Annotated in this window: 62 protein-coding genes and 5 pseudogenes (1 of these 67 running past the window's edge); 56 read left to right on the top strand and 11 right to left on the bottom strand. The window is 29.0% G+C overall.

Annotated elements, in window-relative coordinates:
- Positions 1-678 precede the first annotated feature (678 nt).
- Positions 679-909 carry a hypothetical protein gene (locus CLSA_RS16685; RefSeq protein WP_022747637.1) on the bottom strand — a complete coding sequence of 77 codons (231 nt, stop codon included), beginning with the start codon at positions 907-909 and terminating at the stop codon, positions 679-681.
- Between the two features lie 253 nt (positions 910-1162).
- On the opposite strand from CLSA_RS16685, the gene CLSA_RS16680 reads away from it, so the two are divergent.
- Both CLSA_RS16680 and CLSA_RS16675 read left to right on the top strand, forming a co-directional pair.
- Positions 1163-1717, top strand: a complete 555-nt coding sequence (locus tag CLSA_RS16680; RefSeq protein ID WP_022747634.1) for a TetR/AcrR family transcriptional regulator — start codon at positions 1163-1165, stop codon at positions 1715-1717.
- 666 nt (positions 1718-2383) lie between these two features.
- Positions 2384-3079, top strand: a complete 696-nt coding sequence (locus CLSA_RS16675; RefSeq protein WP_022747631.1) for an MBL fold metallo-hydrolase — start codon at positions 2384-2386, stop codon at positions 3077-3079.
- Positions 3080-3824: 745 nt separating this feature from the next.
- Here the strand turns inward: CLSA_RS16675 and CLSA_RS16670 are convergent.
- Complete coding sequence (locus tag CLSA_RS16670; protein ID WP_022747628.1) at positions 3825-4775, bottom strand: transglutaminase domain-containing protein; 951 nt, start codon at positions 4773-4775, stop codon at positions 3825-3827.
- Positions 4776-5154: 379 nt separating this feature from the next.
- On the opposite strand from CLSA_RS16670, the gene CLSA_RS16665 reads away from it, so the two are divergent.
- The gene (locus CLSA_RS16665; RefSeq protein ID WP_022747625.1) at positions 5155-6201 is read left to right on the top strand and encodes a galactose ABC transporter substrate-binding protein; all 1047 of its coding nucleotides are present in this window, start codon (positions 5155-5157) and stop codon (positions 6199-6201) included.
- 710 nt (positions 6202-6911) lie between these two features.
- Here the strand turns inward: CLSA_RS16665 and CLSA_RS16660 are convergent.
- Positions 6912-7871 carry a transglutaminase domain-containing protein gene (locus CLSA_RS16660; RefSeq protein WP_022747620.1) on the bottom strand — a complete coding sequence of 320 codons (960 nt, stop codon included), beginning with the start codon at positions 7869-7871 and terminating at the stop codon, positions 6912-6914.
- 542 nt (positions 7872-8413) lie between these two features.
- Here CLSA_RS16660 and CLSA_RS16655 point away from each other — a divergent pair.
- From CLSA_RS16655 to CLSA_RS16645, 3 genes are all read left to right on the top strand, one after another.
- Positions 8414-9112: an L-2-amino-thiazoline-4-carboxylic acid hydrolase gene (locus CLSA_RS16655; RefSeq protein WP_077393810.1), complete on the top strand. Its 699-nt coding sequence runs from the start codon at positions 8414-8416 to the stop codon at positions 9110-9112.
- 43 nt (positions 9113-9155) lie between these two features.
- Positions 9156-9491, top strand: a complete 336-nt coding sequence (locus CLSA_RS16650; RefSeq protein WP_022747610.1) for a hypothetical protein — start codon at positions 9156-9158, stop codon at positions 9489-9491.
- Between the two features lie 470 nt (positions 9492-9961).
- Positions 9962-10159: a hypothetical protein gene (locus tag CLSA_RS16645; RefSeq protein WP_041716311.1), complete on the top strand. Its 198-nt coding sequence runs from the start codon at positions 9962-9964 to the stop codon at positions 10157-10159.
- Positions 10160-10340: 181 nt separating this feature from the next.
- On the opposite strand, the gene CLSA_RS16640 is transcribed toward CLSA_RS16645, so the two are convergent.
- The gene (locus CLSA_RS16640) at positions 10341-11075 is read right to left on the bottom strand and encodes a polysaccharide deacetylase family protein (RefSeq protein ID WP_022747606.1); all 735 of its coding nucleotides are present in this window, start codon (positions 11073-11075) and stop codon (positions 10341-10343) included.
- A 303-nt stretch (positions 11076-11378) separates the two neighbouring features.
- On the opposite strand from CLSA_RS16640, the gene CLSA_RS16635 reads away from it, so the two are divergent.
- Together CLSA_RS16635 and CLSA_RS16630 are read left to right on the top strand one after the other, a co-directional pair.
- A complete protein-coding gene (locus CLSA_RS16635; RefSeq protein ID WP_022747602.1) occupies positions 11379-11645 on the top strand; it encodes a DUF3795 domain-containing protein in 267 nt (88 codons plus the stop codon).
- Between the two features lie 341 nt (positions 11646-11986).
- Entirely contained in the window at positions 11987-12487 is a 501-nt protein-coding gene (locus CLSA_RS16630; RefSeq protein WP_022747597.1) for a GNAT family N-acetyltransferase, read from the top strand.
- Positions 12488-12643: 156 nt separating this feature from the next.
- Here the strand turns inward: CLSA_RS16630 and CLSA_RS16625 are convergent, their stop codons facing one another.
- Entirely contained in the window at positions 12644-12967 is a 324-nt protein-coding gene (locus tag CLSA_RS16625) for a hypothetical protein (protein ID WP_022747593.1), read from the bottom strand.
- Positions 12968-14278: 1311 nt separating this feature from the next.
- Here CLSA_RS16625 and CLSA_RS22940 point away from each other — a divergent pair.
- The 40 genes and pseudogenes from CLSA_RS22940 to CLSA_RS16445 all read left to right on the top strand — a co-directional run bounded on the left by CLSA_RS22940 (position 14279) and on the right by CLSA_RS16445 (position 47269).
- Positions 14279-20866 carry a lectin-like domain-containing protein gene (locus tag CLSA_RS22940; RefSeq protein WP_041716310.1) on the top strand — a complete coding sequence of 2196 codons (6588 nt, stop codon included), beginning with the start codon at positions 14279-14281 and terminating at the stop codon, positions 20864-20866.
- 627 nt (positions 20867-21493) lie between these two features.
- Positions 21494-22063 (top strand): RBBP9/YdeN family alpha/beta hydrolase, encoded by a 570-nt coding sequence (locus tag CLSA_RS16615; RefSeq protein WP_022747579.1) that lies wholly within the window; start codon positions 21494-21496, stop codon positions 22061-22063.
- Between the two features lie 215 nt (positions 22064-22278).
- Complete coding sequence (locus CLSA_RS16610; RefSeq protein ID WP_022747575.1) at positions 22279-22767, top strand: hypothetical protein; 489 nt, start codon at positions 22279-22281, stop codon at positions 22765-22767.
- Positions 22768-22860: 93 nt separating this feature from the next.
- Positions 22861-23571, top strand: a complete 711-nt coding sequence (locus tag CLSA_RS16605) for an MBL fold metallo-hydrolase (protein WP_022747570.1) — start codon at positions 22861-22863, stop codon at positions 23569-23571.
- A gap of 185 nt (positions 23572-23756) precedes the next feature.
- Positions 23757-24215, top strand: a complete 459-nt coding sequence (locus CLSA_RS16600) for a hypothetical protein (RefSeq protein ID WP_022747565.1) — start codon at positions 23757-23759, stop codon at positions 24213-24215.
- Positions 24216-24276: 61 nt separating this feature from the next.
- Positions 24277-24468 (top strand): annotated as a pseudogene (locus CLSA_RS24490) (TfoX/Sxy family DNA transformation protein); the annotation flags it as partial.
- A gap of 49 nt (positions 24469-24517) precedes the next feature.
- Complete coding sequence (locus tag CLSA_RS16595) at positions 24518-24901, top strand: VOC family protein (RefSeq protein WP_022747561.1); 384 nt, start codon at positions 24518-24520, stop codon at positions 24899-24901.
- A gap of 254 nt (positions 24902-25155) precedes the next feature.
- Positions 25156-25875 (top strand): hypothetical protein, encoded by a 720-nt coding sequence (locus tag CLSA_RS16590; RefSeq protein WP_022747559.1) that lies wholly within the window; start codon positions 25156-25158, stop codon positions 25873-25875.
- Between the two features lie 188 nt (positions 25876-26063).
- Entirely contained in the window at positions 26064-27341 is a 1278-nt protein-coding gene (locus tag CLSA_RS22210; RefSeq protein WP_022747558.1) for a DUF5050 domain-containing protein, read from the top strand.
- Positions 27342-27399: 58 nt separating this feature from the next.
- Positions 27400-27765 (top strand): hypothetical protein, encoded by a 366-nt coding sequence (locus CLSA_RS16580; protein WP_196774160.1) that lies wholly within the window; start codon positions 27400-27402, stop codon positions 27763-27765.
- Positions 27766-27958: 193 nt separating this feature from the next.
- A complete protein-coding gene (locus CLSA_RS16575; RefSeq protein ID WP_418235956.1) occupies positions 27959-28183 on the top strand; it encodes a VOC family protein in 225 nt (74 codons plus the stop codon).
- A gap of 140 nt (positions 28184-28323) precedes the next feature.
- A pseudogene (locus tag CLSA_RS16570) lies at positions 28324-28509 on the top strand (VOC family protein); the annotation flags it as partial.
- A gap of 96 nt (positions 28510-28605) precedes the next feature.
- A complete protein-coding gene (locus CLSA_RS16565; protein ID WP_022747556.1) occupies positions 28606-28926 on the top strand; it encodes a TfoX/Sxy family protein in 321 nt (106 codons plus the stop codon).
- Between the two features lie 139 nt (positions 28927-29065).
- Positions 29066-29251 carry a DUF6440 family protein gene (locus tag CLSA_RS16560; RefSeq protein WP_022747555.1) on the top strand — a complete coding sequence of 62 codons (186 nt, stop codon included), beginning with the start codon at positions 29066-29068 and terminating at the stop codon, positions 29249-29251.
- Between the two features lie 236 nt (positions 29252-29487).
- Positions 29488-30123, top strand: a complete 636-nt coding sequence (locus tag CLSA_RS16555; RefSeq protein WP_022747554.1) for a class I SAM-dependent methyltransferase — start codon at positions 29488-29490, stop codon at positions 30121-30123.
- 1 nt (position 30124) lies between these two features.
- The gene (locus tag CLSA_RS16550) at positions 30125-30613 is read left to right on the top strand and encodes a GNAT family N-acetyltransferase (protein WP_022747553.1); all 489 of its coding nucleotides are present in this window, start codon (positions 30125-30127) and stop codon (positions 30611-30613) included.
- A gap of 53 nt (positions 30614-30666) precedes the next feature.
- On the top strand, positions 30667-31194 hold the full coding sequence (locus CLSA_RS16545; RefSeq protein WP_022747552.1) for a hypothetical protein: 528 nt from the start codon (positions 30667-30669) through the stop codon (positions 31192-31194).
- Positions 31195-31509: 315 nt separating this feature from the next.
- On the top strand, positions 31510-32169 hold the full coding sequence (locus tag CLSA_RS16540) for an AAA family ATPase (RefSeq protein WP_022747550.1): 660 nt from the start codon (positions 31510-31512) through the stop codon (positions 32167-32169).
- 64 nt (positions 32170-32233) lie between these two features.
- Positions 32234-32803 (top strand): histidine phosphatase family protein, encoded by a 570-nt coding sequence (locus CLSA_RS16535; RefSeq protein ID WP_022747549.1) that lies wholly within the window; start codon positions 32234-32236, stop codon positions 32801-32803.
- Positions 32804-32819: 16 nt separating this feature from the next.
- On the top strand, positions 32820-33227 hold the full coding sequence (locus CLSA_RS16530; RefSeq protein WP_335618180.1) for a PhzF family phenazine biosynthesis protein: 408 nt from the start codon (positions 32820-32822) through the stop codon (positions 33225-33227).
- 176 nt (positions 33228-33403) lie between these two features.
- Complete coding sequence (locus CLSA_RS16525; protein ID WP_022747547.1) at positions 33404-33844, top strand: helix-turn-helix domain-containing protein; 441 nt, start codon at positions 33404-33406, stop codon at positions 33842-33844.
- A 35-nt stretch (positions 33845-33879) separates the two neighbouring features.
- Positions 33880-34494, top strand: coding sequence for a DUF3267 domain-containing protein (locus CLSA_RS16520; protein ID WP_022747546.1), 615 nt, complete (start codon positions 33880-33882; stop codon positions 34492-34494).
- 196 nt (positions 34495-34690) lie between these two features.
- A complete protein-coding gene (locus CLSA_RS16515; protein ID WP_041716307.1) occupies positions 34691-35218 on the top strand; it encodes a PadR family transcriptional regulator in 528 nt (175 codons plus the stop codon).
- 121 nt (positions 35219-35339) lie between these two features.
- Positions 35340-37013 (top strand): MFS transporter, encoded by a 1674-nt coding sequence (locus CLSA_RS16510; protein ID WP_022747544.1) that lies wholly within the window; start codon positions 35340-35342, stop codon positions 37011-37013.
- A gap of 543 nt (positions 37014-37556) precedes the next feature.
- Positions 37557-38363, top strand: coding sequence for an Rpn family recombination-promoting nuclease/putative transposase (locus tag CLSA_RS16505; RefSeq protein ID WP_022747543.1), 807 nt, complete (start codon positions 37557-37559; stop codon positions 38361-38363).
- A gap of 268 nt (positions 38364-38631) precedes the next feature.
- Positions 38632-39141 carry a hypothetical protein gene (locus CLSA_RS16500; RefSeq protein ID WP_022747542.1) on the top strand — a complete coding sequence of 170 codons (510 nt, stop codon included), beginning with the start codon at positions 38632-38634 and terminating at the stop codon, positions 39139-39141.
- Between the two features lie 125 nt (positions 39142-39266).
- Entirely contained in the window at positions 39267-39758 is a 492-nt protein-coding gene (locus CLSA_RS16495; protein WP_472298015.1) for a GNAT family N-acetyltransferase, read from the top strand.
- A 43-nt stretch (positions 39759-39801) separates the two neighbouring features.
- Positions 39802-40158 (top strand): RidA family protein, encoded by a 357-nt coding sequence (locus CLSA_RS16490; protein ID WP_022747540.1) that lies wholly within the window; start codon positions 39802-39804, stop codon positions 40156-40158.
- 17 nt (positions 40159-40175) lie between these two features.
- Complete coding sequence (locus CLSA_RS23190) at positions 40176-40313, top strand: hypothetical protein (protein WP_022747539.1); 138 nt, start codon at positions 40176-40178, stop codon at positions 40311-40313.
- A gap of 23 nt (positions 40314-40336) precedes the next feature.
- Positions 40337-40801, top strand: a complete 465-nt coding sequence (locus CLSA_RS16485) for a hypothetical protein (protein WP_022747538.1) — start codon at positions 40337-40339, stop codon at positions 40799-40801.
- Between the two features lie 29 nt (positions 40802-40830).
- Positions 40831-41373 carry a GNAT family N-acetyltransferase gene (locus CLSA_RS16480; RefSeq protein WP_022747537.1) on the top strand — a complete coding sequence of 181 codons (543 nt, stop codon included), beginning with the start codon at positions 40831-40833 and terminating at the stop codon, positions 41371-41373.
- Positions 41374-41511: 138 nt separating this feature from the next.
- Positions 41512-41694 (top strand): hypothetical protein, encoded by a 183-nt coding sequence (locus CLSA_RS16475; RefSeq protein ID WP_022747536.1) that lies wholly within the window; start codon positions 41512-41514, stop codon positions 41692-41694.
- 72 nt (positions 41695-41766) lie between these two features.
- Positions 41767-41838 (top strand): annotated as a pseudogene (locus CLSA_RS24105) (flavodoxin family protein); the annotation flags it as partial.
- A 104-nt stretch (positions 41839-41942) separates the two neighbouring features.
- Complete coding sequence (locus tag CLSA_RS16470) at positions 41943-42689, top strand: EFR1 family ferrodoxin (protein WP_022747535.1); 747 nt, start codon at positions 41943-41945, stop codon at positions 42687-42689.
- Positions 42690-42814: 125 nt separating this feature from the next.
- Positions 42815-43444: an HD domain-containing protein gene (locus CLSA_RS16465; RefSeq protein WP_022747534.1), complete on the top strand. Its 630-nt coding sequence runs from the start codon at positions 42815-42817 to the stop codon at positions 43442-43444.
- 87 nt (positions 43445-43531) lie between these two features.
- Positions 43532-43738 (top strand): hypothetical protein, encoded by a 207-nt coding sequence (locus tag CLSA_RS16460; RefSeq protein WP_052334813.1) that lies wholly within the window; start codon positions 43532-43534, stop codon positions 43736-43738.
- A 9-nt stretch (positions 43739-43747) separates the two neighbouring features.
- Positions 43748-43853 (top strand): annotated as a pseudogene (locus CLSA_RS24100) (helix-turn-helix transcriptional regulator); the annotation flags it as partial.
- Between the two features lie 264 nt (positions 43854-44117).
- Entirely contained in the window at positions 44118-45149 is a 1032-nt protein-coding gene (locus CLSA_RS16455) for a helix-turn-helix domain-containing protein (protein ID WP_022747531.1), read from the top strand.
- A gap of 277 nt (positions 45150-45426) precedes the next feature.
- Positions 45427-46221: an Rpn family recombination-promoting nuclease/putative transposase gene (locus CLSA_RS16450; protein WP_022747530.1), complete on the top strand. Its 795-nt coding sequence runs from the start codon at positions 45427-45429 to the stop codon at positions 46219-46221.
- A 388-nt stretch (positions 46222-46609) separates the two neighbouring features.
- Complete coding sequence (locus CLSA_RS16445) at positions 46610-47269, top strand: HAD family hydrolase (RefSeq protein ID WP_022747529.1); 660 nt, start codon at positions 46610-46612, stop codon at positions 47267-47269.
- A gap of 30 nt (positions 47270-47299) precedes the next feature.
- Here the strand turns inward: CLSA_RS16445 and CLSA_RS16440 are convergent, their stop codons facing one another.
- On the bottom strand, positions 47300-47755 hold the full coding sequence (locus CLSA_RS16440) for a MarR family winged helix-turn-helix transcriptional regulator (protein WP_236903262.1): 456 nt from the start codon (positions 47753-47755) through the stop codon (positions 47300-47302).
- Positions 47745-48158, bottom strand: a complete 414-nt coding sequence (locus CLSA_RS16435) for an SRPBCC family protein (protein ID WP_022747527.1) — start codon at positions 48156-48158, stop codon at positions 47745-47747. Before CLSA_RS16435 ends, CLSA_RS16440 begins: the two co-directional genes overlap by 11 nt.
- A 448-nt stretch (positions 48159-48606) precedes the next feature.
- On the opposite strand from CLSA_RS16435, the gene CLSA_RS16430 reads away from it, so the two are divergent.
- The 7 genes and pseudogenes from CLSA_RS16430 to CLSA_RS16410 all read left to right on the top strand — a co-directional run bounded on the left by CLSA_RS16430 (position 48607) and on the right by CLSA_RS16410 (position 53474).
- Positions 48607-49308, top strand: coding sequence for an SDR family NAD(P)-dependent oxidoreductase (locus CLSA_RS16430; RefSeq protein ID WP_022747526.1), 702 nt, complete (start codon positions 48607-48609; stop codon positions 49306-49308).
- 279 nt (positions 49309-49587) lie between these two features.
- Complete coding sequence (locus tag CLSA_RS23515) at positions 49588-49764, top strand: hypothetical protein (RefSeq protein WP_169729030.1); 177 nt, start codon at positions 49588-49590, stop codon at positions 49762-49764.
- Between the two features lie 109 nt (positions 49765-49873).
- A pseudogene (locus tag CLSA_RS24485) lies at positions 49874-49972 on the top strand (DUF1847 domain-containing protein); the annotation flags it as partial.
- A gap of 139 nt (positions 49973-50111) precedes the next feature.
- On the top strand, positions 50112-50549 hold the full coding sequence (locus CLSA_RS16425; RefSeq protein WP_022747525.1) for a hypothetical protein: 438 nt from the start codon (positions 50112-50114) through the stop codon (positions 50547-50549).
- Between the two features lie 160 nt (positions 50550-50709).
- On the top strand, positions 50710-51660 hold the full coding sequence (locus tag CLSA_RS24095) for a putative cell wall binding repeat protein (protein WP_022747524.1): 951 nt from the start codon (positions 50710-50712) through the stop codon (positions 51658-51660).
- A gap of 165 nt (positions 51661-51825) precedes the next feature.
- Positions 51826-52467, top strand: a complete 642-nt coding sequence (locus tag CLSA_RS16415) for a DUF2238 domain-containing protein (RefSeq protein WP_022747523.1) — start codon at positions 51826-51828, stop codon at positions 52465-52467.
- 137 nt (positions 52468-52604) lie between these two features.
- Entirely contained in the window at positions 52605-53474 is an 870-nt protein-coding gene (locus CLSA_RS16410) for an alpha/beta hydrolase (RefSeq protein WP_022747522.1), read from the top strand.
- A gap of 673 nt (positions 53475-54147) precedes the next feature.
- Here CLSA_RS16410 and CLSA_RS16405 read toward each other — a convergent pair.
- From CLSA_RS16405 to CLSA_RS16390, 4 genes are all read right to left on the bottom strand, one after another.
- Entirely contained in the window at positions 54148-55116 is a 969-nt protein-coding gene (locus CLSA_RS16405; RefSeq protein WP_022747520.1) for a beta-ketoacyl-ACP synthase III, read from the bottom strand.
- Positions 55117-55277: 161 nt separating this feature from the next.
- Positions 55278-56096: a nitroreductase family protein gene (locus CLSA_RS16400; RefSeq protein ID WP_022747519.1), complete on the bottom strand. Its 819-nt coding sequence runs from the start codon at positions 56094-56096 to the stop codon at positions 55278-55280.
- Between the two features lie 35 nt (positions 56097-56131).
- A complete protein-coding gene (locus CLSA_RS16395; RefSeq protein WP_022747518.1) occupies positions 56132-56755 on the bottom strand; it encodes a TetR/AcrR family transcriptional regulator in 624 nt (207 codons plus the stop codon).
- A gap of 113 nt (positions 56756-56868) precedes the next feature.
- Positions 56869-57087 (bottom strand): hypothetical protein, encoded by a 219-nt coding sequence (locus CLSA_RS16390; RefSeq protein ID WP_140395260.1) that lies wholly within the window; start codon positions 57085-57087, stop codon positions 56869-56871.
- 262 nt (positions 57088-57349) lie between these two features.
- Between CLSA_RS16390 and CLSA_RS16385 the strand changes: the two genes are divergently transcribed.
- A protein-coding gene (locus tag CLSA_RS16385; protein ID WP_022747516.1) for a leucine-rich repeat domain-containing protein crosses the window boundary here: on the top strand, positions 57350-57671 show its beginning. It continues 710 nt past the right edge of the window; only the first 322 of its 1032 coding nucleotides appear in the window; it begins with the start codon at positions 57350-57352; the stop codon falls past the right edge of the window.

Raw genomic sequence — 57671 nt, 5'->3', positions numbered from 1 at the left:
ATCATAGATTTGGGTTCTCTGCTCATCAGCAGATTCCTCTAATAGCCCGCTATGAGACAAATCTACTTCCTTGCCTGATACAAAATAATCATGGCATTTTGGACTCGTTATTTTCTTTCATGTGCCTTAGAATATAGTCATAAAATAAATTATGAGGTTTTATCAAAACAATAAAACCAGTTATTGTAGATTTAAAAATTGCGTATCTGTAAGTTAATAGAGGATAGCTTACTGCGATGGCCTAAAAGTATCGTGGAAGGCTATTTCTTTGTTGTTTAGGAACTGCCCATGAAGGAAAAGCCTTCACAAAGTATAATGGAAAAGTGCTTGTTTTTTTCGTAGGAAAGTATAAAATAATCAGATTTTGAAAGATAATTATATCAAGGGTTAAGAAGAAGTTGACTTGTGAAAATGTGATTAAAAGAGAGCATACACAGCCACTTTTGTTTATGTCTCTGAAAGCATAGAATTTTGGGATTTTTAAAGCAAGTTGTATCAATGACTAAGATGGAGATGGTATGTGAAAATATAATTAAGAGAGAGTGTGGCGAAGCCACTTTGCTCATGTCTAGGAAAGTATAAAATTTTTGAATCTTGAGAGCCAGTCATATCAATGGCTAAGAGAAATTTAGCGTGCAAAAACGTTATTAAGAGAGAGCGTGGCACAGCCACTTTATTCTATGACTTTAATATTTGAATCACTTCATCCTTAGTGTAAGTAGTTTTATTTTTTCTACTTTGAAGATTTTTAATTTTTTTATTTATATCATCATGAAAAGTTTCTATAGACTTAGAATTATTTAATTCGTTAACGGTGCATACTGATTCATTGCAACATGCACAAAATCCAAAACCTGCGCATTTTGTATAACTTGTATTAACTTTACTTTCATTATTTTTATAACTCATAATATAAATTCCTCCTTGATTTCTATTCTAATTTTTAATTTACAATACTCAATAGTTTAAATTAAGTTTATACATTGTTAGGTTAATAATACTTTATCAACCAGATTGTGAATGTACTGTGATTATAATAATAAACTATAAAATATAATTTGTAAACTATAATTTATAGTTTGTTTCTACTTTTTGTTGTTTAATAAATACAATTTATCATGATAAACTAGTTTTATTAACTAGTATTATAAGGAGTATTCAAATGGTTCAAAAGCGAAATTTAACAAAGGAAAAGATTATTCAAACTGCTTTTTTGCTGGCTGATGAAATTGGGCTTAGTCAGATTAATTTTCAAAAAATTGCAGAAAAACTTAATATAAAATATCCATCATTATACAATTATTACGAAAATATAGATGATCTTAAAATAAAAATGACAATATACTTTTTAAATAACTTAAATTCAGAGTTAATGGAAAGATTAATTGGAAAAAGTGGTGAGAATGCTATTAGAGAGTTTTCAGATGTGTATAGGGAGTTTGCCTATAAAAATAAGAGCGGCTATAGGCTTTTTATGAACATTCCAAGTACTGAAAATGAAGATGTAAAGCGTTTATCAAAAGAAATTAATACTATAATACATAGGATTTTAGAATTTTATAATAAGGACAATACATTTATAACTCATAAAAGCAGAGCGTTGAGGAGTCTTCTACATGGCTTTGTATCCTTAAGTTCTCATGGATATTTTCAAACTCCAGTAAATATAGAAGAAAGTTTTCAATTAATGATTGATGATTTTATATTTAATATATGATTATCTATACAATATAATTCCAGTACCTGAAGTTAAATTTCCACTTTCGAAATTTAATGATTTTTCTAATAAACTACCAATATGAAACTCTCCTTTGTTAATATTTTTTTGTAATGAAACTATAGATAGACGTGAATCTTTCTTCTGTATTTTTGCTCATTTTTTAAGTGAATAGTCTATATTTGTAAAATGTAGTGTTTTAGCAATACCTTTCATATACTGTTATATTTTACAATTAATAAATAATCCAGGTTAAAAGAAGTAGAAAGCAATTTAAATTGATTTCTACTTCTTTTAATATTCCTTAAAAATTAGATATTTTTAAATTATTTTTCTAATTTTTAAAGAGAAGAAATAAAATTAATAATTATGTAATTGCCTGTATAAATACTGGAGGAATAAATGAGATATTCTTAGAGAAAATTTTGAAATTCATTTAAAAATGAAATTATTAAAAGTTAAAATTGCGTTATGAAATATAAAATCTTAAAAAACAGTTAAAAATCAAGACTAAATGAAAGAATAATAAAATAAAATTGCAAAAAACTCTTGAGTAAGGTCATGGCAGTGTGATATTATGAATATATGATGACGAGGTAGAAGGTAATTAATCGCAATTGTTTAGCACTTAGAAGTAATTGAAATATTGTAGAAAGGATGATGAAAATGAAGATCACTTATATTGAACATAGTTGTTTTTCAGTGGAATTTGAGAATGTGATTTTACTGTTTGATTATTATAAAGGACAACTTCCTAAGTTTGATAAAGAGAAAACAATTTATGTGTTTTCAAGTCATAATCACCATGATCATTTTAATATGTCAATTTTTGAGTTATTAAAAGAATATCCAAATGTTAAATATATTTTTTCAAGAGACATTAAGACGGCATTTGGGCGAAATTTATTTAATAAGCATGGTATTACTGATGATATTTATGAAAAGATTGAATTTATTAAGAGTAACGATGTTCTTGAAACATTAGATTTAAAAATAGAAACTTTAAATTCAACAGATGAAGGGGTTGCGTTTATTGTTACAGTAGATGGTAAGACAATTTATCATGCAGGTGATCTTAATTTATGGGTATGGAATTACAAGGATAAAATTTTTAACGAAAATATGATGCAAGAGTTTGAGAAAGAAATAGCAAAAATAAAGAATAGACATTTTGATGCTGCTTTTGTGGTTTTAGATCCTAGACAAGGAGAATGGTTTTACTTAGGATTTGATTATTTTATGAAAAATACTAATACAGATAAAGTGTATCCAATGCATTTTTGGAATGATAATTCAGTAATAAAGATGTTAAAAATAATGAATTGTTCGGAAATATATCGTGAAAGGATAATTTCGTACTGATATTTAAAAGAGTGAGTATTAATTGATATTTTAATATAGATATCCCAATCAAGACTTAAACTTATGTAGTAGCTAACCGAAATAGAGGTAATGCATGTGTTTCGGTTACTGAAAATTTTGATAGATGCTTCTAAGACTGCAAGTTGTACCCACAATGCTTGCTTCACAGACATGCTGTGAACAAGCACATGTGGAACAACTTACAATCTAAGAAGCATAGCTATCAAAATTTTTGAGGTAACACTACACAAATGCATCACCTCTATTTCTACTTTTCGATATATATCTAAATTAATAATATTTATTAGTTTTTCAGAGGTCTAAATTTTAGGTTGCTTATCTATAAGAGAATGTGATTAAATAAAATTATACAGTCGTCAAATCGTTATAAAACAACATATCAAGTGATTAGTTTTTCTATAATTTATTGTATCAAATAGACTTTATCACATCCTCATATAGATAAAAAACTATCGATTAAACTTAAACTTTTAAATATATTCGAAACCAGAAAGAAAGGGTGCTCTTTTGTGCAGTGTTACATTGAGAAAACGAATGTAGGATTTCTTCAGGAGAAGTTGTACTATTCTTGCTTGTCCTTAACTTGCTTAAGGAGCATGCTGGAATGGAACAACTTCTGCTTTTAGAAATCCACAATCATTTTCTCTAGTAACCGGAACAACAGAGTACCCTTTCTTTCGGTAAGCTATCACTTGACCTTAAATCCAAACTTATTTATCTATAATTAATTAGCACTTGGATACTTTGAAGTATTCCATGAATGGTCTGCACTAATTTGCTTGTCCGTTAAGTTATAATAATCATATCGTAGAATATCAACAGATGATATTGGGTCGTCCCATGTACAATCTACGTGACGCCATTTACTGTTTATATAAACTAAATTCCATGCATGAGCTTGTCCATCTGATGTTCCTTCTACAACAATTGATTTAATTCCTGCAACCGTAAACATTTTTTGAGCTAGTAGAGCATATCCCTCACAAACTCCAGTATGTTTAATCAAAGTATTATATGGATCGTATATTGAATAAGATTGATCATATCGTGTATTGTTGACAATCCAGTTATGTATAGCGAGTTCTTTTTGTGAATCACTCATGGTATTAGGAGCAATACTTGCAATTATTGATTTTACTTTTAAATCTAAATCAGCTTCCATTTTTGCAGTCATTTTGTAATTACAAGTAACTTTTATATTAATAATACCTGAGCCATTAGTTGACATATTTAATTTATAATCAGATACATTGTACATTTCATATGAATTTGAAAGTTTTAATTGTTCTATTTGACTTTTGATAACGTTTCCTAAATTTTTAATACTTATATCACTGCTTGAACACTGCATGTAGAATGTTGGATTTTGAACCCTAATGTTTTTCAATATTTCTCTTCCTATTACAGCACTTGCTGAATCAGTCCATGCTCCACTACTATTTAAATAATATCCATCGATTGATGTATCATGTGCCATATAACCATCAGAATAGAAATAATACCAATTCCTATCTATTAATCTCCAACCAGTAGCATATGAGGAATGTCCTTCTGTAAACCACCAGCCTGTGCTGTCTTTCTTCCATTCAGCATTTGCCGCAATTGGACTTAATGCTAGAAGTGAAGTTGCTAATAATGAACTAACTATTAATTTTGATAATTTTGGTCTTCTCATATCATGCACCCCATTATATCATCTTTTTACATTATTATATCATGCTGACCATATTTTTTGATGATATATTTACATAGTAATTTAATCATTTTAAGTAGTATATTTCCAAGTGAATAGTAAGGCTATGAATTAGTTAATTATGCAGTAGAATTATCTTATTAAAATAATAAAATAAAAGTTCAGATTTAGTAAATCTTTGAAAACCAACTACTGAATATTCCCAATAGGTAATGGTAATATTTTTACTTGTCACATTAAACAATAGGTGATATTAAAATTCAATAGTAAATAGTTTGTTATTTAAATTACATAATATAAATATTTCTGCTTTTTAATGATAATAATATTATTATGTAATGAATGAAAGCAGGGATTTTAAATGAAGGCATCAAGTAGAATAATAGCAATATTAGAAACTTTAATTATTATGTTTTCAATAGTATTATCATATAACAATATACAAGTTAATGCTGAGGTGATTCCATTTAGACAAAAGCCTGTAAAAATAGGAGCATTTTTATATGACTTTAAAGATAAATATATTTCCTTAGTTCATGAAAGTTTTGAAGAAATTCAAAAGAACAATCAAGATAAAGTTGAATTCGCTTTTTATGATGGTCAAAATGACCAATCAATACAAAATAGCAGCATTGATTCAGTACTTGAAAATGAAGATGCTAATCTTATATTTTTAAATTTAGTAGATACAAAAGTTACAGGCGAAGTTATTAATAAAATTAAAGCTAAGAATATTCCAGTGATTTTGTTTAATAGAGAGCCAGTTGATATAAATGCTGTTAAATCTTATAATAAAGCTTTTTTTGTAGGAACAGATTCAAAAGAAGCTGGCATATTACAAGGGAAAATTTTAATAAATGCGTGGAATTCAAATAAAAGTATAGATAGAAATAAAGATGATATTATGCAATATGTCATGTTGATGGGAGAAAAGGATAACACAGAAGCAATTGATAGAACTAAATATTCTGTTTCAGAAATTAACTCTGCAGGAATAAAAACACAAGAAATTGCCCTTAAAATATGTGGATGGAATAGGGACGTCGCTGAAAATATTATGGAATCAGTATTTGCTACTAATGGTAATAGAATTGAAGCGGTAATTTCTAATAATGATGAAATGGCAATAGGGGCTATTGAAGCATTGCAGAAATATGGGTATAACAAAGATGATAAGACAATGAATATTCCAGTTGTTGGAATTGATGCTATACCAGAAGCTAGGAAATTAGTAGATGAAGGTATTATGGCAGGTACTGTAATTCAAGATCCTAAAGTTATGTCTAAAGTAATTTATGATATGGGAATGAATTTAGTGTATGAAAGGAAACCACTTGATGGAATACAATATGATTTTGATCAAACAGGAGTGGCAGTTAGATTACCATATGGAGAATACACTGGTTAATATAATTGTAGTGTTTTAGTTATTTGTCAGCTTACTCATGCTTTAAATCATATTCTATACTGCTAGTTTTTTCAGTTATCTACCATCTAGGTGTAAATCCTAAGTTATATAGATATTAAATTTATAATATTGACTTATCTATAAGAAAATTGTACAGCTTACAAATGGCTATAAAACAATATAGGAAGAGACTGGTTTTTTATAACTTATCCTACAAAGTACATTTTATAGCTATACATAATCACCAAAAACATGGATTTATAAGATGGTGTCAAGTGTGAAACATCAGTTGAATATATACGTCTATATAGGAGGTGGTGATTAAATAAAATTATACAGTATGCAAATCGTTATAAAACAACATATCAAGTGATTAGTTTTCCCATAATTTATTCTATGAAATAGACTTTATCACATCCTCATATAGATAAAAAATTATTAATTAGACTTAAACTCTGAAATATATTCAAAACCAGAAAGAAAGGGTGCTCTTTTGTGTAGTGTTACATTGAGAAAAGGAATGTAGGATTTCTTCAGTAGAAGTTGTTCCATTCTTGCTTGTCCTTAACTTGCTTAAGGAGCATGCTGGAATGGAACAACTTCTACTGCTAGAAATCCACAATCATTTTCTCTAGTAACCGGAACAACAGAGTACCCTTTCTTTCGGTAATTTATCACTTAACTTTAAATCCAAACTTATTTATCTATAATTAATTAGCACTTGGATAATTTGAAGTAGTCCATGAATGGTCTGCACTTATTTGTTTGTCTGTTAAATTGTAATAATTATGCCTTAGAACAGGTACTGAAGACACTGGATCATCCCATGTACAATCAACATGACGCCATTTTCCATCTATATAAACAAGATTCCATGCATGAGCTGTACCATCTGCTGTTCCTTCAACAATTGTCGATTTAATTCCAGCAGTGGTAAACATTTTTTGGGCTAGTAGACTATATCCTTCACAAACTCCAGTATGTTTCATTAAAGTATTGTATGGATCAAATATTTTATAAGATTCATCATATTTTGTGTTGTTAACTATCCAGTCATGTATAGCAAGTTCTTTTTTTGACTCACTCATACTATCTGGAGCAATACGTGCAACTAATTCTTTTACTTTTGTATCTAATTCAGCTTCCATTTTAGCTGTCATCTTATAATTACAATTAACTTTTATATTAATAGTGCCAAAGCCATTGCTTGTTGCATTTAAGTCATAATTAGATACATTGTATATATCATATGGATCTGTAATTTTTAATTTTTCTACTTCACTGTTAAAAATATTTCCTAAGTTATTTATGTCCACATCTTTGCTTGAACATTTTATAGTGAACGTTTGATTTTGTGCACTAATATTTTTTAATATTTCTCTGCCAAGTAAAGTTTCAGCTGAATCAGCCCATATACCACTACTATTTAAAGTATATCCATCAATTGTTGTGTCATGTGCCATATACCCATCAGAATAAAAATAATACCAATTTTTATCTATTAATTTCCATCCAGTAGCATATGAATTTCCTTCCGAATACCACCAACCCTTACTATCTTGTCTCCATTCTGAATTTGCAACTGCTGGTTTTGATAGTAATGTGGAAGCTTTCACTAATGAAATAGCTATTACTGATAAAATAACTATTGTTTTTATTAATCTTCTCATTTTGTATCACCCCATTACATGATATTTACATTATTATATCATACTATAGATGTCCAAACTATAAATCATATTTATGTGGTGAATAACCGAAATTGCATACATTTTTGTTCCACAGGACCATGAAATTTTCACTGAAAGGTTCTAAGTACAAGGTTGTGCCCATTTTTGCATGCTCCTAATGTAAAATCAGGACAAGCAGAAAATGGTACAACATTGTACTAAGAACCTTCACAGTTCAATTTCAATGCCTGTTTCACAAAAATGTATGCAATTTCTAGTGGAAATATTAACTACAAATAAGTGCAATTCTTAAATTGGATATCTATATAGATATGCAAACTATAAATCATATTTATGCTATAGATAACCTATTACACAAATATGTATCTAATTTCTTTGTTTGTGATATATTAAATTCTTAATGATGAACCCTATATAGATAAATAACTTATAACTTAAACTTATGTTATAGTTAGCAGAAAATTTAATTGTATGGCATTTATGCATATGCTATAATTAACACAAAATTGGAATTAATGTAAATGATAAGCTATATAACAAGGAAAACAACTATGGTGGAACTTATAATATTAAGTTTGATAGGATTAATTTTCCTTATATATAGTGTAGTATATTCTAGAAAAAAAATTATATATTTAGAAGGTGAAAATGTGAAGAACTTTTTGATTGATGAGTTTGGACAAGAAGAAGGAGAAAAAATATATCAGAAACAGCAAGAAAAGTTCAATGCATTTATGAAACAAATTAGTACAGGAAAAAGTAATGGGCAGTTAGAAACTTTAAAAAATAGCATTATCCCGAGAATAGCACTTTATAGAGTGTTACAAGAGATTCCAACATATAAGGAACTAGCTTTACAAATTGTAGAAAAAGGATTTTTGCAAGATTTGCAAAGGGTTGTACTAAGTATTCAGAAGATGGAAGAAAGTGAACATTTTTTTGAAATATTTCGCATGAATTTTAGTGAATCATTAAAATGTGACAATTGGGAAAGTAAAATCATACAAAATGATAATAATTCAATGGTATTTATTATGAAAAAATGCTTATGGTATGATACTTGTATAGAGATGAACTGTCCAGAAATGTGTCAAATGTTTTGTAAAGGTGACATTGTATGTTATGGTTCTATAAATAAGATAACTTTTGAAAGAACACAAACCTTAGGATGCGGTGGAGAATGCTGTGATTTTAAATTTATAAATAATGAAGCAAAATAAATATTATATATGTAAAATTTTATTTTAGAAAGAAGTTATTGTAGTGAAACTAAAATATTATGGAATTGGTATTAGCTTGGCGATTGTTGCTATTTACGGTACTTTAACATTTATAGATTCAAATTATAGAAATAGTAAAATCAAAAATAACTCAGAAGAAATTGCTAAATCAGTTGAACAGATTAATACATTAGATAATAAGGAAGATATAGACAATAAGGAAGATGTAGTTAATGATAAGAGTCAAAACCAAACCTCAAAAGATAACTCGATATCATTACAACCATTGCCTATACCAAATACCAACGATTCAATAAAGGCAGAAGAATTACCTATACCTAATTCTAATTTAAATGTAACAATAGATTATTTAAGCTAACAGGGATGACAAAACAGAATTTTAAAATAGCAATTTAATTGGACAAGAAATATAGATAACAAAATGCAAACTTGGACATATGAGATAATTTACCGAAAGGACAGGTACGCTGTTGTTCCGGTTACTGAGAATAAGTTGAGGCTTCCTAACATCAGAAGTTGCACTATTTCAGCATGCTCCCGAGACAAGTCGCGGAAAAAGGAAACTCGACTCACATAACCTCTATTCTCATTAAGGAACACTATATACAAGTTAGCATAAATTTTTTGAGTAAATACCATAACACTCAATTATTAAGTGTTATGGTATTTTGTTTTTACAATATAACTAAATGACTAAAAGTGATAACTTGGTTCTGAAATTAAATAATACTTTAATTTTGATATATTTACATAATATGTTACAATTGATATGAAATTATAATAAAATGTAAAATACTTATAGAAATAAATGTTTAAGGGAGAATTAATATGCTTGATATTATTACTTTGATTGGAATTATAATAGGGATTGTTCTTATTATATTTTCTTCTAAAAAGCAGAATAGAGTACTTAGAAATATTGGAATATTTATAATTTTAATATGCTTAATTTATGTAGTTCCAAATTTTTTAAAAGGTTTTGCACAAGGTTTTGTAGAAGGAGCGTCTAGTGTAGAGTTTCATTAGTTATTAGTTAAAGATTATAAAATACCGCATTATTTAATATGTGGTGTTTTATTAAATGAAAAATTGAAAGGAAAAGCCTCAGAAAATTATTTCTGAGGCTTTTCCTTTTGATATTACTTTAATGATTCTAACAAAATAATCTTACACTTAAAATAATTAGTTAAGTTATTTTTCAGGTATATTAATATCCTGTTGTAAGCTTTCTTGCGAAAACTGAGACTGAGTCACCATTAGCCATTATAATACGTGGTAATTCATATTTGTTGCTATTTGATGAACTTAAACCTCCGCTTACTGTGAAACCGCCTTGACAGCCCAAGTTCTTAAGAACTGACATTGTAGTGGAATTATAATTTCCATAAGGATATGCAACGGAATTAGCAGCATTGTTGGTTATTGATTTAAGTTTTATATTTGCATTATTTATAGCTGAGTATTGAGTATTCCAGTCTGAAGTAAGAGGTTGATGTTTGATAGTATGATTTGCTATATCAATTCCATTAGCTGATAACATCTGTAATTGAGCTCTTGTAAGATGTCCATTAGTATCTAGCCAGTCAGTAACAGCAAATTGAGTTGCCTTAAAGTTATATTGTTTCAAAACAGGATATACATTTGTATAGAAATCGCTTGTACTATCATCAAATGTGAGTAATACAGGTCTGCTTGGAGCTGTTACAGTTCCATTTAGTATGTTGTAATATTGATTAAGTGATAAAGGTGTATAACCGTTTTTCTTTAGATAAGCCATATCGTTCTTAAAGTCTGTAAGACTAAATTGATATGTTCCACTTGGATTTTGAGTAACAACATGATAAAGCAGCACAGGAATTTTAGGTGTTGAATTAGCAAAAGCAACCACGTTTGTAGAAGTTAAAATAAATAGGAAAAGAACGAGAGTAACTAATTTTTTCATTAAAATCTTCCTTTCTTAAATTAAATATGATTAAAGTGTAAGAAATGTTTTGTCAAGAATAAGTAAAAATATAGTCATTTAAACTAAGGTAAAAGTTTACATAAAGTATAACATATTTTTTAGTAAAATAATACATAATTTGGATAAACAGCGATAAAATAAATATTTTCTGGCAAAATATTTATTTTATATGTTCATTTATAATTTTGATTGTCAAAAGCTTGATTTCTAAATTACTTGAATAGTGCTATATTTGAAAATGTGGTACAATTTACTAAAAAAGGTTTGCAAAGGAGGATAATTATGTTTGAATCAAGATGTGGTGTTTGTTGCAATAATTGTGAGAGAAAAGAAAAAGTAAATTGTAGTGGATGTATAAATATGAAGAAGCCATTTTGGGGTGGAGAATGTGAGGTTAAACATTGCTGTGAGAAGAAGAACTATAATCACTGTGGAGAATGTACGATTTTTCCTTGTGATATGCTCTCGAATATGGGCGTTGAAGAAGGATTTGACCCAGCTCCTAAGATTGAACAATGTAGAAAATGGGCTATGAATAATGAAGATTAGGCACATGAAAACAAATAACAAGTCGAATTTGCCATGAATATTTTTCATTAGGCAAGAAGGTAAATTGCCATCATAGCGGGCCTATTAGGTCAATTTACCGATGAGCAGATAAGTGAAAGTCCAAATTCTATGATTTGGATTCTTAAACTTAGCTAACTCATTCATGAGTTAGCCTCCGTTCCAAATAGATTTGGTGTGAATCGCTTACTCAGTGAGCGTATGAGAATGGAGCTTCCTCTGATGGAAAATAGGCTGAAAAATAGAATTGTTATTTTTTGAATGTGCCTTAAAGCGTTAAATTTTAATTTATTAGAAGAATTTTATTTGATGGAGGCAAGAAAATGATAATACAAACTGAACGATTGGAGCTTATCCCACTAACTCTTAATCAATTAAAGCTATGGATTGAAGACATTCCTGCACTTGAAAGAGAATTAAACTGTGCCTATAAGGCAGAGCCAATGAAAGGATTTTTTCTTGAAATAGTAAAGGGACAGTATGAAATAACCCAAAAAGACCCTAACAATTTTTTATGGCATAGCTTTTTTTTCTTAATTCGTAAGAATGATAGAGTTGTAGTAGGTTCAGCGGATTTTAAAGATATTCCTAATGAAAATGGTGAAGTTGAGATTGGCTATGGTTTAGGTAAGGATTTTGAGCACAATGGCTATATGACAGAGGCTGCAAAAGGAATGTGTCAGTGGGCATTGAAACAAAATGGTGTTAAAAGTGTAATTGCTGAAACTGATTTAGATGGCGTGGCTTCTCAAAAGATTTTAGAGCGTTGTGGATTCAAAAATTATAAACGCGAAGAAACTCTTTGGTGGAGATTACAAGCATAAAGAGAAATACAATACTCATGGTGAAAAAGATATCTAAAATGGGGGAGAAAAATAATGATTAAGAAATACTTAAACAAAATTATAGCTTTGGGGATAATTGCGGCATCATAAAAGTTACAGGTGAGTTTGTTGTAAGTTTGGCATTCAAACTACTTTTTATGAAAATATTACACCACCATTACTGAAAATTATAATTGAGTAATCATAGTCAAGTGGAGGTAAAACTTGTTGAGTAACCTGAGGATTTAATCTTACTAATGATTCTATAGTTTGATTAGAATCAATAATAATAACTATAGCTTTACTAGTAGATGGGGTGATTTTTATAGTAAGGGGAGTACCTATCAATAATTTTGCATCGCCCACATTATAAATACCTTGAGTTAATGTTTTAGATTGAAGTTGAGCGAATGTATTTATTGTATTAAAGTAAAATGTTAGAAATATGATAATAAAGAACGAATATATAAATCTTTTCATTAGTTTAACCACCTTTATAGTTGCTTTCAACCATTTAAATATATTTATATTATGTGAATAAACAGGTGTTTTATGCAAATGTAAAGCAGTTAAACATTATTTATTCATTGTTAAATAGATATTAGATACTATTAAGAATGGTCTATGATATCATAATAGATCATTCTTATTTTTATTGTGGAGAAAATTATAGAATTTTTAATAGTCTAAAGCTAGAAGATTATTGGCATGCATCTCAAAAGGTATATTGAAGGGGCAAATATGAGGTGGTAATAAAGGTACATTTATGAGAGAGACTGCAAAAACAGTTTATTAAAAAGGATGTGCTATAAATCTCTTTATAGAGTATTTTACTAATATCCTAAGCTATCAGGGTTTTAATAAATATTTAATAATAATTTACATGCAGCTTTTAAAGAAATTACTTTTACATTAATAGTATTATTTGAAAATGAATTTTTAGCCTTTACTGAAAGTGTTATCGATTATTATCCGATAGTGTTAGTAAAAAGATAAACGGTCATGAAAATGCAAAGTAGGAGATTCAATCTTTAATAATGAATATTACTTTATTAAAGATTCTCATTATTATAGTTGCAAGTTATATGTTGTTGCTGATTTAACATAAAGAATAACTCGCTTGTTATTTTTGCAATATTAAATTTTCTTAATATTGATTTACATATCAATATATGTCTGTATTTGTGTGATGCATAGGAATGTATATTTTAGATTTATGGAAATAATTTTTTATAATTTAATTTAATTTTATATAAAAATACTTTTGAAATATATGTTTTGGGATTCGTACATTAACATATATAAAAGAAAAATGGCGAAAAAGGAATAAAAAGGTGGACTTTTAGTATTGCTTTGTATTATGATATATATCATATGAAAGTATAAAGACTTGATTTTAGATTTTATGTAGAAAGGAGAAACGGTTAATTAAATTTACTTGACTTGTGTACTGAATTATTTAATTGTATTTATAATTATACATAGGCCTATACACAATTGCTATATCTGAAAGAATATCTAATTTTTAAATAGTAAAATCAAAACTTATTTTGTCATTTAAGTATACGTTTAAATATGACTATTTTTATCAAGTAACTGTGTGAAAGTAATTTCATTTAGATTTATCTATTAAAAGTACAAGGGGATTTTTTCAAACAAATATATGTTTAAGTCTATAAATACTAATTTTTACTTACAAATCATATATTCTAGCTTGAAGTTATATATTTTCATAAAAGTAGAATAGATTATACACAAATGTAACAAAGGAAAAAGGGGAAAAATTAACTTATGAAAATTGAAAAGAAAAGAGTTATATCATTTTTATTATCATTCTCTATAATGATAAATTTTTTCATGTCATTAACCACAATAGATGCACATGCTACTGGAACTGGATATGTTTCATTTAAGTATGATAACTTTAACAATGGTAGTATGCAAGGTTTAATGAAAGAAAACGGAAATGCTGAATTTGCAGTTGATGGTGATAGCACTGTTTTAAGACTTACGCCAGCAACTTCAGGTCAAAAGGGATCTGCATATTATAGTAATTACGTTTCGCTATCTAATAATAAATCGTTCAGTACATTCTTTTCTTTTAGAATGAGCAATGCTGGTACTAGCAACCCAGACGTATTTGCTCCAGGAGCTGATGGAATTGTGTTTGTTATAAATAACAATACCAATGGTTTGGGGACTGAGGGAGCAGGCATTGGTTATCAAGGCATAACTAATAGTATAGGAATTGAATTTGACACATATGATAATGGAAATTATGTTGGAGATAATGGATTAGGACCAAGTCATATAGCTGTAAATAAAAATGGAGATGCAGATCATCCTATAGCGACAGCTCCTAAATCAAACTTTGGAAATTATGACTTTAGACAGGGAGGCATCTATTATGCTTGGGTGGATTATGATGGATCTAACCAAAATTTACAGGTAAGAATAAATAATGTAAATAGTAGAGCTGGTGCTTACTTACCTATAGACACTAATATTAATTTAGGTGATGGAAGCATATTCAATAGTGATAATGTTTATGTAGGTTTTACTTCTGGTACTGGGGGAGCATGGGAAAATAATGATATTAGATCATTATATTTTTATAATAAATATCAGCCTATAGATACAGCAAACAGCACATATACCCAACTGCCAACTATGGTGGAAGCTTCAAATAAACCATCAATTAATTCATCTGTGGTAACTGCAACAGTAACAAACGCAGATGGAGCTAAACCTGCAAATATTCCAGTGACATTTTCAAGAGACTCTGGGAATGGAACTTTAAGTAGTACTACTGCTACAACTGATGTGAATGGACAAGTGACTGTTACATATACGGATAATATAACAGAGAATTCTACCATAAAGGTAACAGCATTAGGAGGAGCTTATGCTACTACAAGTATTACAACAATTGGATCAACAATTCTTCAAGAAGGATCATTAGGAACAGCAGATGATGGAAAGATAACAGGATTAACATCAGGGAATAAGTATGAGGTAATAGCAAATGGAACAACATACTATGTAAAGGCAGATGGAACGTTATCTACCGACCAATCGGAAGAGAGAAGCTTAACGGGAACCGAAATAACAGGATTAACAAATGGAACAACATACAAAGTAATAGATGTAACGCCAACAGCGGTAATATTAAGTTCCGATTCACCAGCAGGATTAACAGCAGATAATGGGAAGATAACAGGATTAGATGCTGAGAAGATATATAATGTAGAAATAGAAAGTGGAACAGATACAGGTAAGTATGTAAGTGAAATCGGAAATGCTGTAAATGCAGTAGTACCAATAACAGGAGTAACAGAAATAACAGGATTAACAAATGGAACAACATATAAAGTAACAGATGTAACTCCAACAGCGGTAACATTAAGTTCCGATTCACCAGCAGGATTAACAGCAGATAATGGGAAGATAACAGGATTAGATGCTGAGAAGATATATAATGTAGAAATAGAAAGTGGAACAGATACAGGTAAGTATGTAAGTGAAATCGGAAATGCTGTAAATGCAGTAGTACCAATAACAGGAGTAACAGAAATAACAGGATTAACAAATGGAACAACATATAAAGTAACTGATGTAACTCCAACAACGGTAACATTAAGTTCTGATTCACTAGCAGGATTAACAGCAGATAATGGGAAGATAACAGGATTAGATGCTGAGAAGATATATAATGTAGAAATAGAAAGTGGAACAGATACAGGTAAGTATGTAAGTGAAATCGGAAATGCTGTAAATGCAGTAGTACCAATAACAGGAGTAACAGAAATAACAGGATTAACAAATGGAACAACATATAAAGTAACAGATGTAACTCCAACAACGGTAACATTAAGTTCTGATTCACCAGCAGGATTAACAGCAGATAATGGGAAGATAACAGGATTAGATGCTGAGAAGATATATAATGTAGAAATAGAAAGTGGAACAGATACAGGTAAGTATGTAAGTGAAATCGGAAATGCTGTAAATGCAGTAGTACCAATAACAGGAGTAACAGAAATAACAGGATTAACAAATGGAACAACATATAAAGTAACAGATGTAACTCCAACAGCGGTAACATTAAGTTCCGATTCACCAGCAGGATTAACAGCAGATAATGGGAAGATAACAGGATTAAATGCTGAGAAGATATATAATGTAGAAATAGAAAGTGGAACAGATACAGGTAAGTATGTAAGTGAAATCGGAAATGCTGTAAATGCAGTAGTACCAATAACAGGAGTAACAGAAATAACAGGATTAACAAATGGAACAACATATAAAGTAACTGAAGTAACTCCAACAGCGGTAACATTAAGTTCTGATTCGCCAGCAGGGCTAGGAGTAGGCGATGGAAAAATAACAGGATTAACATCAGGGCATAAGTATTATGTAACATCAGATGGAATAACATACTATATAAAAGCAGATGGGACATTGTCTATAGACCCATTTGAAGAGGGAAGCTTAACAGGAACCGAAATAACAGGATTAACAAATGGAGTAACATATAAAGTAACAGATGTAACTCCAACAGCGGTAACATTAAGTTCTGATTCGCCAGCAGGGCTAGGAGTAGGCGATGGAAAGATAACGGGGTTAACATCAGGGCATAAGTATTATGTAACATCAGATGGAATAACATACTATATAAAAGCAGATGGAACGTTATCTACCGACCCATCAGAAGCGCGAAGCTTAACAGGAACCGAAATAATAGGATTAACAAATGGAACAACATATAAAGTAACTGATGTAACTCCAACAGCGGTAACATTAAGTTCCGATTCGCCAGCAGGGTTAACAGCTGGAGATGGAAAGATAACAGGATTAACATCAGGACATAAGTATGATGTAACATCAGATGGAATAACATACTATGTAAAAGAAGATGGAACGTTATCTACCGACCCATCAGAAGCGCGAAGCTTAACAGGAACCGAAATAATAGGATTAACAAATGGGAAAACATACACAGTAACAGATGTAACGCCAACAGCGGTAACATTAAGTTCCGATTCACCAGCGGGTTTAACAGCAGGAGATGGAAAGATAACAGGATTAACATCAGGGCATAAGTATTATGTAACATCAGATGGAATAACATACTATATAAAAGCAGATGGGACATTGTCTATAGACCCATTTGAAGAGGGAAGCTTAACAGGAACCGAAATAACAGGATTAACAAATGGAGTAACATATAAAGTAACAGATGTAACGCCAACAGCGGTAACATTAAGTTCTGATTCACCAGCGGGTTTAACAGCAGGAGATGGAAAAATAACAGGATTAACATCAGGACATAAGTATTATGTAACATCAGATGAAATAACATACTATGTAAAGGCAGATGGAACATTGTCTATAGACCCATTGGAAGAGGGAAGCTTAACAGGAACCGAAATAACAGGATTAACAAATGGAGAAACATATAAAGTAATAGATGTAACGCCAACAGCGGTAACATTAAGTTCCGATTCACCAGCGGGTTTAACAGCAGGAGATGGAAAGATAACAGGATTAACATCAGGGCATAAGTATGATGTAACATCAGATGGAATAACATACTATGTAAAGGCAGATGGAACATTGTCTAGCAACCAATCACAAGCAGGAAACTTAACAGGAACCGAAATAACAGGATTAACAAATGGAGTAACATATAAAGTAACAGATGTAACTCCAACAGCGGTAACATTAAGTTCTGATTCGCCATCAGGGCTAGGAGTAGGCGATGGAAAGATAACAGGATTAACATCAGGGCATAAGTATAATGTGACATCAAATGGAATAACATACTATGTAAAAGAAGATGGAACATTGTCTAGAAATAAATCGGAAACGGGAAGCTTAACAGGAGCAGAAATAACAGGATTAACAAATGGAGTAACATATAAAGTAACAGATGTAACTCCAACAGCGGTAACATTAAGTTCTGATTCGCCATTAGGGCTAGGAGTAGGCGATGGAAAGATAACAGGATTAACATCAGGGCATAAGTATAATGTGACATCAAATGGAATAACATACTATGTAAAAGAAGACGGAACATTGTCTAGAAATAAATCGGAAGCGGGAAGCTTAACAGGAGCAGAAATAACAGGATTAACAAATGGAGCAACATATAAAGTAACTGATGTAACTCCAACAGCGGTAACATTAAGTTCCGATTCGCCAGCAGGGCTAGGAGTAGGCGATGGAAAAATAACAGGATTAACATCAGGGCATAAGTATAATGTGACATCAAATGGAATAACATACTATGTAAAAGAAGATGGAACATTGTCTAGAAATAAATCGGAAGCGGGAAACTTAACAGGAGCAGAAATAACAGGATTAACAAATGGAGCAACATATAAAGTAACTGATGTAACTCCAACAGCGGTAACATTAAGTTCTGATTCGCCAGCAGGGCTAGGAGTAGGCGATGGAAAAATAACAGGATTAACATCAGGGCATAAGTATAATGTGACAGTAAATGGAATAACATACTATGTAAAAGAAGATGGAACATTGTCTAGCAATAAATCGGAAGCGGGAAGCTTAACAGGAGCAGAAATAACAGGATTAACAAATGGAGCAACATATAAAGTAATAGATGTAACATCAATATTACCAATATCATATATACTGACATACACAGCAGGAGAACATGGGACAATAGAAGGAACAACATCGCAAACGATAACTCAAGGAGATAACGGAACTACAGTAACTGCTGTAGCTGATACGGGTTATCATTTTCTAAATTGGAGTGATGGGAATATAAATGAAAGCAGAACAGATACAGATGTAACTAATGATTTAAGTGTAAGTGCAGAGTTTGAAATTGATTCAACTAATAATACTGATACAACAACACCATCAGCAGTTAAAATTATTGGAACTGAAAAAGTTGATAATACTTTGGAGGCTCAATTAATAGACGAAGATGGTTTAAGTGTTACTACATCAGCAGCAGTTACATACAAGTGGTATAGAATGCCAAGCAATGATTCTGAAAATGGAACACTAGTTGGTGATGGTAAAACTTATAAGTTAGTTAGTAATGATATAGGTAAATATATTAAATTAATAGCGTCTTATATAGATGAAACTTTTGAAAAGATTACAGCAAAGATTTTAGGAAATTCATCAAGTGGTAGCACAAGTTCATCAAAACATAGAAGTTCAAATAGTTCATCTAACAGTACAGGTTCAACACAACAAATTACAGTAAAAGTTACTGATGGAAGTAGCGATAATTCAATTTCACAAACTGTAGTTCAAAGAACAACGACAAGTGATGGAACTAAAAAGGATGTTGTAACTTATACAACTGATAAAGCAAAAGAAACATTAGCGGAATTAAATAGTGAAGAAAAAGATACCGCAAGAATAGTTGCTACAGATGCAGATACAAATGTATCTGAAACACAGGTCAATATACCAAAAGAAACATTAACTGAACTTTCAAATGGAAATGTAAATCTACAAATAGAAACAGGTGGTGCGATAGTTTCACTACCAAAAGAGTCTATACAAGGTTTAGCACAAAGTGGAGAGTTAAATGAAGATTTATATTTCAGATTAGTGCCAATAAAAGATGAAACAAAACAGAAAGAAATTAAGACAATAGCAGATCAGCAAGCTACAATAAAAGCTATATCAGAAAATAGTGGAATACAAGTATTAGGAACCCCAATGACTATTGAAACAAACATGAGTCAAAGAAATGTAGATATTATATTACCATTAACAGGAATTAATATTCCAACTGATTCAGCTGAAAGACAAGCTTTCTTAAATGACCTTGGAGTATTTATTGAACATAGCGATGGAGAAAAAGTTTTCGCTAAAGGTGAAGTGGTAGAATACAAAAATGGTATTTTAGGAATGAAATTCACAGTAAATAAATTTAGTGATTTCACAATAGTAAAATTGAACAAAAACAATCAAACTGGTTGGAAACAACAAAATGGATATTGGTATTTCTTTAACAATGCTGGAACTACGATAACTGGATGGTACAAGTCAGAAAGTGGAGACTGGATATACAATAGAAAAGATACAATAGGAGAATGGTTCCACTTAGGTACAGATGGAAAAATGGATACAGGTTGGTTTAAAGATACTGATGGTACATGGTACTTCTTATGCGATGGTAAAGACTATGGTGCTTTAGGATACATGGAAACTGGATGGAAATTAAATAATGGTAAGTGGTATTTCTTAAAGGATAATGGAGCTATGGCAACAGGATGGACATATATAGATAATAATTGGTACTATCTATATTCGGATGGAAGTATGGCAAGCAATACAGTAATTGATGGTTATACATTAGATGCAAGTGGAGCTTGGATTAACTAAAAATATATAATAAAAAGAGCTGTTGAAAATTCATAACAGATCCATAAAAACGAAAAAACATGCATAACTAAGAATAAAATGCACCGTATAAGATAGACAATCAAAAAAAGTTTATCTTATACGGTGCTTTTATTTATAATGAAATGAATAATACTAGGATAAAATTAGAATTGGTAAAAAGATATTTATAGTTAATGTAAAATAATATATTCAGTAGAACTTATTTGTATATGTTTTATGGAAATCTCATTAGATAAGATCGAAATGAATGATAGGTATAATAATATTGATGAAGAAAGTTTAGTATTCTGCCATATAATGGGTATATGGTGTATAATAAGATTAAAACTTATGAATATAAAATGATTTATCTTAAGAATGAATTAGAAGTTTGATTTTTTTGTGCAATTATTCTTAAAAGATGTATCAGCTGTTGATACATCCTTTTCCTTAATCATAGACAAGTAAAAATAAATAATACTTTACAAACGCGCATTATTTAAGAATATTAAATTTGCAATTTTTTGCTGAATGATTCTAAGTTTATACAAAATGTATTAATTAAAATATGAATAGTAATTTAAAAAAATAGTTTAAATGATATATTTAATTAGGAGAAATGATAAAATGAAAAATACTAATATTTATGTTATACATGGTTATACATCTTCAAGTGAAGGAGAATGGTTTCCATGGCTGAAAGAACAGTTTAAAGATGGTTTGACTACAACTTATATTCCTAACATGCCTAATTCGGACAACCCCTATCTCGAGCCTTGGCTTAACCATCTTCGTCAAAGTATTCCCGATATTGATGAAAATACAATATTTATTGGTCATAGTCTCGGTTGTGTTACATCATTATTATATATACTTGAAAAAAATATAAAAATAAAAGGGGCAATACTCGTTTCAGGATTTATAAATAGAAATCCCATGAAGGAACAAACAGAAGGACTTCAGGAGTTTGTAAATGTGGTACTTGATATTGAAAGAATAAAAAGTTTAATTCCATCACGAACTGTTATTACTGCAACAGACGATGATATTGTTCCAACTGAAGCAACACAAAAATTGGCCAAAGAGATAGATGCAAAACTTATTATTCTTTCATCAGGAAAGCATTTTATTGCTCGTGATGGATATACTAAATTTCCTGTTTTATTAAATGAAATTCAGAAATTAATTACAGAATAATAACTGCATTATAAATTATTGTTCATTGATGTAATTTATTAAATATAGATTAATATTATAAAACTTATAATTAGATATAAAAATTTATTGATAACAAAATTAAGTCTTATATATAAGAAATGAAAGCACTCCATTTTAGTTTCAGATGTCTTATTGGGATTATACACCATAATTATATAATATGGATAGGTTGCAAGGGAGGACCAAACTTGAATATGAAGAATAAACTTGTATTAGGTATATGTATAGTATTTTTACTTAGTACTATCAGCGGTTGCGGAGTAAGTGATAATAAAAAAGATATATATAGTAGTATGTATACCGATAATGAAAAAATTGCACAAAAATCTGAGAATCACACACATACAACATATAATATTAGTAATAATTCTGATGATGATATAGAATTTCAATATGGTGGTTTTTCTGGTGTTGATACAATTTGGATTTTAAAATCAAAAGATGATGAGGAAATTACATTAGATTATGATTCAAAAGTTAACAGTGGTGATTTTAAGGCGGTTTTGGTTAACCCAGAAAAAGAAGTACAAGATATATTAGAAGGAGCAGATCAAGGAAATAAAACAATAAAGTTAGCAAAAGGAGAGTATAGATTTAAGCTCGTAGGAAACAATGCTAATGGAAAAGTAAAACTTTCAATTGCTCAAAATAAAAATGTTGAAATTGAAAGTGCACTAAAATAAGTAATAGATTAAAAATCACATTATTCATAAATGAAAGTGTGATTTTTTAATAGATAAATAACCATAAGATTCATCATATAAGGAGGAAATGAAATGATTGAATTAACAACGTTGAAATTATTATTTGAAATAGGAGAAATGAAATTTTATATTCATCCAGTTGTAATTAAAAACAATGAGGATTTAATTTTAATTGACACAGGATACCCTAAGTTTTTGCCAGTAATAGAAGAAGCTTTTGAGAAACATGGGTTGGATATGAGAAACCTCAAACAAGTTATTTTAACTCACCACGATCATGACCATATGGGAGCAGCAGCGGAACTTGTAAAAAAATATCCATATGTAAAGATGAAGTGTTCTGCAGAGCAAATTCCATATGTTTTAGGAAAAAAGAAATCACTTAGGTTAGAGCAGGCGGAAAAATTGGGAGCAGATGATGGATTTATACAAATGATAAAAAGTGTAGAGCATTTGGATTCTGCTTCAGAGGTAACAGATAATGAAATAATATGTGATGGAGTAAAAGTTATTAAAACGCCAGGGCATATGATAGGACATATTTCTATTTATATTCAACCAATGAAAACTTTAATAAGTGGAGATATGCTGGTTTCAGAAGGTGATGTATTAAGTATTGCTGATGAAAGATTTGTGTTAGATAAAGAAGAAGAAATAAATTCACTAAAGAAAATTGTTAATTTGGATATTGAAAAAATTATATGTTTCCATGGTGGAGAGTATAAAAGCAATAATTTAAAAGAGAACTTAAAAAAAATTATTGCAAAGGGGTATAATTGCTAATTAACAAATTACAAGAGAAGTTTTTTTTATGTGCCCAAATAAATTCTAATTTATTTGTGGCTGATATATAAATTGTTTAGAATTCAGAGTTATTGAATTGATGGTAAAGAAAACTTTTAAGGAAATATGAAGGTTTAAAAATAACAAAAAATGAGAAGCTATTGAAATAGAAGAGGAGTAATATTATGGCTTATAAATTAAAAGAAGTAACAATGCGAACTAATAATTCTAACGAAGGCATAAAAATGATTAGTGAAATGTGGGAGGATATTGCAAGTGGAAAACTTCCACTTTTGTTTGATAGTGAACATATATTTCAACAAGGTATTTCGCCAATTTCAAAATATAGTAACTATTCTAGTGATGAAAATGGGGATTATGATCTCACTATGATGTCTGTAAGTGCTGACTTTTTTCAAGAAATGGACATAAAGGTCAGTAAGGGTTTATACAAAAAATATGATGAAAAAGATGAAAATGGAGAAATAGGCGCATGTACAAGAAAAGCATGGGAAAAAGTATGGCATGAGCAAAAAATAGGTGATATAAAGAGGACTTTTACTGAGGATTATGAGAGCACTGTTCCTGGTAAGTATACGAAAGATGGAAAGCCACATTGTTATCTATATATTGCTATTAAATAGAATGAAAAATGAGATTTTAGGCACATCAAATTGTTATTTTTTTGATTGTGCCTAAAGTAGATATATTTACGATGAATTAAAAAATATTGGTGAAGAATAGGCGTGGCTTAAAATATAAGAAATATGTGTTTCTGCGTGTATCCATAGATTGTTAGCACTTGAAGGTGCAATTTAAGGTGTTAACAAAATACAGTTACCACAGGAATGTAAAGCTAAGCTAAAATATTTTTATAATTGGAATAAAGCTAAATAGTAATTTATATAATTTTAACTAAAACACAAAATTTATAGGGGGAAACGGTATGAAAATTGAACATGTTGCAATGTATGTAAATGACTTGGAAAAAACAAAAAAATTCTTTATTTCTTACTTGAACGCAAAGTCAAATAATGGATATCATAATAAAAATACTAATTTTAAATCTTATTTTTTGACATTTGAGGATGGGGCACGTTTGGAAATCATGAATAAACCGAATATGGACGATATAGATAAAACTTTGGCACGAACTGGTTTTGTTCATATTGCTTTTAGTGTTGGAAGTAAAGAAAAGGTTGATGAACTCACACAGCAACTTAAACAAGATGGATATGAAGTGATTAGTGGACCAAGAACTACTGGCGATGGATATTATGAAAGTTGCATAATTGGTATAGAGGGAAATCAAATTGAGATAACAGTATAATGATAATTCAATTGATATTAATGGAGAACAGTTTAATGTTACAAAAGGTAACTTAGATGTTAAAACAATTGACAAGTATCTAAAATCAATCAATCCATCTTATATAGAGCATTAAAATATCTCTATAAGTAAAATAAATAGCAGCTTAAGGCACAATCAAAAAAATATCGCATTATTCAAGAAATTGAACTTGCGATTTTTTTATCCCAATACGAGAAAAATTAATGTATAGAAGTGTGTTAGGAGATAGATAAATGAATATGTATACGCCATCTAAATATGATATTGGTATTGTTTTGGTATGTTTAATTATATTAATGTTTGTCAGTTGTATGATAATAGCTGAAATACAGAAAAGAAAAAATAAATTAAGATATGGAATAGTTAATCTATTATACTTAATTGGATTTTTTCTAATTATAATATTAGCGCAAGTATTTAATTTTAGATATATATTTAATTTTCTTATTTATGTATCAGGAATATTTATTTTAGGAAAAGATGTTATTTCATTTATAATAAAGCAGAAACATTTAAATGAAAAAAAACAATCAATTAAAATAAAATGCTACTGGGTTGGAAGCATAATTACATATTTTATGATTACATTATTAAATAAAATTAATAATCCTAGTTTTGAATTAGTAGAAATATATTTCATATTAGTATTATTGATTGATTTGCCTATAGCTTATTCATTAAATCACTATTTAAATCTTTATGAAAGTGGTATTGCAATTTCTACATTTTCATTTCCTAAAAAAATAATACCTTATGATCAAATCATTCCATATGAAAATATTGAGAATATAAGTATTTTTGAATATCAAAAAAACAAGTTTATTATAAATATAAAAGTTAAAAATTCTAAGAGAAAATCACCTTATGAATATATCATTAATGATAGAGGAAAAAAAGAGTTTCTTTCATTTATAGAAAATTATATTTCTGAGAGTAGAGTTACTAGAAATTGAAAATTGCTTAAGCTCAAAGCATGTTAAATTAGGTAGGAATATGGAGATAGAGTTACTTCTTAAAGAAAAAGTGAAAGTGTGAATTTTATGTTCTTTAGAAATTAAATAATGATATTATAATTTTATGTTATAATATGGAATATGATGAAAATAATTACGGAGAATAAAATGAAAGTGAGAAAATAAAAATGAAAAGAGTAAAGTTACTGAAATTTATAGAGATTTCGTTGGCAGTATATTCAATATTAATATTAAATCCAATAGGCGCAAATGCTGAGTGGAAACAGAATTCAAATGGATGGTGGAATACAGAAGGGGATTCATGGTCAGTAGGTTGGAAAGAGATTAATGGAAAATGGTATTATTTTGATAGTAATGGATATATGAAAACAGGCTGGATACAGGATGGAGATAAGTGGTATTACTTAGATAATGATGGTGCTATGGTTAAGGATACTACAATTGATAGCTATACATTAGGTTCAGATGGAGCTTGGGTTCAAAATTCTCAAAATAGTTCAGAACAAAGTACATCATTACAAAATAATTCATCAAATATTGCTTCAGAAGCTAAAAAGACAAGTGATGAAACCGGTACAAGTAATGAACTTGCAAATTCTGAAGATCAAAATAGCAAATCAAGTAATAACATTGATGGTGAAACTGAAGTAAGTAATGGAAAATCTAAAGTTAAAGATGGAGATATTATTGGAGTTTCTGATGGTTATACTTACTATATAAATAGCACCGGCATATACAAGATAAAAGATAATGAAAAAATTAAATTAACAAGTGATGATTATATTGTTGATGTTGTCCTTTATAAAGGATCAATATATTATGCATTAGGACCTGAAATGGTTGAAAATAATGTGGTTAAGGGTGGATTATATAAAGTTGATATTGATGGAAAAAATAAAGTTCAACTTTCTGATCAGTTGGTTGAGAATATAAATATATATAAAGATTGCATATATTACAGCGGTACAAGCTCTGTTACCACTGGTAATACAGTTAGCAATGAGAATTTAGGTATATTTAAAATGAACACTGATGGCACAAGCAGAACAAAAATCAGTGATCATTATGCGAAATTCTTAAAATTAAGTGGTAATAATATTTATTTTAGCAGTTTTGATCATGACTATAAGTTATATAAGGTTAGTATTGATGGAACAAATGAAAAAAAATTAAATGATGATATTAGCTGGGATATTCAGGTGGACGGAAATTGGATATACTACAGTAATGATCCTTATGATGGTCATACTTGCATACCAGTTCCTCTTGATGAGACAAGGGGAAATATTTATAAAATCACTATTGATGGAACTGATAGAACTAAGTTAAATAGTGAGGCAAGCAGATTGTCTGATGTATCAGATGGATGGATATATTATAATAATTGGTCTGATAAATCTTATAAAATGAAATTAGATGGTAGCAATAAAGTAGTTGTGGAATAAATAGTAGTGCTAGTAGGAGAGGAAGATAAGTTATCATTTGATGAATGAGGTGTTTGCTTTGGAAAGAGATAAAGTTAAAAAAATTATTAAAGAATGGATTTTGAGAATAAATAATGAAGAAGTATTACCAGATAATATCGAAGCTTTAAATTTTGGATTATTTGAACCTTATGGAATTGAGCTGATTGGGGCTTTGATTTATGATGCAGAAGATGATGATTGGGCTTGTGAAGAAGATTTTATACCTAAAGAAAGAGAATGTCCTAAATTAAATGTTGACTATGAATGTGATTGGAGAAATGTGCTTAATGAAATACACATGATTCTGAAAGAATTAGTAGATGAATTGAAGGAATTGCCACTTTTTAGCGTTAAGCATATAACAACAGGTTTTTGTGATGGTGATCTTGTTGTGGTGAGATAATTAGATAAATTTCATATATTGAGGAATATACAACATTTATTAAAATATAACTGAAAAGATTATGAAAAGTTTAAAGTTGTATTAGATAAAAGATATGAAGAATTTTGCAAAGAGGAGAAGTAAATATACAAGAAGTCTTTAGCGAAATCATAAAAGTGTGGTAGGTAAATTAAAATTTGAAAGGGAGATTAAAATGAGATTAGATGGTATTGGGATATTCGTTAGTAATATGAAAACCATGGTTAATTTTTATAAAGATGTTCTTGGATTTGAAATAGAATGGGATGGAAAAGAACCAAACGTAATGTTGAAAAAAGATGGAACACTTTTCATGTTTTATGGAAGAAATGATTTTGAAAAGATGACAAATAAACGATTTAATTATGCAACTGAAATTAAGGCACAATCAAAAAAATAATAGACCAGTATGCTTACCTATTTTGTGTCATACTACGTCAGTAAGTTTTGCCAATAGGCTCGCTATTACCAAAACTCACTTCCTTGTCTGACACCAAATATGTATCGCATCTTTGGTCTATTATTTTCTTTCATGTGCCTAATGATCATTATGAAATAGCTTTAAGTGTTCCTAAATATAATGATGTGGATTTAGTATATGCAGATGTCATTTCTAAAGGAGCAGAATCAGTAATGGAACCAACAACAGAACCTTGGGGACAAAGGACATGTTATATTGCAGATCCTGAAGGAAATCTTATTGAGATTGGTTCATTTAGCGCATGAAAGAAAATAACAAGTCCAAAATAATTTTGGCAAATGGACTTGCTGCTTTTTGAATATGTCTTAATAAATAAGAGGGATTTTAGAGGGGGATAAGGTATGGCTTCTAGTCAAGAATATTTAGATTTTATTATTGAACAATTGAATATACTTGATGATGTTTCTTATAGAAAAATGATGGGGGAATATATTTTATATTATCGAGGAAAGATTTTTGGCGGAATATATGATAATCGCTTTTTGGTTAAGATAACCAAGTCAAGTAGACAATTGATGTCAGATGTAATTGAAGAGTTGCCTTATGATGGTGCAAAACCAATGCTTTTGGTTGATGATGTTGATAATAAAGAATTCTTATATGAGCTGATTACTAATATGTATGAAGAACTTCCTACTCCAAAAGTAAAAAAGAAAAATTAATGATTATTAATAGAAAGTATGTAGATAAATATTATATTGCTAAGATTCTTAAAAAATTCTATTAAGGAAAGTGAATAAGGCTGAGTTGGAAAAGTATGTTATAATAAGCATATATTTGATGATTAAAGGGGGGGAAGTAATGTTTGGTAAGGATTCGGAACAGAGATTTTGTGTTACTTTTAAAGAGAATAGGTCTGGCTGTAAAATAATTGTAGACAAAGAAACTGGAGTAAACTATTTATTTAGTTGGGATGGATATGTTGGTGGGATAACACCATTGCTTAATGAAGATGGAAAACCAATTATTACATCAAACAATAAATAGTATTATTGTATTACAAAAGTATCGCCAATCAAAATGAAATATAAATTATATTTAGAATACCATATTCTTCGAAGTTGAATTTATGGTATTTTTTGAATATTCATTAGTACTTAGAGGATGAATAAGTATATAAAAATTTAAAATGAATTTGGGTAAATAAAAACAAAAAGATTGAATTAAGATACAAATTAGAAATATAAATAATAATTTATGTTTATGAATAGGAGATTAATAAAATGTTAGATAATAAAGGTTTTGATTTATGGGCAGATGGTTATGACAAAAGTGTAAATATTAGCGAAGAAAACAATGAGTATCCATTTGCAGGTTATAAAGATGTATTAAATTATATTTATAACCAAGTAAGAGAACAGGATGGGAGTAATATTTTAGATATTGGATTTGGAACTGGAATATTAACAACTCAATTATATAATTTTGGTTGCAATATTACAGGAATTGATTTTTCAAGTAATATGATAGATATTGCAAAGCAGAAAATGCCTAATGCAACATTAATAAATTGTGATTTTTCTAAAGGATTACCAGATGAAATTAAAAATAAGCATTTTGATTATATAATTAGTACATATGCTATTCATCATTTGACAGATAAAGAAAAGATTAAATTTATAGAATCACTTTCCTCTTTACTAAATGCAAACGGAAAGATATTAATAGGAGATGTTTCTTTTGAAACAAGAAATAAATTAGAGAAAAGTAAAGAAAAATATAGTGATTCTTGGGATAATGACGAAGTTTATTTTGTAGCAGAAGAAATTGAGGAAAGCCTTAATGGTAAATATGATTGTAGGTACATTAAAATATCGCATTGTGCAGGTGTGTTAGTTGTTACAGAAAGGATTTTATGATATGGAATCAGAAATTAAGCTTGCTTATGATAATGACAGAGAAATTAAGGAATTATTTTTGGAATATACAGAGATGTTCATTAAAAATGACTCTAATTTTGAAAAATATTTAAAATTGCAGAATTATGATTCTGAACTTAAACATTTATCAGATAAATATGGATTACCATATGGCAGATTGTATATAGTAAAAGTTGAAAATGAAGTTGCAGGATGCATTGGGTTAAGAAAAATAGATGATGAAAACTGTGAAATGAAGAGATTGTATGTTAAGCCTAAGTTTAGGGGACATAAGATTGCAAACAAGCTGGTTGAAACTATTATTGACGATGCTAAAAGAATTGGTTATAGAAGCATGCTTTTAGATACACTACCTTTCTTAGAAGGAGCTATACATTTGTATAAGAAATTCGGATTTTATGAAACTCAATCATATAATAATAGTCCAATGGATACTTCAATTTATATGAAATTAGATTTGTGTAGGTAATACTGATTTAGCTTTTAATTAACGTATTAATTTTAATAGAAATGGGGGATAAAATGAACAAAAGAGGAATAAAATTTTATAATTTAATTTTTCCTATATGGTTTTTATTGTTAATACCAATCACATGGATTGTTGTTTTGCCAGCAAATTTTTTAATAGATTTTACTGTTGTAGCATTAACAATGAAATGTATGAAAATTGAGGATATTAAGAAGAAGATTAAATCTGTGATTGTAAAGGTATGGATTTTTGGATTTATTGCTGATTTTATAGGTGATGCAGTAATGTATCTTGCTAATGTAATTATTTTTGATAGCAATTCTGAGTTGGGCAAATGGTGGGAGAGTAATATTATATATGGTGTGAACTATAATCCTTTTGAAAACATGTATTCTATGTTATGGGTGACAGTTTGTGTGGTGATCACTGCATTATGTATTTATCTATTTAATTATAAGATATGTTTGAAAAAGTTAAATATTAATGATACTCAGAAGAAAAAACTTTCACTTTCATTAGCTATATTTACAGCACCGTATTTATTTTATATTCCTACAGCCTGTTTTTTTGGTGGAAAATAAAAACAATATTATTTCTTAAGATTATAAATATAGATAAAGTTAATGAAATAATGAGGTAATATATAAATGTTATATAATAATCTATACATAAAAGAAATTCGTCTAAAAAAAGAAATTTATAAAGAAGAAAGCTATGTTAAAGATTTACCTGTAGTTAATAAGGCACAATCAAAAAAATAACAAGTTCATCTGCCAAGCCTATTTTCCATCATGCTACGTCAGCAGATTGTTCTAATAGGCCCGCTATGAGATCAATATGTTTCCCTGCCTGATGGAAAATAATCATGGCATTTTGGACTTGTTATTTTCATTCATGTGCCTAATTTAAATAGCTTAGCTTTATCAAGCAATGTAACTTTTTTTGTTGGTGAAAATGGAAGTGGAAAATCAACGTTATTAGAAGCCATTGCTGTTAATAGTGGATTTAATGCAGAAGGGGGAACAAGAAATTTTTGTTTTTCATCAAATGAAACGCATTCAGATTTATATAAGTATCTTACTATAGTAAAAGGTGTGAAGCGGCCCAATGATGGATTTTTTCTAAGAGCAGAAAGTTTTTATAATGTAGCTACCGAAATAGAAAGATTGGATTCAGGAAGTCTTAAGGGGGTTCCTGTTGTAGATAGTTATGGAGGCAGATCATTACATAAGATGTCACATCGTGAAAGTTTCATTACACTAATGACTAATAGGTTTGGTGGAAATGGCCTATATATTTTAGATGAACCAGAAGCAGCATTGTCGCCAATAAAACAAATGGCTATGCTTACTATTATTAATGAACTGGTAAAGAAAAAATCACAGTTTATTATTGCGACTCATTCACCTATATTAATGGCATATCCAGATGCAGATATATTTGTTATCGATGATGATGGAATTATGAAAACTCCTTATAAAAAGACAGATAATTATATGATAACAAGAAAATTTTTAGAAAACCCTGAAAAGATGATGGGGTATCTGTTTGAATAATGTTATATGACGGTAAGATTATTTGAACTATATTATATAACTAAATATATGTGGGAGGTAATTTATGAAATTGTATTTGACAAGACATGGACAAACAGATTGGAATATAAAGGGGAAAATACAAGGAAGTTGTGATATTGAACTTAATGATACTGGCATAATACAAGCAGAAGAATTGGGTAATACGGTATTAGAAAATAAATATGAATTTTCAAAAATTTATTCAAGTCCACAAAAAAGAGCAATTAAAACAGCAGAAATTTTGAGTAAAGTTACTAATGTAGAATATATACCAATAGAAGGATTAGAGGAAATTAATCTTGGAGAATGGGAAGGATTATCATGGGTAGAAGTCAAAGAAAAATATCCAATAGAATATGATGAATGGTACATAAATCGAAGATATACTAAACCTCCCAAAGGGGAAGCTTATCAAGATATGTTACAGCGTGTTTTAACTTCAATGCATAAGATTATTAATGAGAATAATGATGATGTTGTAATTGTAACGCATAGTGCTGTAATTATGTGTATACAATGTTATTTAACTAACACACCTTTTAATGAAATGACAAAATTTAAAACAGATAATACTTCAATTACAGAAATAGATAGCGATTTATTGATGAAATAAGTAAGTTTTTCAGGATATTACAAAGGAATTAGTAGAAGCATTAGGCAAGAAACCTTTGGAGTTATATAAATCAAGAGATTACATGGCGATTCTTGAAAAAGAAGAAGACATTATTAATCTAAATCCAGATATGGAAAAGTTAAAAAAGCTAAATATATTTGGAATAATAGTTACTTCAAAAGGAAATGATACTGATTTTGTATCAAGATACTTTATCCCAGATTCTGTAATATGTGAGGATCCAGTAACAGGTTCATCACATTGTACATTAATACCATATTGGAAAAAGATTTTGAATAAAAATAAATTTGTAGCACGTCAATTATCTGATAGAAGTGGAACTTTATATTGTAGAGATTTAGGGGATAGAGTAGAGATATCAGGCGAGGCTATTTTTTATTTTGAAGGAAATATTAACATTTGAGGCACTGAATCATTATAACTTATTTGTAGTTAATGGAAATTTAATTATAATTTATCGAGCTGCTTATTGGTAATAACTATATATAAATTTATATTTGATGGGGTGAGTGAAATGGATGAATTTTTTTTACTAGAATAAACTTTTAAGTTTTGGATTAATAAATAAGGAGAAGAAGTTTGGACAAATATACCAGAAAAGAGTTAGCAGAATTATTTAACATAGGAAAAGAAACTTTGCGATATTATGAAAATATAAATTTACTACCTAATACAACTAGGAATAAAAGTGGTTATAGAGTTTATTCTGAGGAAGATGTATTAAGAGTTAAATTTATTCTTCAAATGAAAGATTATGGATTTAGTTTAAGAGAAATATCTGATTTGATTAAGATGGTTAGTAATGATAAATGTGCCAATCAAGATAAGTTAGTAGAGTATATAGATAATAAGATAACTGGAGTTGTAAATCATATTAAAGAATTATATCAATTTGATGATTATTCAAAATATGTTTCAACAGCTTTTGATGCTAATAAAAAATTAAAATGTAGGAAAGAAGTGTTCCCAGAAGATTGCAAAAAGGCATTTGAGTTGGGAAAAAGACTAGTTCAGATGTAAGAAATTAATTATGTTTAACGAAAGGATTTTAATTAATGCGATATTTGAAAAAAATACCTTCTACGGATAAAGAACTGGGTATTAGACTAATATCCGAGGGATGGACAAAACTAAAAGAACCTTCTAATTTAAGCATAGCAACTTTACTATCAGTACCTTTCATGTTTATAAATGGGATAATTTCTATGTCTATTTCTTATTATTTATATCCGCCATTAAAAGAACTTTTTAGTAGTGAGTATGGTTTCAACATTACTTTCACAATAAATTTATTTACTTTTATATATGGATTTATAATTTTTCTGTTTATGACTATACATGAATTTTTTCATGCTTGTTTTATACCGAATGTATTTAAATCAACTCAAATATATTGGGGCATAAATGGCTTTTTGGGATTTGTTTATACTACTCAAAAAATCCAAAAGAGCAGATTTTTAATTATTTCTATTATGCCTTTCATTTTGCTATCAGTTGTATTCCCCTTTATTATAAATTTTTTGGGATTGTTAAACGGATTTACAATATTTCTATGTTTAATAAATGCAATGGGTTCATGTGTTGACTGTCTGAATATGTGTTTAGTAGCAATTCAAGTTCCAAAGGGATCATATATTGTTAATAATGGAGCTGAAACATATTTTAAGTAATTTAAGATTATGAACGTAATATTATTGAATTATATGTAACTTAAACTTATTGAATATAAAGAAAAAGTAAGATAATAGAGAACAGTAAATTATAATTGTAATTTTCAGTTTAAAATAACTTTACCAAATTTTATATTGACAGATATATTGTATACTACTATAATTTACAGTAGTATAATAAATGGTGGTGATTAAATTGTCTTCAATAAATTTAATAATACTTGGCTATTTGCAACACAAAGAGAAAAGTGCCTATGAAATGGTTAAAGAATTTGATATATGGAATCTTACTAAGTGGCTAAAAATCAGTAATCCATCAATTTATAAGAATATAATTAAATTGTGTGATAATGGATATTTAAATTCAAGAACTGTTAAAGAAGGTGAAATGCCAGAAAAAACACTATATTCACTAAATGAAAAAGGAAATTTATATTTCAATGAACTAATGGAAGAAAGTTCAAAACATATAGGAAATATTTATTTAGAATTTAATGCATTTCTAGTTAATATAGAAAATTTACCAGAAGAAAAAAGAAAAGAGTATCTTAAAAATTTCAAAGAGAAGGCAGAAGAACGTAGAGCATTTGTGGATTCAGTTTATAATCACGAAAAACAGCACGGTGAAAAACCTGGTTCTGAATTTCTTATATTAGATTTATATAACGAATTTTATAATGTTTTACAAAAGTGGTCTGAAAAAGTTTTTAATTATTATAGCTAATAATTTAATGTCTCTAATAAATCTTTATATTGGGAGACATTTTTTTCGCCCAACTACTATACTTTATAGTAGTTTATTATACATTAATATAAAAGATATTATAATTTAGGAGGTTTGTCTTATGAACAAAAAACATCAAAACATTTCTTTTATAGCCATTATTTTAGGATTTTTTATGGCACTATTAGATACAACGGTAGTAAATATCACCTTGCCTAAAATGGCTGAATACTTTAGTACTAGTATGGATCATATTTCTTGGGTAGTAAATTCCTATAATCTAGCTACTGCAGTTATTCTAATAACTGTTTCGAGATTGGCAGATCAATTTGGTAGAAAAAAACTGTTTATCGCAGGAGTAGCTGTATTTACTATATCTTCACTACTATGTGGTATTTCGGATTCTCTTCAAGCACTTATATTATTTAGAACAATTCAAGGGATAGCTGCAGCTTTTGTTGTGACTATTGCAGCACCTCTTTCTATTGAAATATTTCCACCAGAAAAGAGAAGATCTATTATGGCACTTTGGGGAGCTTTTTCTGGTCTTGCTGCAGCAAGTGGACCATCAATTGGTGGTATAGTAACTCAATTTCTTAATTGGAGATATATTTTCTTTATTAATATACCTATAGGTTGTATTTGTATACTATTAACTATGAAATTCATAAAGGAATCTTATGATCCAACTGCAAGTAAAAGTATAGACTTTGGGGGAATTATAACAATCTCAGTTTCTATGTTGTGCTTAACTTTCGCATTAATGAAGGCTAATGAAAGGGGCTGGAGTTCAAGCTTCATTCTTTCTTTCTTTGCAGTGTCTGCTATAACCCTTATACTATTTATTATCATTGAACGAAAAGTTAAGGAGCCTATGGTTCCACTTAGTTTATTTAAATCTGTACCATTTACAAGTGGCTCAATTACTGTATTCCTAATCGGAGTTGGTATGATGTCTGGTACTTATTTGTTATCTTTTTTCCTAATTCAGGTTAAAGGATTAAGTCAACTGTCAGCAGGACTTATTATTTCAACTATGTCCTTAACTTCAATGTGTTTTTCATTATTAGCGCCTATTTTGACTAAAAGATTAGGTAGCAGAGTTACTAGTGCATTGGGGATTCTTTTACTTTGTATTTCTTGTTACTTAAATAGTTCTCTTACTCAAAATTCTTCAAATATAGATATTATTTTAAGATTAATTGTTGCTGGTTCTGGTACAGGCTTAAGTATGGCAACACTAATAGGTTCTATAATGGCTAACGTTCCTGTAGAGAAAATAGGAATAGCTTCTGGAATAAATAATATGACAAGAACACTTGGGACTGTACTTGGAGTTGCCTTATTTTTAACTATATTTACATCAAATATGACTATCCAGATGTCTGATGCTAGAGATTCTGTCGTGCAAACAATACAGAATGACACTGTATTTGATGACGAAGCTAAGCTACAGATGATTTCTTCCATCAAAGCAGGTAGTAATAAAAACGCTAGTCTTTCAGAAATATTAAATACAATTGATGAAAAAGAAACTGCTGTACTAGCCTCATCTCCAGCAATGGATGAAAATAAAATCAAAGAAAGTTTTGAAGCTCAAAAGAAAGAAATACAAAAAATAGTACCTAATATTCAAGATACTTTTTTGACCCATACTGTTAAATCATTTAGTTTTACATTTAAAGTGAGTGCTGCAATTCTTTTACCAGGTATACTTTTTGCATTATTCAGTGATAAAAAGAGAAGTTCTGAGATAGAAAATAATTCATTTGTTAAAAACACAAGTAATGCTTAAGGAAACTAAATTTAAGTAGGCGCTGAATAATTATTTTATTCAGTGACCTCTAACACCACCATTCTATATACAGTAGTTCAATAAGAGGTGATATTTTAGTGTTTATGTAAAAGAAAAGTAGGTTCTAATTTTTTATCTATTGTAACATGGGTAAATTACCAAAGAAGTTACAACATTAAAAGCAAACAGCGAATTGAATCCAAGGTACACTGATGTTGTGTAAGAGCACAGAAGGAAAACGGAATCGAAGTGATATATAGTTATTCAGAATGGTAGGAATAATATTAAATATTACATTCAAAAATATGAAAATGCACTTTTTGAATTAAAGTGATAAATTCCAAGTTGTAGATTAGAAAAAGATCATAAGTTCCTTTAGATTTAGTGAGAAATCAAGTGAATAATAATGCAGGATTTATTAAAGAAAATCGTAATGTAATAATAGCTGAATATATAATTTGAGTACATTGAAATTCAATGTTTAATTAGCTATAATATTGTTAATAATCCAAACAAAAGATTAAAATAAGGTAAGGTTAATAAATGAATAAAACTTTAAAAGAATTAAACCTTGAAGATGATTTTCTATTTGCAAAGGTTATGAGTGATAAGGAAATTTGCAAAGAATTATTAGAAAAGATTTTAGAAATTGAAATAGAAAAAGTAGAAATGGTTGAAGAGCAGAAAACTATAGACTTATTGCTTGAAAGTAAAGGGATTAGACTTGATGTTTATGTTAAAGATGAGAATAACACAATTTATAATGTAGAGATGCAACGTGGTAGACATAAAAATTTGCCTAAAAGACTAAGATATTATCAAGGTAGCATTGATTTAGATTTAATAAGCAAAGGTGAAGATTATAAAAAGCTCGTGAAAAGTTATATAATATTTATATGCACATTTGATTTGTTTAACAAAGGACGCCATAAATATACTTTTCAAAATGTATGTGTAGAAGATAATAGTATAATGTTAAATGATGAAGCACAAAAAATAATATTAAATACAAAAGGAATTATGAAAGATTTAAGTCAAGAATTATTAGAGTTCCTTGAATATGTAGAAGATTCAACAGATAATACAGTCAACCATTGTAAAGGAAATCTTATTAAAAGTATACATAAAAAGGTACAAGAAGTTAAAAATGATATTTCAATGGAGGTGGAGTTTATGACTTTATTAGAAAGAGATAGAGAAAAAATTGAAGAAGGCAGAGAGGAAGGAAGAGAAGAAGGAATTCTTTTAACAAAAAAAGTATTTAAGCTGGTAAATGGGGGCTATAGCATAAGTCAAATAGCGAAAGAGTGTAATATATCGGAAAATCAAGTGAAAAAGATATTGGAATAGTATTATAGTATTTGAGGCGGTAAGAAATAGTACATCTAAAATTAATAATTAAAAAGTTTTGTATTAAAAAATTACTGATGGAGAAATTTTCATCAGTAATTTTTTTTATTACAATCATAGAGTTGAAGAAGGGAAAGTGAAATGTTTTACAAAATATGTTATAGTTAGCTAATAAGCTAAATTCCAATTTGTAGAAGAGTATAACTTTAAGCTTATCAATTAAGAAATTACTGATATTTCTTGATATTAATATGGAACCTTATAATATATGGGTTCTTGTAAATTATTTGTTGAAGGTGATAAATTGAAAAGTATTATTTTTGAAAGTTGGAAAATAGAAATTGATAAGGAAAAAACTAAAAATTATTATTCACAGTTATATAGAGATGGTTTACGTGAATGTTGTTCAGATTGTAGAAATTATTATTATGGAATAAGGCATTTACCTAAAGTTTTTATAGATTTTTTAGAGGGTTTGTTTATTGCTCCAGAAACACCAATATGTGCTTATAAGCTAGATAAAGTTGCTGATAATATATTTCTATATGATGTGAATTATTTAATTAGTGGTAATATATTAGAAAAACCTGATAATGCTGAAAAAGTTTCAGAAAATGGAAAGAAGATATTTAAGACAAGTACATTAACTGATGAGGTAGAGTTTTATTTTACAAAAGAATTGCATGCAAGTTTAAGAAACCTTACTGATTATGAATCGTATTTTCAACTTCAATTATTTTGTGAAATTCCTTGGGTTATAGACGAGCCGTATGAATAATTGCTCGTTAAAAATATTTTTGTAATCAAAAAATAATCAATTCCAACTTAAGGTTAAGTATTATAATTTATGAGGTGATGAATATGAAACTTACATTGGTCCCACTTAAAGCAGAAAACATTGCAATGTTTAAACGAGACATGCAAGAGGCATTTCAATATGGATACGAAACAGAATGCGGATCATCCGATGAATTAATTTTACCAGAAAAGGACATAGATGATTCACTCAATGCCAATGGTGCTGAAGCGTATCAGGCAATTGTTAACGGTGAGATTTTCGGTGGAACAATCCTAAATATTGATAACGAAACATATCATAATCATTTGGATTTTCTTTTTGTTAAAGTTGGTTGTCAAGGAACTGGCGTTGGAGAGGAACTTTGGAAGGCAATAGAAAATTTACACCCTGAAACAAAGGTATGGGAAACATGTACACCGTATTTTGAAAAGAGGAACATTCATTTCTATGTCAATAAATGTGGTTTTCACATTGTTGAGTTTTATAACCCATCTCACCGAGATCCAAATATGCCAGAGACTGTAGGCGGAATGCCAGCTGATGAAGGTGATTATTTCTTTAGATTTGAAAAAAATATGAATAGAACTATTATATAAATTATAAATTTGTAACGAAAATAAAATACAAGGAGAATGTAGAATGAGAGAAATTATAAGAACAGAAATAGACAAAGAATGGGCACACTCCGCAATTGTTGAGGCAGGGGATTATGTTTATATCAGCTATTGCATGAAGGGTGAGGGACAATCAATCGAAAGCCAAATAAATGGTGCATTTGATGTTTTGAGTGAAAGACTTGAAAAGATAGGCTTGACATTGAAATCTGTAGTGCAAATGGATTGCTTATTTAGAGATATTAAGGATTTATCGCTTTTAGGAGAAATAATTAAGGAAAGATTTGAAGGAGAATATCCAGCAAGAAAGGCATATGAAACAAAGTTCATTAGAGATGGAATTGAATTTCAGGTTGATGCAATAGCTTTCAGAGAGAATTAAATAAATTTTAATTATTAATGGTATATCCAGATGCAGATATATTTGTTATCTATGATAATGGAATAAAGACAGATAATTATATGATAACAAGAAAGTTCTTAGAAAATCCTGAAAAGATGATGGGTTATCTTAAGGTTAAGTATTATAAATTGTAATTTAAAGTGGGGACTGTAGAAATATGTGTGAAGAATGTTATAGTAACAAAAATAGAATAACCCCATTACTTAATCCATTTGTTTGCTTACAGAAACATACACAATACATTTGCGGGACTTGCGGACGTTATATCTGCATAGAGCATGATGAAAAACGAGGATTACAAAGATGGAATTTTCCTTTTAAATCATTGGAAATTGCAAAATTGTATTTAAGAACTGCTAATTATACGATGAAAAAATCATGTGGTATTTATGAAATTAGTAGTAGCAAAGGAAGAGTATTTTATAAAATTTTTGTTTGCATAGAAGATTTAGAATTGTTTTTGAGAAAGAATAAAAATAAAATTTGTGAGAAGATGGCTCCTGTTTTCATAGTTGAAAAATATAAAGAGTATCCAAATACAGAAGTGAGAAAATTGACTGCTAAAGAAATTAAAAAATATATGTCAGAGCGACAAGGAGTAATTTGTAGAGTAGATTATTGATATTTTAGTAAGTAAGGATGTGATGAAAAATGATATTTAAAACTGATAGGCTAATTTTACGTCCATGGAAAGAAGAGGATGCACAGCAGTTATATAAATATGCAAAAGATCCTAATGTAGGACCTATTGCAGGTTGGCCTGTTCATACTGATGTTGAGAATAGTCGTCAGATTATTAGAGATGTACTTTCTGAGGATGAAACTTATGCAGTTGTATTAAAAGATGATAATTTACCAATTGGTAGTATAGGACTTATGATCGGCAAAAAAAGCAACATGGCTTTAGGAAATGATGAAGGTGAAATCGGTTATTGGATTGGTGTTCCTTATTGGGGGCAAGGTCTAATTCCAGAAGCAGTTAACGAACTTATACGACATGGATTTGAAGAACTTGGACTTAAAATTATTTGGTGTGGATATTTTGAGGGTAATGAAAAGTCTTTGCGTGTTCAAGAAAAATGCGGTTTTCAATATCATCATACAGAAAAAAACATGAAATGGTATCTAATGAATGATATCAGAACAGAACATATAACTTGTATTACAAAAGAACAATGGTGCAACAGATTATGAGCATAATACAAACTAGTAAATTTTAAATTGTTTTACTAAAATAAACTTTTAAGTTTTGGATTAATAAATAAGGAAAAGAAGTTTGGACAAATATACTAGAAAAGATTTAGCATAAGAGAAATATCTGATTTGATTAAGATGATTAGTAATGATAAATGTGTCAATCAAGATAAGTTAGTAGAGTATATAGATAATAAGATAACTGGAATTGTAAATCAAGCTAAAGAATTATATGAATTGATAGAATTATTGAATAAAGTAAAGGAAAATAAACATTTAGGTGAATGTGATTTTTTTAAATCTTTAATAAATAATTCTTGACATTGTTCCATACTACAACCATTACACTATTTATAAAATAAATTTTATAAAATAGGAAATGGGGTTTTAAACATGAAGATAATTACCATTAATGGAAGTCCAGGAAAAGATAGGAACACAGGAATTTTGTTAAATAAAGCTCTTTAGGGAGCAGCATTAAATGGAGCAGAAACAGAAATGATTAATCTATATGATTTTACTTATAACAGAAGCGACGAAGAATAAAAGGTAAAGATAGGTGGATTTTAATGATTTTATATTTTACAGGAACAGGAAATAGTTACTATATTGCTAAGCGAATGGCAGAGCTCAGCGGAGATAGGCTTATTTCAATGAATGAAAGAATTAAGGAGAATGATGTATCAGAAATAAATGCAGCCGTCAGATTAGTTTTTGTCGTGCCAACCTATGCATGGAGAATTCCAAGAATAGTAGAAGACTGGATTGCTAAAACCAAATTCACAGGCGATTTGAATGCCTATTTTGTTATGAATTGTGGTGACAGTATTGGAAATGCAAAGAAATATATAAAACAACTCTGTAAAAGAAAAGGCTTTCGATATATGGGGGCAGCTAGTATTGTGATGCCAGAGAATTATATTGCCATGTTTGATGCACCTGAGGAATCGGTTGCAAGGCAGATTATTGAGAATGCAAATCCCATAATTAATAAGATTGCAGGAAGGATTCGGGAGGAAAAGATGCTTCCTGATGTACAAAGTAACATTGTTGATTGTTTGCACAGTTCTGTTGTAAATACAGTGTTTTATCCGTTTATTGTAAAATCAGATAAGTTTACAGCAGATGATAAATGTATAGGATGTGGCATATGTGTGAAAGAATGTCCCCTTAACAATATTCATCTAAAAGAAAACAAACCTGTCTGGGGCAAGAAATGTACTCACTGCATGGCATGTATCTCTAAATGTCCAACGGAAGCTATTGAGTATGGAAAAAACAGTATTGGAAAGGTCCGTTATCGATGTCCAATGTAAAAAATATGATTTGCACTGATTTTTATAATACCATTTATAATTTATAGGGCAACTCAACAGAGATTTAACTAGCTAAGGGATAGGACGGCAAGTTAGAATTTGAATTATTTAGGAAGGATGGTAATATGTTTCCAAATAGAGAAATGGCTGAAAAGGAATTAGAGATAGCAGGACAATTAAACCAAGGACCATGGACACAGCATTCTATCAATGTAGGATTAGCGGCCCAAATGATTGCTGAAAAATGTAGTAATATTAACCCAGACAAAGCGTATGTATTAGGACTTCTTCATGATATAGGTAGAAGATACGGCATAAGTGCAAGACGACATGGTATTGATGGATATAAATTCATGCTGGAAAAAGGCTGGGATGAAGTTGGTAGAATTTGTTTGACACATTCATTCCCAGTTTCTGACTTTGACAAAGAAATAGGCAAAAATGATATGAATTATGAAGAAAGCCAATTTGTTAGAAAATATATTAATGATGCAGTCTATGATGACTATGATAAACTGTTGATTGTTTGTGATTCACTTGCAGACGCTCAAGGTTTTTGTATGTTAGAAAAACGATTTGTTAATACAACAAGGCGCTATGGAATATTTTCATTTACGGTTGAACGTTGGAATGCAACATTTGAAATGAAAGAGTATTTTGAAGAGCAAATGAATTGTTCTATATATGATATTCTTCCAAATATAAAAGAAACTACATTTGTAGATGTACCATTATGGAAACCACCAGTAAAATAGATAAATATTCAGTATACATTAGCCATATTTACAATTATCTTTGTACTTATACAATACTTTAGAATTAAGAAATATAAGCAGGAAGCTGTGGATGAATTGGTAAAGCAGAATTTAGATCGGGCTAATACAATATGTATAAATGTTAAGATGATAGCAATGATTATTATTGCATTTGCAGGAGCATTAGAATTTTTAAACCACATTATGATAGGATATGCACTGGTGTGGATGCTGGTTGTAGTATCGATACTTAGAACTGTAATCTTTTATATTATGGATGTAAAGGGGATATAGAATGGCATTGTGGAAAATGGAAAGTATTAACCCCTCTTTAAAGCTTGCTATGGATATTGCAAAAGTGTTTTACGCCACTGTGGAAGAGTTGTTCGAATTTACAGATAATGAATAATAAGCATATGAATCCTATGTTAGAGTTTTAATTTCACTGAATTTATCTTATGATGCTAAAGGAGTAGTTGGATTATATCTATTAGCAAATAAATATATAGTATTATAAATTTTAAATTACACTATAAATTAACTGATGATTAATTTTTATGGATAAAAGATGAAGATTGTTCAATTGTTTAAGGCTAGTACCTTTGGTATCATTCAATTAACGAGGTTTTAAGTTAGTTAATTAAGCACATCAATAAATGGAGGCGTTAATTTTATGAAAATAAGTGAAGTTATCAGGTATTATAGAAAAAATGAAAATCTTACACAAGAGCAAGTTGCCAACTATTTAAATATAAGTGCACCAGCAGTAAATAAGTGGGAAAACGGAATATCATATCCAGATATAACTCTGTTGCCACCTCTTGCACGTGTTCTAAAAATTGATGTTAATACTTTATTAGCATTTAATGAGGAATTAACAGATATAGAAGTAAAAAAGCTTACAAAAGAGGTAGGTGAAATGGCATCAAAAGAGGGATTCCAAAAGGCTTTTGAAAAGGCCAGTGATTTAATTAAACAATATCCAAGTTGTGATGAGTTAACATTTATGATATCAACAGTATTAAGAATACATTTATTGGCACCTGAAATTGAGGACAAAGATAAATATGAAAGAAAAATTATTGCTTGGCTTGAACTTGTAGCAGCAAGCGGCAAAGAAAAGACAGCTTCTATGGCAAAATTAGATTTATCAGCAATTTATAGGAATAAAAAAGAGTATGAAAAAGCTCAAGAAGTATTAGATAAAATCCCAGAAGTAACTGTGGATAAAAAAATTCAACAGGCAATACTGCTTGAAAGTAGAGGGAAAATTCATGAGGCTTATGGTATTTATGAAACCAAATTACGGGAAAATGGTCATGAAACAATTACTGTTTTATCTTTAATAATAAATCAGCTATATAAAGAAAAGAAATTTAGTGAGGCAGAAGAATACATAGAGCGTGCTAAAAAGGTTATTGAAGTATTTGATTTGGGAGCATACCATAAATATCAATTAGAGTTATCTTTAGCAATAGAAAAACAGGACAAAGAAAAAGCTATAGAAATGATTATAAATATGGTAAATGAAGCAAGTAGCATGGATGATCCTATGAAGTCAAAATTATATAAGCATAAGAAATTTAATGTGACTAATAGTTGGAGCAAAGATAAATATGAAAGTTTAGTAAAAAGGGTATTAAAAAAAAGAAATGATATTGATTTTGTCAAAAATGATTTTAGGATAAAGTTTTTGCTCGAATAACATTAAGGAAATAGTAAAATAATTGCTATAGTAAAAATTATTAATAATTTGATTTACATAGCAAACGATAAATTTCAATTTGTAGATTAGAAAAAGAGCATAAGTTCCTTTAGATTTAGGGAGAAATCAAGTGAATAATAATGCAGGATTTATTAAAGAAAATCGTAATGTAATGATAGCTGAACATATAATTTGAGTACATTGAAATTCAATGTTTAATTAGCTATAATATTGTTAATAATCAAAACAAAAGATTAAAATAAGGTAAGGTTAATAAATGAATAAAACTTTAAAAGAATTAAACCTTGAAGATGATTTTCTATTTGCAAAGGTTATGAGTGATAAAGAAATTTGCAAAGAATTATTAGAAAAGATTTTAGAAATTGAAATAGAAAAAGTAGAAATGGTTGAAGAGCAGAAAACTATAGACTTACTGCTTGAAAGCAAAGGTATTAGACTTGATGTTTATGTCAAAGATGAGAATAACACAATTTATAATGTAGAGATGCAACGTGGGAAACATAAAAATTTGCCTAAAAGACTAAGATATTATCAAGGTAGTATTGATTTAGATTTAATAAGCAAAGGTGAAGATTATAGGAAACTTGCGAAAAGTTATATAATATTTATATGCACATTTGATTTGTTTAACAAAGGACGCCATAAATATACTTTTCAAAATGTATGTGTAGAAGATAATAGTATAATGTTAAATGATGAAGTGCAAAAAATAATATTAAGTACAAAAGGAATTATGAAAGATTTAAGTCAAGAATTATTAGAGTTCCTTGAATATGTAGAAGATTCAACAGATAATACAGTGAACCATTCTAAAGGAAATCTTATTAAAAGTATACATAAAAAGGTACAAGAAGTTAAAAATGATATTTCGATGGAGGTGGAGTTTATGACTTTATTAGAAAGAGATAGAGAAAAAATTGAAGAAGGAAGAGAAGAAGGAATTCTTTTAACCAAAAAAGTATTTAAGCTGTTAAATGGAGGCTATAGTATAAGTCAAATAGCAAAAGAGTGTAATATATCGGAAAATCAAGTAAAAAAGATATTGGAATAGTATTATAGTATTTGAGAATGTAAGGAATAGTATATCTAAAATTAATAATTAAAAAATTACTGATGAAGAAATTTTCATCAGTAATTTTTTTGATTACAATCCATAGATTTAAAAAAGTAAAAGTGAAGTGTTTTACAAAATATGTTATAGTTAACTAATAAGCCAAATTCCCAATTTAAAGTTGAGTAATATAAATAGTAATCGATATGAGAGTATTAGAAATGAGGTGAATTAAGTGGAAGATTTTTTTAATGCTGCGTTTCCTTGGGTTGCTTTTTCAACTGGCCTTGCACTTGTCCTTACATATATGAATTCAAAAAGGCAAGATGATAGGGAACAGTAAATTAAAATTTGCAAAGTAAATCTATAGAGTTAAAAGGAGAAATAAATGGATAAAATATTGACTTTTGATTGTTATGGAACATTGATCGATACAAAACCAATTTATGATGCAATAGCTGATATTGCAAAAAAGAATGAATTAGATTCGAAAGATGCATTAAATATTTATGTAAGCTATGAAGATAGGCTTATGTATGGCGAATCATATATTCCTTATGATAAGTTGATAAAACAAGTTCTGGAATATTGTGATATGGAATTAAACAGTGATGTTTTTAGTAAGTCTTATGATGAAATTATTTCAGTGCATAAAACATTAAAACCTTTCAAAGAAGTGGTGGAAACACTTAAAATAATACATAAAAAGGGATACAGACTTGCTCTTATGTCAAATTCAGTACATGATATTATGGATTATCACTTAGACGCATTGGGTAATGTATTTGATTATGTTTTTCTTGCAGAGGATATATGTGCATATAAGCCTAATCTCGAATTTTTTAAATATGTTGAAGAAAAATTAAAGCTAAAAGAAAAAGAACATTGCCACATTGCTAAGGGGTATTGGTGGGATATTGTTCCTTGTTCAAAATTGGGATGGCGTAAAATATGGGTAAATCGTAACTATAAAAAAGGTAATAAGCTCCACGAACCATATCAAGAGGTACATACTCTTGACGAAGTATTAGACTTACAGTTAGATTAAACTACGCACCTACTAAAGTAGGTGCGTAGTTTAATCTAATTGATTGAGATAGTCACGGAAAATTCTTTCATTTTCTTGTAAAACTCCAAAAAATTCATCATCTATTTTTTCTACAACAGGAAGGGCTGTTTTTACCATTTCTTGCCCTTTAGCTAATAGTATAACTGAATTTGCTCTACTGTCTTTTGGGTTGCTAGTTCGCTTTATGAATTCCTTTTTTTCTAATCCCTTAATAATCTGCGATACAGACATAACATCCATATCAGCCATTTTCGAAATACTTACCTGTGTAACATTATCATCTGATTGGCTAAGAAAATTTAATGTTGTAAGTACCACAAATTGAGGGTGAGTAATCCCTAATTTACGCAGTTCTTGAGTGATAATCGAATGCCACTTGTTGTATACACGGATAAAAAGAAGTCCAGTTGACGATTCTGCATTATCTTTAAATTTAGTTGATGGAAAGTCCAATTTATCTTTCAACCTCCTTTTTAATTATCATAACAGATTTAGGAACATCAGAGAATACACCACAAAGAAAGTTTAAGTCATCTTCTGATGGTTTTTCTTTATCTAATATTACAGTATGCTTAATATAAGTTCTACCATCTTCTTGTAAAATATCATGTCTAAAATATATACTTCCCATTCCAGGAACATCAGTCCTGTCCCAATAAGAAGCATTAGGAACGATATTAGTAAGAGTAAAAGACATTTCAGGCATTCCTTCTAGTTTCATTGTTCCAGTAGTTCCAGTTTTTAATTCTCCATTAAATGTAATGTTTTCTAAGTCCTCTTCCCAAATGTGTCTTTTTTTTAGATCAGTATAATAAGGCCAAATAACTTCTTTAGGGGCATTTACTTCTAATTTAAATGTTAATTCCATTTTGCATTCTCCTTTAATAAATATATTTATTATAAATGTACTTATAATAAATATATTTATAATTTATTTTCAATTATTTGTCAAGTATTAATGCAAAATTTACTATAAATTTTAACTATATAATTATGCAAAACAATTAATATAAGGCACATTCAAAAAAATAACAAGTCCATTTGCTATCTTATTTTTCATCATACTACGTCGGCAAATTACCCTAATAGACTTCCTGTTAGGGCAATTTGCCTTCTTGCCTGATAAAAAATCTTCAGAGCAGATTAAGATTTGTTATTTATTTTCATGTGATTAAAAAGATTTGTAGTAATAAAAAATATAATGATATTTTAAAATTAATAGTAGGGTATTTGGATAATATGTTATAATTATCCTAAAAATCTATATTTTTATATGATCGTAAATTAAATAAAACATCATGAAAGAAGTGTGAATAATGAAAAAGAGAGTATTGATAACAGGTGGAAATAAAGGTATTGGATTAGAGTGCACACGTTTATTTCTAGAGAATAATTACAAGGTTATTGTAGTAGCAAGAGATTATAAGAATTTTGAATTTAATAATAATGATGATGTAGATAAGATAGAGTATGATGTGTCTAATATAAAAGGAATAGCTGATTTGGTAAACAAAATTGGATGTGTAGATATATTAGTTAATAATGCAGGAATAATGAATTCTATTCCTTATGATAATTATCCAGTAGAAAAGATGAACAAGATAATGGATATAAATCTGTATGCTCCTATAGAATTTATAAAGGAAGTATCAAAATCAATGGTTGAAGCTGGTAGTGGAAGAATTGTAAATACAGCATCAATTGCAGGACAAATTGGACATCCAGACATATGGTATGGAGTATCAAAAGCAGGAATAATTAATGCAACTAAAAGTTTTGCCAAATTATTAGGTTCAAAAGGAATTATAATAAATGCAGTAGCACCAGGACCTGTGGAAACAGAAATGATGAATGTAATTCCAGAACAAAGAAAAAAAGATATAAAAAGCAGTGTATATTTAGATAGATTTGCAAGAGCAGAAGAAGTTGCAAAAACAATATACTGGTTAGCAACAGACTCTCCAGAATATATTAATGGAACTTGCATTGATATAAATAATGGTGCATTTCCAAGATAGTTTAAGGCATATGAAAGAAAATAATAAGTCCAAAATGTCATGATTATTTTTTATGTGTCAAGGAAGTGGATTTGTCTTATAGCGGGCTATTAGAGGAATCCGCTAACGTGAGCAGAGAACCCAAATCTATGATTTGGTGTGACTCGCTTACTCAGTGAGCGTATGCGAGTCGAGCTTCCCATGATGAAAAATAGGCTTGGCAGATGGACCTGTTATTTTTTTGAATGTGCCTAAAATAAAAGAAAAGTATAAAGATTATACGATTGAAGGAGAAAATCGATGGAAGTTAGGTACGCGACTTTAATTTCTACCTTTATTAATATTGCAGTAATAATTGCAATATTAATGGGAATATTTAAGGGAATAAAAGAATTAAAAAAGCATATAAACAGAACTAAACAAATTGATAAAAAATTAGATGATATTTTAGAGCAATTGGATGAAAACAAAAAATAAGAATCTATGCAAGATAAATATATTAATAAAGTACTGCATTGTTTAGAAATAAATTTGCAATATTTTTATACAATATATTTATATTCAAAAGCTCCAATAACTGTTTTTTTTTTCAGTAAAAGATAGGGTTTTAGCACATAATCCATTAGGCGTGATATATCAGGCAGAATCTTATTATAAAGACAAGCTATTTTCTGAAAAGAAATAATGTTAAGTTTATATTATAGAAAGTTAGTTGAAAATTGAATAATACTACATTTAAAAAGATATATAACAAAGTATATATTTACAAGATTAAATTAAGGCGTGAAAATATACTTAAAAAGATTGTAGAGAAGGAAAATGTCATGAAGATAAAAAAATTAAATTCAGTAGATAAAGTTTTTATAGTGTGTTTAATAAGTTTTATATGTAAAATTTCTTACAATCTATATATAAAGGACTATAGAAAAATAGTTTTTTCTGCATATTGTATGATTATACCTGTAGTTATCTTCTTATATTATAAATTTAAATTTAATTCAAAAGAAGATGTTGAATTGTTACAAGTGTCAAAATCTCTATCTATAAAATTAATATTAAAAAGTTTACTAAAACAAATACCTGGATTTAGAACAAGTGACAGAGTGAACATGATAATTGGCAGTATATATTATATCGCATGGATATTATTTGTGATAATAGGTATAACAATTGGCAATGTCAAAGGAGTTTATACTGGAGTATCCGCACTATTTTTCCCATACATTATATTTAACTATTTAAATGTTATTAGTAAGGAATAAAATATAATTTTTTATTTGTAAATAATTTAAACAAGTACATTTAAAAATTAAATGTTAAAAGAAATTAACTCATGTAGTAGTGGCAAGGAGAAACAGGAATATTGCTTACATAATAGCAAATAATGACGTAGAAATAAAAAAGGAATTGGGGTAAATAAAAATGAAAAGATTAAAATTAATAAAAGTAATAGCTAGTTCATTAGTAGCAGCTTCAGTCTTGGCATTAAATCCAATAGGAGCAAGTGCAGAGTGGAAAGAAGATTCTAATGGTTGGTGGAACTCAGAAGGAAGTTTATGGTCAGTGGGTTGGAAAGAGATTGATGGAAAGTGGTATTATTTTAATTCTGGTGGATATATGGTACATGATACAATCATTGATGGGTATAGTATAGGTTCTGATGGTTCATGGATTCAAGATACGCAAAATAAATCATCAAGCTTAGGGGATGATAAAAAAAACATAACTATTAATAATAGCACTTTTACCATTGACGAATTAGTTAGTATTCTTAAAACAAAGTTTAATAATTTAACAGTGAAAGATGTAGAAGAAGATTTTTTACCAACTACAAGAAAATTAATTACTATTGATGATGAAAGCATAACAGTATATGTATATAATGGCAACGAAGAAATGGAGAAAGATGCAACAAATCTTATTAATAATAATGGTTCATATGAAAAGACCTTGGCAAATGGGGAAGAAGTAGTATGTCTTGACTGGACTTATGCGCCTCATTTTTATAAAAATGGAAAAATAATAGTTCAGTATTGTGGTGAAAATAAAACAATACTTTCTGATTTAAAGGCTATTTTGGGAGAAACATTTGTGGGAGAGCCAAAAAGTAGTAATGAACAAGATGTTAGAGAAATCGCATATAATCAACTAACTTCAAAAGAGAAAAAAAGTATAAAAGGAACTTGGAAAGATGGTACAATTACTAAAATGACTTTACAAGAAAGCATGGGGAATATTAGTGATAAGTCTTATGTTGGAAAAGAAGTATATAGTATTAGTTTTCCAATGAACGTTAAATTCATACCAAATGAGATATGTGTGCTTGTTGGAATAGATAGCTATAAAATAATAGGATATGGGTATTTAGATTAACTTTAAGTAATTAATACGTTATGTTCTTATTGCACGCAGTAAAGTATATAAATGTGCTTTGAAAATTGCATAATGCCGTATTTATCCAATATGTTATATTTGATGGTAAGCTATCGTAAGCAATAAGGATATGATTTTTATACTTCAACAGTAATGGAGGGAAACATGACAAATAATAAGAAATTCCACTTACTATTATTAATTGCTTTAATTGGTTTGTTGATGTGGTCAGTGATTAATCCCAAAGACTTATTTACATGGTTTTTAGAAGTTTTACCTGCACTAATAGGGGTAGCAGTATTGATATATGTATATCCTAAATACAAATTTTCGAATTTTGTATATTTACTAATTTTTATACATGCGACAATTTTAATTATTGGAGGACATTATACTTATGCTGAAATGCCTGTTTTTAATTGGATTAGAGATACTTTTGATTTAAGTAGAAATTACTATGATAGATTAGGTCATTTTGCACAAGGGTTTATTCCTGCAATCATAGCAAGAGAAATTCTTATAAGAAATGAAGTTATAAATAAAAAGAAGTACTTATCCTTTATAGTAATTTGTATATGTCTTGCAATTAGTGCTTCTTATGAGCTGATTGAATTTGGAGTTGCAAAACTTACTGGTGATAGTGCAGAAGCCTTTTTAGGAACACAGGGAGATATTTGGGATACACAATGGGACATGCTAATGGCGCTTATAGGTTCTATTACTTCCTTAAGTTTATTAAGCACTTACCATGATAAAAAACTTAATCAATTAAATAACTATTCCACAAGAAACAAATACAATTTTTGATAATGAGTATTTATCCTGTGAGAAACTTGATTAGTTTTATAATTATAAAATCTAGAATAAACGCTTTGCAAAAGTTCTTTGCTATGTAAGACGTAACAAAAATTTTATTATATGATTTTAGATAAGGAGAAAAGTTAATGGATAATGATAAAAAAGTTTTGACGATTGTAGATAATATGAGAAAAGAAAATAGAATTCGAGCACAAAAATCTAATATTATTGGAAAAGAAATTTTTATTCCAACGAGAGAAGGAAAAACTCGTGCTTTAATTTACGAAGCAAAAAACAACAAGCAACTTTCACCTATATTTATTGATATTCATGGTGGAGGTTTTGTAGCAGGATTACCAGAAGATGATGATAAATTTTGCAATGATTTAAGTACTGATTTAGATATAACTGTTATTTCAATTGATTATAGACTTGCTCCTGAATTTAAATGGCCTAAGGGAATTGAAGATGTTTATGATGTTGTAAGTTATATATGGTCTCACAGTGATGAATTTAAAATTGATCCTAACAACATGGCAATTGGAGGACACAGTGCTGGAGCTAATATTGCAACAGTAGTATGTATGATGGCAAAAGAAAAAAATGAAATGCCTTTTAAGTGTCAAATTCTTGATTATCCGCCACTTGATTTAGTTACACCAGCAACAGAGAAATTCTATACAGAAGGTGCAATTCCGCCTGAAATAGCTACAATGTTTGATAAATGTTATAGATTTGAAGATGATGCTAAAAATCCATATTGTTCACCAGTGTTTGCAAGTAATGAAGAACTTAAAAATTTACCACCAGCAATAGTCATAACTTGTGAAATAGATTCTCTTAGAGATGAAGCAGAAGATTATGCACAAAAGTTAATTAAATCAGGAGTAGAAACAATTGCTAAACGTTTTTATGGAGTAAGACATGGTTTTACAATTTCTATGCCTGATTTACTAGAAAGTAAAGAATCTTATAAAATGATAGCTTGTGGATTGAGAAAATATTTGTTAAGTTAAATTTTATAGTAATTTCAGTTAAGAAATATAGGGTTCCGCAATGGGAATAGAGTTTATGTGAATTCCAGCCGAAAATAGACACATGTTTGTTCCATAGGACTAGGAAAATTTCGCTGAAAGATCCCAAATGTAAGGTTGTCCCATTTCTACATGATCCCAATATAAAAGCTTACAGAGAAAGTTCGAATAACGAAATATAAAATTTCGATTCTCACTTTTGTGACAAGCAGTAAATAGAACAATATTGCCATGGAAACTCGAATAGATTTAGAATTATTAAAGATTATATTACAAATAATACAAATCTAGAAAATAACTATAGAAAATTATACAAAATATATATAGATATCCAATTTATAAATCACACTTATGCTTTGAATATATATCCAAAAGTAGAAATAGGGGTGATGCATTTGTGTAGTGTTACCTCAAAGTTTTCAGTAACCGAAACAAATGCATCACCTCTATTTCGGTTAGCTACTACATAAGTCTAAGTCTTGATTTGGATATCTATAATTTTGAAAATAATGAATGGAATAATTCAACTTTTGAAGGAGGTACTGATCTCTATTCCATTTTTATTAATTCCTCATCTCCAACAGCAAGCAAACAATCGCCTTCGATATTTTTCATAATTTTTCTTATGCAGTTTTAATTAATATAAGCTCTTTAATTACCACTCAAGTAGTACTGCACCAGATGAAAGTCCTGCACCAAATGCTACAAATAAAACAATATCTCCTCTATTTAGTATATTATTATTTAAGGCTTCGTGTAATGCAATTGGTATAGTTCCAGCCTGTGTATTGGACACTTTATCTATATTAACATATATCTTATTTTCATCTATATTCATTTTGTTAGCGGCTGCTTTTATGATTCTTAAATTTGCTTGATGTGGAACTAGCAGTTTAATATCATCTACTGAAATTCCCGCCTTTTCCAATACTGCATTTACCGCTTTTATAAATGCTCTTGTTCCAAATCTCATTACACTTTTACCAGTCATTGTTACTTTTGTATTTCTTTCATCATTTGCTTTAAAGAATGGAGTTGGCTCTATTTTATTATTACAAACAAGAGAATTATCAGAATCTGTAACACAATTTAAATAAGAAGCAAGAATTCCTCTGTTTTGAGTATTTGATAATACTACAGCTCCTGCTCCATCTCCAAAAAGCACAGCAGTAGCCCTATCTTCCCAATCTAAAATCTGGCTGTTTACATCAACACCAACTACAATTGCATTTTTATAATTGCAGTTTTTCATTAAGCTTTCTGCAACGGTAACTGCATATACAAAACTTGAACAATTAGTATTCATATCAAATGCAGGTGCACTTTCTATACCTAATTCTTTTTTTATATTTGCTGCTACAGTTGGTGCACATGCATCTGGTGTGCAAGTAGCACATATAACTAAATTAATGTCGTCACTTGATAAGCCGCTATTTTCAAGTGCAATTTTAGCCGCTTTTGCACCTAAAGTTGTAGTTGTTTCATTTGTAGCAATATGCCTCTGCTTAATTCCAGTACGAGTGCTGATCCACTCATCGTTAGTATCTAAAAACTTTGATAAATCATCATTTGTCACCACTAATTCTGGTAAACAACTACCTGTTGAAATAATTTGTATTCCCATATTACACTTCCTTACTTATGCAAATATTTAATATAATAATTTTAAGTCTATTAGAATTTAATGCTCCATCTCTCGAATTTATTATACCTAAATCAATCATGACTTACCTTCTGATTTGTGTATTTTTATAGACTAGCATTTCTTTTTACTATTCAATATTTTTATTTCCATGAGATTAATGGTTCTTTCCTTGGAACAGTTCTAAAATATTTCACATCAGGATATCCTATAACCATGCAAGTAACAATTTCTTTCTTTTCTTCAACCCCAAGAAAACTTCTGATTTCCTCATTTTCTTGTGCTGCAATGGCAAAAAAACCACTAAAAAATGTTCCAAGGCCTAAAGCATTAACTATAAGTTCCATATTTGATGATGCTAGAGAAGCATTTATTGGTGACTCGGATACAACAAGTATTAATGCAGGAGCATTAAAAAACAATTTATCATTTTTAGCATTTTCTTTATATGCTTTATACATCTTCAACCATAATTGAGCATACCGCTTATAAGGCATTGTCTGTGGATTTAAATTTGTAAGTATTTCTTCACCTTTGTTTTTAAGGCTTTCATAAATCAGTTCTTTTAATTTTTCCATATTGTCTTTTACAACTATATATGAAACATTTTGACTATTAGTTGCAGTTTGTGTAAATCTTCCAGATTCAATAATTTTAAGTATCTTTTCTGTTTCTACATCCTTATTTTTAAATTGTCTTGTTGATCTTCTAAACTTTATAAAATTAAGTAATGTATCTGCTTCAATATTAAATTCAGCTTCATTATAAGTTTTAACATCTTCCATTTTGTATTCATCTGTGGTGATTGCACCTTTAGGACAAACAGCAATACAGTGTCCACATTTTATACATGCTAAATTTCTAATCTTTGCTTTATTATCAACTACTTTAATTATTCCTGGAAAACAATCCTTAACACAAAGTCCACAGCCAATACATTTTTCTTTATCAACAATCATCATAATTTATTCATCCTCTCTATGAGCATTATAGTTTTTTATTTAATGTATTCTATAAGCAATCTTTTAAATCCATCTAAATTATATTTAAATGCAAATCTTACTACATTCCTTCGTTCTTCCGGTGTCATGTCACCGTCTAAAGAATCCAGCAGCATATTAAACATATTATTAAATACCATTTTTACTACTTTATAATTTTGAGTTGTTTTACATTTATCTTCTAAACCATATTCCTTAAGATAATCTTTCTCACTTTGTATTATATTTTCTAAAAGTTCTTCCTTTAAGTTTCCATATTTTGTACCTTGGCTACATTTCAATAAAATTAACAATCTCTTGCGATTTGCTATTAACCGATCTACATTTCTATGATTGGGAAGATAGTCTTCTAAATTCTGTTCATTATTAAAAAAAGCTCTTGTTAGGGTTGGAAATACATTATAATTATAATTTTTAAAAGCATCTACAAAATATTGTGGTAAAAGAGTATAAAATAAATCTTCTTTGTTTTTAAAATAAGTATAAATGCTGCCAACGGATACATTGGCTTTTTCAGCAATATCCTTTATTTTTGTATTTAGATATCCCTTTTCTAAAAATGTATCTATAGCAGATTTTTCAATTGACTGCCTGACTTCATCCTTTTTTACTTGAACCATTTTACTTTTAATCACCTCAAAACTGAATTTATAATTCAGTTTTATATTAGTACAAAATAGATTATTTGTAAATATTATTATAGGAATAGATAAATTTTCAACAACTAATATAATTAAAAATAAGTAAACAGTGTAGCAGTTATTGCGGCATATAAACAAGATTCAATATCATTGTTTGAAGTTATACTAGAATATGATGCTGATAATGAATTCTTTTTAAAAGATAAGATAGTTGCCCCAATATCATATTTATTAAGAATATCTTTAATATCCTGAATACTGAGAATACTAAATTGTTCTATGTATTTATCTTTTGCTAATTTAGAATTCATTTCAAATAGCTCATTTATCATTTAAATCTTCTTTACATTCTGAACATCTAATCACATCAGATTGTATAACAATCTGACTATTGTATATTTAACGTCTTCTTTTTCAATTGTTGCTATTACTTTCTTATGGCAATTCTCATAATACTTTATTATTTGTTTCGTAAATTTCCACATCACAATTTAAGATTGTTATAAAGTTTTAATAAGAATTATGAAATATACGGTATAATTATGTAAAAAAGTAATATAAGGGGTAAATAAAGTGAAGAGATTAAGAAATTTAATTGCAAGTTTATTAGTAGCAGTATCAATAATAGCATTAAATCCAATAGGTGCAAGTGCAAAATGGGAAGATGATTCTACTGGTCGTTGGTATTCAGAAGGTAATTCATGGGTTACCGGATGGAGACATATTGATGCAGATATGTACTATTTTGATGAGGATGGATATATGAAAACAGGATGGATACAGGATGGAGGCAATTGGTATTACTTAAATGACAATGGAACTATGGCTAAGGATATAGATGTTGATGGTTGGTATTTAAATGGTAATGGAGTAGGAGCAGAATGTGTAAAAGCTG

Origin of the sequence: Clostridium saccharobutylicum DSM 13864 (assembly GCF_000473995.1) — a bacterium.
GTDB classification, from domain to species: Bacteria; Bacillota; Clostridia; order Clostridiales; family Clostridiaceae; genus Clostridium; species Clostridium saccharobutylicum.
The sequence above is the reverse complement of the archived record's forward strand: the minus strand, read 5'-3'. Positions and strand labels throughout refer to the sequence as shown.

Coding starts and splice junctions, on each gene's coding strand:
- CLSA_RS16685 (WP_022747637.1), bottom strand. CDS start 909: ATGAGTTATAAAAATAATGAAAGTAAAGTTAATACAAGTTATACAAAA.
- CLSA_RS16680 (WP_022747634.1), top strand. CDS start 1,163: ATGGTTCAAAAGCGAAATTTAACAAAGGAAAAGATTATTCAAACTGCT.
- CLSA_RS16675 (WP_022747631.1), top strand. CDS start 2,384: ATGAAGATCACTTATATTGAACATAGTTGTTTTTCAGTGGAATTTGAG.
- CLSA_RS16670 (WP_022747628.1), bottom strand. CDS start 4,775: ATGAGAAGACCAAAATTATCAAAATTAATAGTTAGTTCATTATTAGCA.
- CLSA_RS16665 (WP_022747625.1), top strand. CDS start 5,155: ATGAAGGCATCAAGTAGAATAATAGCAATATTAGAAACTTTAATTATT.
- CLSA_RS16660 (WP_022747620.1), bottom strand. CDS start 7,871: ATGAGAAGATTAATAAAAACAATAGTTATTTTATCAGTAATAGCTATT.
- CLSA_RS16655 (WP_077393810.1), top strand. CDS start 8,414: ATGATAAGCTATATAACAAGGAAAACAACTATGGTGGAACTTATAATA.
- CLSA_RS16645 (WP_041716311.1), top strand. CDS start 9,962: ATGCTTGATATTATTACTTTGATTGGAATTATAATAGGGATTGTTCTT.
- CLSA_RS16640 (WP_022747606.1), bottom strand. CDS start 11,075: ATGAAAAAATTAGTTACTCTCGTTCTTTTCCTATTTATTTTAACTTCT.
- CLSA_RS16635 (WP_022747602.1), top strand. CDS start 11,379: ATGTTTGAATCAAGATGTGGTGTTTGTTGCAATAATTGTGAGAGAAAA.
- CLSA_RS16630 (WP_022747597.1), top strand. CDS start 11,987: ATGATAATACAAACTGAACGATTGGAGCTTATCCCACTAACTCTTAAT.
- CLSA_RS16625 (WP_022747593.1), bottom strand. CDS start 12,967: ATGAAAAGATTTATATATTCGTTCTTTATTATCATATTTCTAACATTT.
- CLSA_RS22940 (WP_041716310.1), top strand. CDS start 14,279: ATGAAAATTGAAAAGAAAAGAGTTATATCATTTTTATTATCATTCTCT.
- CLSA_RS16615 (WP_022747579.1), top strand. CDS start 21,494: ATGAAAAATACTAATATTTATGTTATACATGGTTATACATCTTCAAGT.
- CLSA_RS16610 (WP_022747575.1), top strand. CDS start 22,279: ATGAAGAATAAACTTGTATTAGGTATATGTATAGTATTTTTACTTAGT.
- CLSA_RS16605 (WP_022747570.1), top strand. CDS start 22,861: ATGATTGAATTAACAACGTTGAAATTATTATTTGAAATAGGAGAAATG.
- CLSA_RS16600 (WP_022747565.1), top strand. CDS start 23,757: ATGGCTTATAAATTAAAAGAAGTAACAATGCGAACTAATAATTCTAAC.
- CLSA_RS16595 (WP_022747561.1), top strand. CDS start 24,518: ATGAAAATTGAACATGTTGCAATGTATGTAAATGACTTGGAAAAAACA.
- CLSA_RS16590 (WP_022747559.1), top strand. CDS start 25,156: ATGAATATGTATACGCCATCTAAATATGATATTGGTATTGTTTTGGTA.
- CLSA_RS22210 (WP_022747558.1), top strand. CDS start 26,064: ATGAAAAGAGTAAAGTTACTGAAATTTATAGAGATTTCGTTGGCAGTA.
- CLSA_RS16575 (WP_418235956.1), top strand. CDS start 27,959: ATGAGATTAGATGGTATTGGGATATTCGTTAGTAATATGAAAACCATG.
- CLSA_RS16565 (WP_022747556.1), top strand. CDS start 28,606: ATGGCTTCTAGTCAAGAATATTTAGATTTTATTATTGAACAATTGAAT.
- CLSA_RS16560 (WP_022747555.1), top strand. CDS start 29,066: ATGTTTGGTAAGGATTCGGAACAGAGATTTTGTGTTACTTTTAAAGAG.
- CLSA_RS16555 (WP_022747554.1), top strand. CDS start 29,488: ATGTTAGATAATAAAGGTTTTGATTTATGGGCAGATGGTTATGACAAA.
- CLSA_RS16550 (WP_022747553.1), top strand. CDS start 30,125: ATGGAATCAGAAATTAAGCTTGCTTATGATAATGACAGAGAAATTAAG.
- CLSA_RS16545 (WP_022747552.1), top strand. CDS start 30,667: ATGAACAAAAGAGGAATAAAATTTTATAATTTAATTTTTCCTATATGG.
- CLSA_RS16535 (WP_022747549.1), top strand. CDS start 32,234: ATGAAATTGTATTTGACAAGACATGGACAAACAGATTGGAATATAAAG.
- CLSA_RS16520 (WP_022747546.1), top strand. CDS start 33,880: ATGCGATATTTGAAAAAAATACCTTCTACGGATAAAGAACTGGGTATT.
- CLSA_RS16510 (WP_022747544.1), top strand. CDS start 35,340: ATGAACAAAAAACATCAAAACATTTCTTTTATAGCCATTATTTTAGGA.
- CLSA_RS16505 (WP_022747543.1), top strand. CDS start 37,557: ATGAATAAAACTTTAAAAGAATTAAACCTTGAAGATGATTTTCTATTT.
- CLSA_RS16500 (WP_022747542.1), top strand. CDS start 38,632: ATGGGTTCTTGTAAATTATTTGTTGAAGGTGATAAATTGAAAAGTATT.
- CLSA_RS16495 (WP_472298015.1), top strand. CDS start 39,267: ATGTTTAAACGAGACATGCAAGAGGCATTTCAATATGGATACGAAACA.
- CLSA_RS16490 (WP_022747540.1), top strand. CDS start 39,802: ATGAGAGAAATTATAAGAACAGAAATAGACAAAGAATGGGCACACTCC.
- CLSA_RS23190 (WP_022747539.1), top strand. CDS start 40,176: ATGGTATATCCAGATGCAGATATATTTGTTATCTATGATAATGGAATA.
- CLSA_RS16485 (WP_022747538.1), top strand. CDS start 40,337: ATGTGTGAAGAATGTTATAGTAACAAAAATAGAATAACCCCATTACTT.
- CLSA_RS16480 (WP_022747537.1), top strand. CDS start 40,831: ATGATATTTAAAACTGATAGGCTAATTTTACGTCCATGGAAAGAAGAG.
- CLSA_RS16475 (WP_022747536.1), top strand. CDS start 41,512: ATGATTAGTAATGATAAATGTGTCAATCAAGATAAGTTAGTAGAGTAT.
- CLSA_RS16470 (WP_022747535.1), top strand. CDS start 41,943: ATGATTTTATATTTTACAGGAACAGGAAATAGTTACTATATTGCTAAG.
- CLSA_RS16465 (WP_022747534.1), top strand. CDS start 42,815: ATGTTTCCAAATAGAGAAATGGCTGAAAAGGAATTAGAGATAGCAGGA.
- CLSA_RS16455 (WP_022747531.1), top strand. CDS start 44,118: ATGAAAATAAGTGAAGTTATCAGGTATTATAGAAAAAATGAAAATCTT.
- CLSA_RS16450 (WP_022747530.1), top strand. CDS start 45,427: ATGAATAAAACTTTAAAAGAATTAAACCTTGAAGATGATTTTCTATTT.
- CLSA_RS16445 (WP_022747529.1), top strand. CDS start 46,610: ATGGATAAAATATTGACTTTTGATTGTTATGGAACATTGATCGATACA.
- CLSA_RS16435 (WP_022747527.1), bottom strand. CDS start 48,158: ATGGAATTAACATTTAAATTAGAAGTAAATGCCCCTAAAGAAGTTATT.
- CLSA_RS16430 (WP_022747526.1), top strand. CDS start 48,607: ATGAAAAAGAGAGTATTGATAACAGGTGGAAATAAAGGTATTGGATTA.
- CLSA_RS23515 (WP_169729030.1), top strand. CDS start 49,588: ATGGAAGTTAGGTACGCGACTTTAATTTCTACCTTTATTAATATTGCA.
- CLSA_RS16425 (WP_022747525.1), top strand. CDS start 50,112: ATGAAGATAAAAAAATTAAATTCAGTAGATAAAGTTTTTATAGTGTGT.
- CLSA_RS24095 (WP_022747524.1), top strand. CDS start 50,710: ATGAAAAGATTAAAATTAATAAAAGTAATAGCTAGTTCATTAGTAGCA.
- CLSA_RS16415 (WP_022747523.1), top strand. CDS start 51,826: ATGACAAATAATAAGAAATTCCACTTACTATTATTAATTGCTTTAATT.
- CLSA_RS16410 (WP_022747522.1), top strand. CDS start 52,605: ATGGATAATGATAAAAAAGTTTTGACGATTGTAGATAATATGAGAAAA.
- CLSA_RS16405 (WP_022747520.1), bottom strand. CDS start 55,116: ATGGGAATACAAATTATTTCAACAGGTAGTTGTTTACCAGAATTAGTG.
- CLSA_RS16400 (WP_022747519.1), bottom strand. CDS start 56,096: ATGATGATTGTTGATAAAGAAAAATGTATTGGCTGTGGACTTTGTGTT.
- CLSA_RS16395 (WP_022747518.1), bottom strand. CDS start 56,755: ATGGTTCAAGTAAAAAAGGATGAAGTCAGGCAGTCAATTGAAAAATCT.
- CLSA_RS16390 (WP_140395260.1), bottom strand. CDS start 57,087: ATGAATTCTAAATTAGCAAAAGATAAATACATAGAACAATTTAGTATT.